48 protein-coding genes (1 of these 48 running past the window's edge) are annotated in these 57,671 nt (G+C 60.4%); 30 read left to right on the top strand and 18 right to left on the bottom strand.

Annotated features, from left to right (window positions below; all coding sequences use genetic code 11):
* The 7 genes in view from CK501_RS06315 to CK501_RS06285 are tightly spaced (at most 44 nt apart) and all read left to right on the top strand, a layout consistent with a single transcriptional unit that may run on beyond the window.
* Nucleotides 1–310, top strand: partial view of a MerR family transcriptional regulator gene (locus CK501_RS06315; protein ID WP_095616897.1) — the 3' portion only. It extends 74 nt beyond the left edge of the window; only the last 310 of its 384 coding nucleotides appear in the window; its start codon lies beyond the left edge, outside the window; it ends in the stop codon at nt 308–310.
* Between the two features lie 24 nt (nt 311–334).
* A complete protein-coding gene (locus tag CK501_RS06310) occupies nt 335–1,498 on the top strand; it encodes an isovaleryl-CoA dehydrogenase (RefSeq protein ID WP_095616896.1) in 1,164 nt (387 codons plus the stop codon).
* Nucleotides 1,499–1,501: 3 nt separating this feature from the next.
* Nucleotides 1,502–3,109 (top strand): carboxyl transferase domain-containing protein, encoded by a 1,608-nt coding sequence (locus tag CK501_RS06305; protein WP_095616895.1) that lies wholly within the window; start codon nt 1,502–1,504, stop codon nt 3,107–3,109.
* A gap of 10 nt (nt 3,110–3,119) precedes the next feature.
* A complete protein-coding gene (locus CK501_RS06300) occupies nt 3,120–3,929 on the top strand; it encodes an enoyl-CoA hydratase-related protein (protein ID WP_198949415.1) in 810 nt (269 codons plus the stop codon).
* Nucleotides 3,922–5,931 carry an acetyl/propionyl/methylcrotonyl-CoA carboxylase subunit alpha gene (locus CK501_RS06295; protein ID WP_095616894.1) on the top strand — a complete coding sequence of 670 codons (2,010 nt, stop codon included), beginning with the start codon at nt 3,922–3,924 and terminating at the stop codon, nt 5,929–5,931. The genes CK501_RS06300 and CK501_RS06295 overlap by 8 nt, the downstream gene beginning before the upstream one ends.
* Nucleotides 5,928–6,818, top strand: a complete 891-nt coding sequence (locus CK501_RS06290) for a hydroxymethylglutaryl-CoA lyase (protein WP_095616893.1) — start codon at nt 5,928–5,930, stop codon at nt 6,816–6,818. Before CK501_RS06295 ends, CK501_RS06290 begins: the two co-directional genes overlap by 4 nt.
* Nucleotides 6,819–6,862: 44 nt before the next feature.
* Entirely contained in the window at nt 6,863–8,836 is a 1,974-nt protein-coding gene (locus tag CK501_RS06285) for an acetoacetate--CoA ligase (RefSeq protein ID WP_095616892.1), read from the top strand.
* Here the strand turns inward: CK501_RS06285 and CK501_RS06280 are convergent.
* Entirely contained in the window at nt 8,833–10,404 is a 1,572-nt protein-coding gene (locus CK501_RS06280; protein WP_095616891.1) for a cation:proton antiporter family protein, read from the bottom strand. The two genes, CK501_RS06285 and CK501_RS06280, sit on opposite strands and share 4 nt — an antisense overlap.
* Nucleotides 10,405–10,505: 101 nt before the next feature.
* Here CK501_RS06280 and CK501_RS06275 point away from each other — a divergent pair, with 101 nt between their 5' ends.
* Nucleotides 10,506–12,119: a cation:proton antiporter gene (locus tag CK501_RS06275; protein WP_095616890.1), complete on the top strand. Its 1,614-nt coding sequence runs from the start codon at nt 10,506–10,508 to the stop codon at nt 12,117–12,119.
* A 13-nt stretch (nt 12,120–12,132) separates the two neighbouring features.
* Here CK501_RS06275 and CK501_RS06270 read toward each other — a convergent pair whose 3' ends face one another.
* The 3 genes from CK501_RS06270 to CK501_RS06260 all read right to left on the bottom strand — a co-directional run bounded on the left by CK501_RS06270 (nt 12,133) and on the right by CK501_RS06260 (nt 14,343).
* On the bottom strand, nt 12,133–12,567 hold the full coding sequence (locus tag CK501_RS06270) for a potassium channel family protein (RefSeq protein ID WP_095616889.1): 435 nt from the start codon (nt 12,565–12,567) through the stop codon (nt 12,133–12,135).
* Nucleotides 12,568–12,651: 84 nt separating this feature from the next.
* Nucleotides 12,652–13,593 carry an electron transfer flavoprotein subunit alpha/FixB family protein gene (locus tag CK501_RS06265; protein WP_095616888.1) on the bottom strand — a complete coding sequence of 314 codons (942 nt, stop codon included), beginning with the start codon at nt 13,591–13,593 and terminating at the stop codon, nt 12,652–12,654.
* Nucleotides 13,594–14,343, bottom strand: coding sequence for an electron transfer flavoprotein subunit beta/FixA family protein (locus CK501_RS06260; RefSeq protein WP_095616887.1), 750 nt, complete (start codon nt 14,341–14,343; stop codon nt 13,594–13,596).
* A 239-nt stretch (nt 14,344–14,582) separates the two neighbouring features.
* Between CK501_RS06260 and CK501_RS06255 the strand changes: the two genes are divergently transcribed.
* Complete coding sequence (locus tag CK501_RS06255; protein ID WP_269844185.1) at nt 14,583–16,223, top strand: electron transfer flavoprotein-ubiquinone oxidoreductase; 1,641 nt, start codon at nt 14,583–14,585, stop codon at nt 16,221–16,223.
* Nucleotides 16,224–16,314: 91 nt separating this feature from the next.
* On the opposite strand, the gene CK501_RS06250 is transcribed toward CK501_RS06255, so the two are convergent.
* Together CK501_RS06250 and CK501_RS06245 are read right to left on the bottom strand one after the other, a co-directional pair.
* A complete protein-coding gene (locus tag CK501_RS06250) occupies nt 16,315–16,770 on the bottom strand; it encodes an FKBP-type peptidyl-prolyl cis-trans isomerase (RefSeq protein WP_095616885.1) in 456 nt (151 codons plus the stop codon).
* A gap of 178 nt (nt 16,771–16,948) precedes the next feature.
* Complete coding sequence (locus CK501_RS06245; protein WP_095616884.1) at nt 16,949–17,530, bottom strand: DUF1285 domain-containing protein; 582 nt, start codon at nt 17,528–17,530, stop codon at nt 16,949–16,951.
* Between the two features lie 93 nt (nt 17,531–17,623).
* On the opposite strand from CK501_RS06245, the gene CK501_RS06240 reads away from it, so the two are divergent.
* Nucleotides 17,624–18,784: an aminotransferase class V-fold PLP-dependent enzyme gene (locus CK501_RS06240; RefSeq protein ID WP_095616883.1), complete on the top strand. Its 1,161-nt coding sequence runs from the start codon at nt 17,624–17,626 to the stop codon at nt 18,782–18,784.
* Here the strand turns inward: CK501_RS06240 and CK501_RS06235 are convergent, their stop codons facing one another.
* Genes CK501_RS06235 through CK501_RS06225 form a run of 3 tightly spaced genes read right to left on the bottom strand, consistent with a single transcriptional unit; the run spans nt 18,785 to nt 21,526 of the window.
* Entirely contained in the window at nt 18,785–19,825 is a 1,041-nt protein-coding gene (locus tag CK501_RS06235; RefSeq protein ID WP_095616882.1) for an NAD(P)H-dependent glycerol-3-phosphate dehydrogenase, read from the bottom strand.
* Between the two features lie 32 nt (nt 19,826–19,857).
* The gene (locus tag CK501_RS06230) at nt 19,858–20,346 is read right to left on the bottom strand and encodes an STAS domain-containing protein (protein ID WP_095616881.1); all 489 of its coding nucleotides are present in this window, start codon (nt 20,344–20,346) and stop codon (nt 19,858–19,860) included.
* Nucleotides 20,339–21,526: a SpoIIE family protein phosphatase gene (locus tag CK501_RS06225; protein WP_095616880.1), complete on the bottom strand. Its 1,188-nt coding sequence runs from the start codon at nt 21,524–21,526 to the stop codon at nt 20,339–20,341. The genes CK501_RS06230 and CK501_RS06225 overlap by 8 nt, the downstream gene beginning before the upstream one ends.
* Nucleotides 21,527–21,637: 111 nt before the next feature.
* On the opposite strand from CK501_RS06225, the gene CK501_RS06220 reads away from it, so the two are divergent.
* The 11 genes from CK501_RS06220 to CK501_RS06170 all read left to right on the top strand — a co-directional run bounded on the left by CK501_RS06220 (nt 21,638) and on the right by CK501_RS06170 (nt 31,652).
* The gene (locus CK501_RS06220; RefSeq protein WP_095616879.1) at nt 21,638–23,107 is read left to right on the top strand and encodes an HD domain-containing protein; all 1,470 of its coding nucleotides are present in this window, start codon (nt 21,638–21,640) and stop codon (nt 23,105–23,107) included.
* Between the two features lie 140 nt (nt 23,108–23,247).
* Nucleotides 23,248–24,213, top strand: a complete 966-nt coding sequence (locus CK501_RS06215; RefSeq protein ID WP_095616878.1) for an acyl-CoA desaturase — start codon at nt 23,248–23,250, stop codon at nt 24,211–24,213.
* Entirely contained in the window at nt 24,197–24,628 is a 432-nt protein-coding gene (locus CK501_RS06210) for a nuclear transport factor 2 family protein (protein WP_158223061.1), read from the top strand. The genes CK501_RS06215 and CK501_RS06210 overlap by 17 nt, the downstream gene beginning before the upstream one ends.
* A complete protein-coding gene (locus CK501_RS06205) occupies nt 24,625–25,419 on the top strand; it encodes an SDR family NAD(P)-dependent oxidoreductase (RefSeq protein WP_095616876.1) in 795 nt (264 codons plus the stop codon). Before CK501_RS06210 ends, CK501_RS06205 begins: the two co-directional genes overlap by 4 nt.
* A gap of 8 nt (nt 25,420–25,427) precedes the next feature.
* On the top strand, nt 25,428–26,693 hold the full coding sequence (locus tag CK501_RS06200) for an NAD(P)/FAD-dependent oxidoreductase (protein ID WP_095616875.1): 1,266 nt from the start codon (nt 25,428–25,430) through the stop codon (nt 26,691–26,693).
* Nucleotides 26,690–27,571, top strand: a complete 882-nt coding sequence (locus CK501_RS06195) for a DUF1365 domain-containing protein (RefSeq protein ID WP_095616874.1) — start codon at nt 26,690–26,692, stop codon at nt 27,569–27,571. Before CK501_RS06200 ends, CK501_RS06195 begins: the two co-directional genes overlap by 4 nt.
* Nucleotides 27,559–28,839 (top strand): SAM-dependent methyltransferase, encoded by a 1,281-nt coding sequence (locus tag CK501_RS06190; RefSeq protein ID WP_095616873.1) that lies wholly within the window; start codon nt 27,559–27,561, stop codon nt 28,837–28,839. The genes CK501_RS06195 and CK501_RS06190 overlap by 13 nt, the downstream gene beginning before the upstream one ends.
* A gap of 2 nt (nt 28,840–28,841) precedes the next feature.
* Entirely contained in the window at nt 28,842–29,378 is a 537-nt protein-coding gene (locus CK501_RS06185; RefSeq protein ID WP_095616872.1) for a DUF2878 domain-containing protein, read from the top strand.
* The gene (locus CK501_RS06180) at nt 29,362–30,105 is read left to right on the top strand and encodes a hypothetical protein (protein ID WP_095616871.1); all 744 of its coding nucleotides are present in this window, start codon (nt 29,362–29,364) and stop codon (nt 30,103–30,105) included. The genes CK501_RS06185 and CK501_RS06180 overlap by 17 nt, the downstream gene beginning before the upstream one ends.
* An 84-nt stretch (nt 30,106–30,189) precedes the next feature.
* The gene (gene xthA, locus CK501_RS06175; RefSeq protein ID WP_095617156.1) at nt 30,190–31,002 is read left to right on the top strand and encodes an exodeoxyribonuclease III; all 813 of its coding nucleotides are present in this window, start codon (nt 30,190–30,192) and stop codon (nt 31,000–31,002) included.
* 26 nt (nt 31,003–31,028) lie between these two features.
* A complete protein-coding gene (locus CK501_RS06170) occupies nt 31,029–31,652 on the top strand; it encodes a TetR/AcrR family transcriptional regulator (protein WP_095616870.1) in 624 nt (207 codons plus the stop codon).
* 6 nt (nt 31,653–31,658) lie between these two features.
* Here the strand turns inward: CK501_RS06170 and CK501_RS06165 are convergent, their stop codons facing one another.
* Nucleotides 31,659–32,090 (bottom strand): phasin family protein, encoded by a 432-nt coding sequence (locus CK501_RS06165; protein WP_095616869.1) that lies wholly within the window; start codon nt 32,088–32,090, stop codon nt 31,659–31,661.
* Between the two features lie 63 nt (nt 32,091–32,153).
* Here CK501_RS06165 and CK501_RS06160 point away from each other — a divergent pair, with 63 nt between their 5' ends.
* The 5 genes from CK501_RS06160 to CK501_RS06140 all read left to right on the top strand — a co-directional run bounded on the left by CK501_RS06160 (nt 32,154) and on the right by CK501_RS06140 (nt 40,200).
* On the top strand, nt 32,154–32,972 hold the full coding sequence (locus CK501_RS06160; RefSeq protein ID WP_095616868.1) for a lysophospholipid acyltransferase family protein: 819 nt from the start codon (nt 32,154–32,156) through the stop codon (nt 32,970–32,972).
* Nucleotides 32,969–33,922 (top strand): SDR family oxidoreductase, encoded by a 954-nt coding sequence (locus CK501_RS06155; RefSeq protein ID WP_095616867.1) that lies wholly within the window; start codon nt 32,969–32,971, stop codon nt 33,920–33,922. Before CK501_RS06160 ends, CK501_RS06155 begins: the two co-directional genes overlap by 4 nt.
* A gap of 36 nt (nt 33,923–33,958) precedes the next feature.
* Entirely contained in the window at nt 33,959–36,052 is a 2,094-nt protein-coding gene (gene prsK / locus CK501_RS06150) for an XrtA/PEP-CTERM system histidine kinase PrsK (RefSeq protein WP_095616866.1), read from the top strand.
* A gap of 87 nt (nt 36,053–36,139) precedes the next feature.
* Entirely contained in the window at nt 36,140–37,528 is a 1,389-nt protein-coding gene (gene prsR / locus CK501_RS06145; RefSeq protein ID WP_095616865.1) for a PEP-CTERM-box response regulator transcription factor, read from the top strand.
* A complete protein-coding gene (locus tag CK501_RS06140; RefSeq protein WP_095616864.1) occupies nt 37,525–40,200 on the top strand; it encodes a tetratricopeptide repeat protein in 2,676 nt (891 codons plus the stop codon). Before prsR ends, CK501_RS06140 begins: the two co-directional genes overlap by 4 nt.
* Here CK501_RS06140 and CK501_RS06135 read toward each other — a convergent pair.
* Nucleotides 40,190–42,295 (bottom strand): putative bifunctional diguanylate cyclase/phosphodiesterase, encoded by a 2,106-nt coding sequence (locus CK501_RS06135; RefSeq protein ID WP_158223060.1) that lies wholly within the window; start codon nt 42,293–42,295, stop codon nt 40,190–40,192. The genes CK501_RS06140 and CK501_RS06135 overlap by 11 nt on opposite strands.
* A 714-nt stretch (nt 42,296–43,009) precedes the next feature.
* Between CK501_RS06135 and CK501_RS06130 the strand changes: the two genes are divergently transcribed.
* On the top strand, nt 43,010–43,351 hold the full coding sequence (locus CK501_RS06130; protein WP_095616862.1) for a hypothetical protein: 342 nt from the start codon (nt 43,010–43,012) through the stop codon (nt 43,349–43,351).
* A 597-nt stretch (nt 43,352–43,948) separates the two neighbouring features.
* Here the strand turns inward: CK501_RS06130 and CK501_RS06125 are convergent.
* The 6 genes from CK501_RS06125 to CK501_RS06100 all read right to left on the bottom strand — a co-directional run bounded on the left by CK501_RS06125 (nt 43,949) and on the right by CK501_RS06100 (nt 52,172).
* Nucleotides 43,949–44,527, bottom strand: coding sequence for a hypothetical protein (locus CK501_RS06125; RefSeq protein WP_143421392.1), 579 nt, complete (start codon nt 44,525–44,527; stop codon nt 43,949–43,951).
* Nucleotides 44,528–44,746: 219 nt separating this feature from the next.
* Nucleotides 44,747–45,208: a hypothetical protein gene (locus CK501_RS06120; RefSeq protein WP_095616860.1), complete on the bottom strand. Its 462-nt coding sequence runs from the start codon at nt 45,206–45,208 to the stop codon at nt 44,747–44,749.
* A 226-nt stretch (nt 45,209–45,434) separates the two neighbouring features.
* The gene (locus CK501_RS06115) at nt 45,435–46,151 is read right to left on the bottom strand and encodes a M48 family metallopeptidase (protein ID WP_095616859.1); all 717 of its coding nucleotides are present in this window, start codon (nt 46,149–46,151) and stop codon (nt 45,435–45,437) included.
* Nucleotides 46,148–49,231 (bottom strand): type I restriction endonuclease subunit R, encoded by a 3,084-nt coding sequence (locus CK501_RS06110; RefSeq protein WP_095616858.1) that lies wholly within the window; start codon nt 49,229–49,231, stop codon nt 46,148–46,150. Before CK501_RS06110 ends, CK501_RS06115 begins: the two co-directional genes overlap by 4 nt.
* A 21-nt stretch (nt 49,232–49,252) precedes the next feature.
* On the bottom strand, nt 49,253–50,455 hold the full coding sequence (locus tag CK501_RS06105; RefSeq protein ID WP_095616857.1) for a restriction endonuclease subunit S: 1,203 nt from the start codon (nt 50,453–50,455) through the stop codon (nt 49,253–49,255).
* Nucleotides 50,448–52,172, bottom strand: coding sequence for a type I restriction-modification system subunit M (locus tag CK501_RS06100; protein ID WP_095616856.1), 1,725 nt, complete (start codon nt 52,170–52,172; stop codon nt 50,448–50,450). The genes CK501_RS06105 and CK501_RS06100 overlap by 8 nt, the downstream gene beginning before the upstream one ends.
* Before the next feature lie 368 nt (nt 52,173–52,540).
* On the opposite strand from CK501_RS06100, the gene CK501_RS06095 reads away from it, so the two are divergent.
* Together CK501_RS06095 and CK501_RS06090 are read left to right on the top strand one after the other, a co-directional pair.
* Nucleotides 52,541–53,017 carry a hypothetical protein gene (locus tag CK501_RS06095; protein WP_095616855.1) on the top strand — a complete coding sequence of 159 codons (477 nt, stop codon included), beginning with the start codon at nt 52,541–52,543 and terminating at the stop codon, nt 53,015–53,017.
* A gap of 368 nt (nt 53,018–53,385) precedes the next feature.
* Nucleotides 53,386–54,723 carry a DUF4041 domain-containing protein gene (locus CK501_RS06090; protein WP_095616854.1) on the top strand — a complete coding sequence of 446 codons (1,338 nt, stop codon included), beginning with the start codon at nt 53,386–53,388 and terminating at the stop codon, nt 54,721–54,723.
* Nucleotides 54,724–55,130: 407 nt separating this feature from the next.
* On the opposite strand, the gene CK501_RS06085 is transcribed toward CK501_RS06090, so the two are convergent.
* Entirely contained in the window at nt 55,131–55,865 is a 735-nt protein-coding gene (locus CK501_RS06085; RefSeq protein ID WP_095616853.1) for a putative periplasmic lipoprotein, read from the bottom strand.
* A 245-nt stretch (nt 55,866–56,110) separates the two neighbouring features.
* On the opposite strand from CK501_RS06085, the gene CK501_RS06080 reads away from it, so the two are divergent.
* Nucleotides 56,111–57,264, top strand: a protein-coding gene (locus CK501_RS06080) for an IS3 family transposase (protein WP_095616852.1) whose coding sequence is annotated in 2 segments (ribosomal slippage) — nt 56,111–56,351 and nt 56,351–57,264 — 1,155 coding nt in all. Because the reading frame shifts where the segments join, the coding sequence is not laid out codon by codon here.
* Nucleotides 57,265–57,671: the final 407 nt, after the last annotated feature.

Raw genomic sequence — 57,671 nt, 5'->3', positions numbered from 1 at the left:
CCGTTTCTATGAGGAAGCCGGCCTTCTGGAGCCAAGGCGCGAGGGTCAGCAACGGATCTACACGGACGCGGACAGGGTCAAGCTGAAACTGATCCTGCGGGGTAAGCGCCTTGGCTTCAGCCTGGCGGAATCCCGGGACATCATCGAGATGTACGATCCCTCCTCCGGCAATGAACGGCAACTCAATGCGTTACTGAGCAAAATTCGGGAACGACGTGAACAGTTGAATGACCAGATGCGTGAGCTACAGCTCATGCAGGTGGAGCTTGATGAAGCGGAACAGCGCTGTCTCGATGCCATGAATCACTGAACAACAACAAAGCGGAGCCTCCCCATGACCTACCCCGGCCTCAACTTCAACCTGGATGACACAACGGCGATGCTCCAGGACCAGGTTCGCCAGTTCGCCCAGGGCGAGATCGCACCGCGCGCGGCGGCCATCGACAGCGACAATGCCTTCCCCCGCGATCTCTGGCCCCAGATGGGCGATATGGGCCTGCTGGGTATGACCGTTCCGGAAGACGACGGCGGCACCGGCATGGGCTACCTGGCCCACGTCATCGCCATGGAGGAAATCAGCCGTGCCTCCGGCTCCGTGGGCCTGAGTTACGGGGCCCATTCCAATCTCTGCGTGAATCAGATCGCTCGCAACGGCAATCCGGAACAGAGGTCGAAATACCTTCCGAAACTGATGACCGGCGAGCACGTGGGCGCCCTGGCCATGAGCGAGCCCAACGCCGGTTCGGACGTGGTCAGCATGAAGCTGCGGGCCACCCGTGACGGTAACGGATTCCGCCTCAACGGCAGCAAGATGTGGATCACCAACGGCCCGGACGCGGACGTCTATGTGATCTACGCCAAGACCGATCCCGAAAAGGAAGCCCGTGGCATCACCGCCTTCCTGGTGGAACACGACACCCCCGGCTTCAGCCAGGGCCCCAAGCTGGACAAGCTGGGCATGCGGGGTTCCAACACCTCGGAGCTGATCTTCGAGGACGCCTGGGTGCCGGAAGAGAACATCCTGGGCGCCGAGAACAACGGCGCCCGCGTGCTCATGTCCGGGCTCGATTACGAGCGCGTGGTTCTGGCCGGCGGCCCCTTAGGGATCATGCAGGCGTGCCTGGACCTGGTGCTGCCGTACGTGCATGAACGCAAACAGTTCGGCCAGGCCATCGGCGAGTTCCAGTTGATCCAGGCCAAGGTGGCGGACATGTACACCGAACTCAACGTCTGCCGCTCCTACCTGTACACCGTGGCCGCCGCCTGCGACCGGGGCGAAACCAGCCGCAAGGACGCTGCCGGTGCGATCCTCTACTGCTCCGAAAAAGCCACGAAAATGGCGCTTGAAGCCATCCAGATCCTGGGTGGCAACGGCTACATCAATGAATACCCCGCGGGACGGCTGCTCCGTGACGCCAAGCTCTACGAGATTGGCGCCGGCACCCAGGAGATCCGGCGCATGCTGATCGGGCGGGAACTGTTCAAGGAAACGGAGTAAGCCATGGCGATCCTCGAATCCTCCGTGGACACCGACGGTGCCCTCTTCCGGGAGCGCCGGGAGCATATGCAGGCGCTGGTGGACGACCTTACTGAAAAACTGGCCACCATCAGCGAAGGCGGTGGTGAAAAGGCTCGGGAGCGCCACCGCTCCAAGGGCAAGCTGCCCGTGCGCGAGCGCATCAACCGGCTTCTGGACCCGGGGTCTCCCTTCCTGGAGCTGGCCCCCATGGCTGCCTATGAGGTCTACGACAGCGAGGTGCCCGCTGCCGGCGCGGTGGGCGGCATCGGCCGGGTCAATGGGGTTGAGTGCGTCATCCTGGGCAACGATGCCACGGTCAAGGGCGGCACTTACTTCCCGCTGACCGTGAAGAAACACCTGCGCGCCCAGACCATCGCCGCGGAAAACCACCTGCCGTGCATCTACCTGGTGGATTCGGGCGGCGCCAACCTGCCCCAGCAGGACGAGGTTTTCCCGGACCACGATCACTTCGGTCACATCTTCTTCCGCCAGGCCAACCTTTCCGCCAACGGCATTCCCCAGATCGCCGTGGTCATGGGCCCCTGCACCGCCGGCGGCGCTTATGTGCCTGCCATGGCGGATGAGGCGATCATGGTCGATGGCCAGAGCACCGTCTACCTGGCTGGGCCGCCTCTGGTGAAGGCCGCTACCGGCGAGACCGTCTCCGCCGAGGAGCTGGGCGGCGCTGAGATGCACACCAGCACTTCCGGACTGGCGGATCACCTGGCGCACAGTGAGGAAGACGCCCTGGAGCGTGCACGCGCCTGCATCGCCAACCTGAACTGGCACAAAGGGGACTGGTTGCGCCGCCGCGAGCCACGGGAACCGCTCTACCCGGCCGACGAGCTGTACGGCGTGGTGCCCACGGACCTCAAGACGCCCTATGACGTCCGCGAGGTCATTGCCCGGCTGGTGGACGGCTCTGAGTTCGACGAGTTCAAGGCCCGCTTCGGCACTACCCTGGTCTGTGGTTTCGCGCACTGGGCCGGCATGCCGGTGGGCATCATCGCCAACAACGGCATCCTGTTCTCGGAGTCTTCCCAGAAAGGCGCGCACTTCGTGGAACTGTGTTGCCAGCGCGGCATCCCGCTGGTGTTCCTGCAGAACGTCACCGGCTTCATGGTCGGACGCGAGGCGGAACAGGGCGGCATCGCCCGCCACGGCGCCAAGCTGGTCAACGCCGTTGCCTGCGCCAGCGTGCCCAAGTTCACGGTCATCATTGGCGGCAGTTTCGGCGCCGGCAACTACGGCATGTGCGGGCGCGCCTATGAGCCACGCTTCCTGTTCATGTGGCCGAATGCGCGAATTGCCGTGATGGGCGGTGAGCAGGCCGCCGGGGTGCTGGCGGATGTGAAACGCGGCGCCATCGAACGCCAGGGGGAGACCTGGTCCGATGAGGACGAAGCCGCCTTCAAGCAGCCGGTGGTCGAACAATTCGAGCGCCAGTCCCATCCCTACTACGCCAGCGCCCGGCTCTGGGACGACGGCATCATCGACCCGGCGAAGACCCGGGAGGTGATCGCCCTGGCCCTCTCAGCCGCACTCAATGCCCCCGAGGCCGACACCCGCTACGGCGTCTTCCGGATGTAAGGAGCCCCAGATGAATAATATCGATAACGCCGTGCTCATCGACACACCCCGGCAAGGACTGCGCCGCATCCGACTCAACCGCCCGGACAAACGCAACGCCTTCAATGCCGGTATCATCGCGGAACTGAGCAGCGCCATCGAAGCGGCTGCGCGTGACGATGACGTGCGCGCGGTTCTGCTGGCGGCCGAGGGCAAGCACTTCTCCGCCGGCGCCGACCTGGAATGGATGCGCTCCACCGCCGCCATGGGCGCGGAAGAGAACCGGGAGGACGCCCTGGCGCTGGCCCGCCTTATGCGCCTCCTGGACGAATGCCCCAAGCCCACACTGACCCGGGTCCAGGGCGCCGCTTTCGGGGGCGCCCTGGGGCTGATCTGCTGTACCGACATCGCCATCGCCGCCACCGATGCCCGTTTCTGCCTGAGCGAGGTGCGCCTTGGACTGGTACCGGCGACCATTGGCCCCTACGTGGTGCGGACCCTGGGTCAGCGCCAGGCACGGCGCTACATGCTCAGCGCGGAGCTGATCGAGGCGGAACAGGCCCGGTCGCTTGGGCTGGTCCATGAACTGGCGGATCCGGCGCAGCTTGATGACCGGGTCGAGGCGCTTACCGGGCAATTGATGCAGGCCGGGCCTGAGGCCCAGTCGGAGTGCAAGCACCTGCTGCGCCGGCTGGATGATCCGGCTGCCGGCGATGGCGTGGATGAGTTCACCGCCGCCATGATCGCCCGGGTCCGCACCGGGGCCGAGGGTCAGGAGGGCCTGAGGGCCTTCCTGGAAAAGGATACCCCCGCCTGGCGGGAGGCCAGCCCCGATGAATGACCTCACTTTGCTGATCGCCAACCGGGGCGAGATCGCTGCCCGCATCATCCGCACCGCCCGACGCATGGGCCTGCGCACCGTGGCCGTGTATTCCCAGGCGGACCGTGATGCCCCATTCGTGGCCGCTGCGGACCAGGCTGTCGCCATCGGCCCGGCGCCGGCCCGGGAATCCTACCTGGACCCGGAGCGCATCCTGCGGGCTGCGCGGGAGACCGGCGCCGACCTGATTCACCCGGGCTATGGCTTCCTCTCCGAGAGCACGGAGCTGGTCAGGCGCTGCGAGGACGCCGGCATCCGGTTCGTGGGTCCGGGCACCGACGCCATTGCCGCCATGGGCGACAAAACCGCCGCCAAGCGACTGATGGAAGAGGCTGGCGTACCACTGGTGCCCGGCTACCACGGCGACGATCAGTCCCTGGACCATCTGGAATCCGAAGCCCGCCGGATTGGCCTTCCGGTCCTGATCAAGGCCAGCGCCGGCGGGGGCGGCAAGGGCATGCGCGTGGTGCGTGAATTAAGTGAGCTTCGCAACGCCCTGGATGGCGTCAAGCGCGAGGCCAGCGCCGCCTTCGGCAACGACCAGGTCCTGCTGGAACGCTTTGTGGACCAGCCCCGGCACGTGGAAGTCCAGGTCCTGTTTGACCACCACGGCAACGGGCGACACCTGTTCGACCGTGACTGCTCCATCCAGCGCCGCCACCAGAAGATCCTGGAGGAAGCACCGGCCCCGGGCCTCACCCAGGCCACGCGTGACGCCATGGCGGACGCCGCGCTGCGCTGCGCCCACGCCATCGGCTATCGCAACGCCGGCACCGTGGAGTTTCTGCTCGGGCCCGACGGCCACTTCTACTTCATGGAGATGAACACCCGCCTTCAGGTGGAACACCCCGTCACCGAGGCCATCACCGGCCTGGACCTGGTGGAGTGGCAGATCCGCATCGCCCTGGGCGACCCCCTCCCCTGGCCCCAGGAGGCGCTCGCGATCAACGGCCACGCCATGGAAGCGCGCGTCTACGCCGAAGACCCGGACCAGGGCTTCCTCCCGACCAGCGGCCGCATCCAGTATCTGGATGAGCCCGAAAACATGGCCGGCATACGCATTGACTCCGGCATTGACCAGGGGCTGACGGTCTCAAACCATTACGACCCCATGCTCGCCAAGGTCATCACCCATGGCACGGACCGCCAAGACGCCATTACCCGCCTGCGCGGGACCCTGATGCGCTACCATCTGGGCGGATTCCCCACCAATATCGGTTACCTGTGCCGGATCCTGGGCCATGACGCTTTCATTAACAGCGAATTACAGACGCATTTTGTGGAACAACACGAAGTGGATCTGGTAACGCCTGCAATCACCGGGGACACCGCCCTGGCACTGGGCCTGCTGGGCTGGCTCTGGCTCCAGCAGCCGGAAACCGCCTCAGCGGAGCCCTGGGACGCCCTCACCGGATGGCGCCTCGTCGGCGAGCCGTGGCAGCGGGCGGAAGTCCACCACGGCGAACGCCATACCCTGGAATACGCCCTCCAGCCCAGGACCGGCGATTGGCATCAGGTCCGGGTCCGGGGCCTCTCCGATCAGCCCCTGACCCTGCGCTGGCACCGCCGGGGGCATCAGGGGACGGTATTGATGGAGTCCCCCGGACAGCGCCGCAGGGAGCTGTCCCTCACCGCCATCAGCCGCCCACCGGCAGGGGTGACGCTCTTTGCGGAGGGCGAAGCCTGGACGGTGCGCGTTAACCACCCGGAAATGGACCTGGCCGAAGCGGACACCGGCAACCTGACCGCCCCCATGCACGGGCGCGTGGTCGCCCTGCACTGCGCCGCTGGCGAGCGGGCCAACAAGGGTCAGCCGTTGGTGGTCATGGAAGCCATGAAAATGGAACACACCATCACCGCCCCGGCCAACGGTACGGTCACGGAACTCTACTGCAGCGAAGGCGACAGCCTCAGCTCCGGCCAGACCCTGCTCGCCTTCGAACCGGACGGAGACACCCCATGAGCGACCACGCCGAAATCGTCGAAGTCGGCCTGCGCGACGGCCTCCAGAACGAACGCACGCCCGTCGACGCCACAACCCGCGCCCGCTGGTTCAACGCCCTCGCGGACGCCGGCCTGAACCGTATCGAGGCCGGCAGCTTCGTCTCGCCGAAATGGGTTCCCCAGATGGCCAGCACTGACCAGGTCATCGCCGGCATTCAGCGGCGCCCCGGCCTTTCCGTCGAAACCCTGATCCCCAACCAGAAAGGCCTCGATGCTGCCCTGGCTTCCCGGGTTGACCGCATCGCCGTCTTCACCGCCGCCTCCGATGCGTTCACGCAGAAAAACATCAACTGCAGCATCACCGAAAGCCTCGAGCGCTTCGCCCCCTTGATTGAAGCGGCCAATAACGCCGGCCTCCGCGTACGCGGCTACATCTCCACCATCGCCGCCTGCCCCTACGCCGGCAGAATCCAACCCGGGGCCGTCGCCGATGTCACCGAACGCCTGCTGGGACTCGGCTGCGATGACATCTCCCTGGGCGACACCACCGGCGTCGCTCGGCCCAGGGAAATCGACGCCATCCTGGATGCCGTACTTCCTCTCGTGCCCACAGAGCGACTCGCCCTGCACTGCCACGACACCTACGGCCAGGCCCTCGCCAACGTCCTCCAGGGCCTCGAGCGCGGCATCCGCACCTTCGACAGCGCCGTCGCCGGCCTCGGCGGCTGCCCCTACGCCAGGGGCGCTTCCGGCAACCTCGCCACCGAGGACCTGTTGTACCTCCTTGAAGGCCAGGGCCTGCACACCGGCGTCGACCTCGAGGCGGTATGCCGCATCGGCAATGACATCTGCCACAGACTTGATCGACGTACCCCCTCGAAAGTCGCGCAGGCGATGCAATGTTAAGCTGAGCGACAGACAAGCGCGAAAACAACCCAGGACCCCAACCCATGACTGAAGCCCCAATCTGGCAACCGTCACAGGAACGAATCCAGAACGCCCGCATCACCCACTACCACAACTGGCTCCAGACCCAGGGCCACCAACCGGGCGACACCTGGCAGAGCCTCCATCAATGGAGCATCGACAACCCCGCGGCATTCTGGGAGACCATCTGGCAATACTTCGACGTCCGCGGCCAGTACCAGGCCCGCCGCATCCTCGAGAACGGCGACCAGATGCCCGGCGCCACTTGGTTCGGCGGCGCACGCCTCAACTTTGCGGAAAACCTCCTGCGCGGGGAACCCGATCGTGTTGCCCTTATCGAGCAACGCGAAGACGGCCGCGGCCGTCAGATGACCTACGGCGAACTGCGTGAACACAGCGCCCGCCTTGCCGGCACCCTCCAGGAACACGGGGTCAGCAAGGGCGACCGCGTCGCCGCCTTCATCACCAACGGCATCGAAGCCATCATCGGCATGCTCGCCACCGCCCGCCTGGGCGCCGTCTGGTCCTCCTGCTCCCCGGACTTCGGCTACCAGGGCGTGCTGGAACGCTTTGGCCAGATCGAGCCCAGGGCCCTGATCGCCGTCAATGGCTACCAGTACAACGGCAAGGCGATTGATACCCGCGAGCGCGTCGAACAGCTCGCGGGCGCACTCCCCAGCCTTGCCGTTCAGATCCGGATCGACAACCAGCCCGACTGCCCCTGGGACGACGCCGCCAACACCGTCGGATGGAAGGACGCCCTGATGGCCGAACCCGCCGCCGGGTTTACCCCCATGGCCTTCGACGACCCGCTCTACATCCTTTACTCCTCCGGCACCACTGGCGCGCCCAAGTGCATCGTCCACGGCGTCGGCGGTACCCTTCTCCAGCATCTCAAGGAGCTTGGCCTGCACACGGACGTAACTCAGGAGGACGTGGTCTTCTACTACACCACCACCGGCTGGATGATGTGGAACTGGCTCGCCAGCACCCTGGCCCTGGGCGCCACCGCGGTCCTCTACGACGGCTCGCCCATGGCCCCCACACCGGAGGTCCTCTGGAACCTGGCCGAGGAACACGGCATTACCGTCTTCGGCGCCAGCGCCAGATACTACGCCGCCTGCGAGAAACAGGGCCTGAAACCCGCCGAGACCCACGGCCTGGACCCGCTGAAGGCGATCCTTTCCACCGGCAGCCCTCTGGCCCATGAAAGCTTTGACTACATCTACCGGGACGTGAAACCGGACGTCTGCCTGTCCTCCATCTCCGGCGGCACGGACATCGTCTCCTGCTTCGCCCTCGGCAACCCGACCCTGCCGGTCTACCGGGGCGAGCTCCAGTGCCTCGGCCTTGGCATGGACGTGGCCATCTATAATGACGAGGGGCAGCCGGTGACCGGGCAGAAAGGCGAGCTGGTGTGCCGCGCGCCTTTTCCCTGCATGCCGGTCGGCTTCTGGAACGACCCCGAGGGCGAGCGTTTCCACAGGGCCTACTTCAACCGCTTCCCCAACACCTGGGCCCACGGGGACTTTGGTGAAATCCGCGAACACCCGGCGACAATGGACACCCCCGCCCGGTGCGGCATGATCATCCACGGCCGGGCGGACGCGGTACTGAACCCGGGTGGGGTGCGCATCGGAACCGCCGAGATCTACCGTCAGGTTGAGAAACTGGATGAGGTCCTGGAATCCATCGCCGTGGGCCAGCAATGGGGTGACGACCAGCGCGTGGTGCTCTTCGTGCGACTCCGCGAGGACATGGCGCTCAACGATGAGCTCTGCGAGCGCCTACGCCACGTCATCCGGGAGAACACCACACCGCGCCATGTGCCCGCGAAAATCATCCAGGTACCGGACATTCCCCGCACGCTCAGCGGCAAGATCGTGGAACTGGCCGTGCGCAACGTGATCCACGGCGAATCCGTGAAGAACCGGGAGGCCCTGGCCAACCCGGACGCGCTGGATCATTTCCGGAACCTGGCGCAGCTGCGGGGCTAGGCGCCCGCAGGCGGCGCATGAGTTGCGCTGAGCGCCTCGCGGGTCTTGTCCGCGATGCCGATACCGGCGCCGGCCATGGCCTGGTAGGTTTCGGAAACGCCGGCCCGCTGCAGCGGTGCCGCCTCGTCGTCATGGAAGGTATTGGCGACAATCGGACCGGTGAACCCCATCTTCCGGAGGTTGCGGGCGGCGATCAGTTTCCCCTCCAGGTGTGGCATGGCCAGGATGACCGCCTGCAGGCCCTTCAGATCCAGCCCCTGCCAGAGTTCGATATCCTCGGCATCCGCGTAGACCACGTTATGGCCCCGGGTGCACTGGTTTGCCACCTTGTCCGGATCCGCGTCCATGCCTACGACGGTGAGCCCACCGGCGCCAACGGCGGTGTAGGCCGCCTGGCCGGTGCGTCCCATCCCGACAATCAGGATGTCCGCCTGGCCCAGTGACAGTGGTTGCTGGTCCGGGTGATCACTGGACCGCTCGAACCGCCTCAGCCAGGGCTCCATCCGGTCAAACAGCGGATGCGCGATGCGGTTGAGCGGTGCCGCCACCAGGAAGGAGACCGCGACCGTAATCGCGAGGGGCACCAGCCAGGCCTCAAGAACACCGGCGGCCACAATCAGCCCGAACTCGCTGTAGCTCATCAGGCTGAGCGCCCCCAGAAAGGCATTGCGGCTGCGCAGGCGGAAAAGGATGAGGAGGAAGAAGAACAGGATGCCCTTGAGGGGCAGCAACAGCGCCATGCCGAGGGCGAACAGCAGCGCCTGCTGGTCCGGAAGACCCGACATACCGATCTGCAGGAAAAACCCGACCAGAAGGATTTCCTTCAGCCCCCACAGGGAATGGGACAGTTCCTGGGCCCTGGGATGATTCGCCAGCAGGACGCCCATGGCCAGGGCGCCCACTTCCGGACTGAGTCCCACCACTTCAAAACCATAGCCCCCGACAGCAACCGCCAGGACCACGCCCATCAGGACCAGCAGCTCCTCGTGCCCGGCCACGTCCATAAGCCAGTGCATGACAGGGCGCAGAAGCGGCAGTGCCAGCACTACCAGGGCCCAGGGCGAGGGTGTCTGCCCGCCGGCCACGCTCAGCACCACAAGAGCAATGAGGTCCTGCAGGATGAGAATGCCGATAGCCACGCGCCCGTGGAAGGAGCGGAGCTCCCCCTTGGCCTCCAGCACCTTGGCCGCCAGCACGGTACTGGAGAACGCCAGCGCGGTCGCCAGCAGCAGCGCATTCGCGGTGCTGATCTCCAGAAGACAGAGAATCCCTGTCCCCAGGATGCCGACACTGATCATGAAATGCAGGATGGCGCCACCCACCACGGCCGGCTCCATCAGATGCCGGAGCTTGAGCTTCAGCCCGACCGAGAACAGCAGCATGAGGACGCCGAGATGCGCCACATGATCCAGGAACGGCCCGGCCTGGGGCGGCAGGCCAAAAAACGGTCCCCAGGCGTTGAGGGCGAAGCCGGCCGCGAGAAACCCAACCAGAGGCGGCAGGCCGACCTGACGCACAACGAGCCCGAAAACAAACGCAAATGAAAGAGAGACAACTTCGATTAACATTGGCTAGGCTGTGTCCTGATTATCACGGACGCGGGCTTCGGGTACCGCACTCAAAGGCGCGATTGTAGCATTGATGGCTGGATCCTAGCGGAGACTGTTGCATGGAAATCTACCAGGAGTTCACGTTACTGCTGTTGATCGCCGTGGTTGTGGGCTATTTTTCCATGCTCCTGCGCCAGCCGCTGCTTATTGCGTATCTGGCGGTCGGTATCATTGTCGGCCCGAGCGTACTGGGCATTGTCTCCGCCCACACCCAGATTGATCTCCTCGCCCACTGGGGCATCACCATTCTGCTGTTCGTCGTCGGCCTCAAGCTGGATCTCAGGATTGTGCGTTCCCTGGGGCCTGTGGCCCTGGCCACGGGACTGGGTCAGCTTGCATTCACCATCCTGATCGGTTTCGGTCTGACGCTTCTGCTCGGCTTTTCCCCGATCGATGCGCTCTATATCGCCATCGCCCTGACCTTTTCCAGCACCATCATCATCGTCAAGCTCCTTTCCGACAAAGGCGAGCTGGAATCCCTGCATGGCCGCATCGCCATGGGCTTCCTGATCGTCCAGGACATCGCGGTTGTTCTCGCCATGCTGGGCCTTAACCTCACCATCCCCACCGCGGATGACCAGCTTATCCCGCCGCTTCAGGGCCTTGGCATCAGCGTGGTGTTCATGGTGGTCGTACTGCCACTGCTGATGCGGTATGTGATTCCGGGGCTGATGCGCAGCCTGGCCCGCTCGGTCGAGATGCTGATGCTGTTCGCCATCGCGTGGGGGACCATGCTTGCGGCGGGAGCGGACATCCTCGGGCTTTCAAAGGAAGTCGGGGCGTTCATTGCCGGCTTCTCCCTGGCCAACACGGCCGTCAAGGACGTGATCACAAGCCGGCTGACGAGCCTGCGGGACTTCCTGCTCCTGTTCTTTTTCATCTACATGGGTGAACAGCTCAACCTGAGCCTTATTGGAGACAACCTCTTTCCTGCCCTGGTTCTCTCCCTGTTCGTTCTGATCGGCAATCCCCTGATCGTCATGGCCATTATGGGAGGCATGGGGTATCGGCGTCGTACTGGGTTCAAGGCGGGGCTGACCGTGGCTCAGATCAGCGAGTTCTCGATCATCTTCATAACCATGGGGCTGGGCCTCGGTCATATCGGCGATAACGTGCTCGGTGTGGTCACGCTGGTCGGTATCGTGACCATCACGACCTCAACCTACATGATTCTTTACTCCGAGCAGCTTTTTGAGCGGGTTCGAGGGTGGCTCTCGCCGTTCGAGCGTACTCTGACCTACCGTGAACTCGACGACTATACACAGGGGCAGGCGGCTCCGATCATCATCATTGGACTGGGACGTCTGGGGCGACGCATTGCCGGCCAGCTCATCGAACGCGGGGAAGACGTCATTGGTGTTGATATTGATCCGGGACGGGTCGAACGGGCCCAGACCGAGGGGATACATGCCGTCTTTGGTGACGCGGAGGATATTGAGTTCCTCTCCCATCTGCCGGTCCACACCGCGAAGTGGGTCGTCAGCACACTACCCCGGCGCGAAGTGAACGAAATCCTGATGCAGGGGCTTGCTTTGTTTGCAAGATCCGGGCGCATCGCCATTGCCAGCTTCCGGGAAGATGACGAAATCCACTGGAAACACAGAAACGTGGACCTGATTCTTCACCCGTATCGTGAAGCTGCGGAGCAGGCAGTCACACAGATTACGCCCTGACCGCTACAGCCAGTCAGCGCCAGAAACGCTGCATCTGAAGAAAGGTAACGGAGGCGGACCAGGTGATCAGCATGAAGCCGATCAGCGCCTCCACGCCAAAGATGAAACGGATGGGGCCAACTGGATAAACCTCTCCATACCCCAGCGTGGTATAGGTCACGGCGGAAAAGTAGATGTAGTCCATCACGCCGGACACATGGCCTCCGGTGACAGAACCCGCACCCTCAATCTGCGCCAGCGTCCAGGACACCAATCCGAACAGCCAGATCTCGATGACGTGGGCTACAAAAAGCCCCAGCACCATCAGGACCATACATGAGGACTGGTGGAGACTGGTGCCATCAAAGCGCCGCATGAGCGCCGTAGCGGCCATACAGTGGAGAACGACCGAGGCAATCAGCGCAACGAGTGTTGCAGCGACAGCGATTGCGTGCGTCTGCGTCAGCATGAGTCCATTTTTCGGATCGTCATAAACAGAAAAGCCGCACCCCGTAGGGTACGGCTTTCATCATAGCCTGATACGGGCGTTCCGTCAGACCACTTTCTTGAGTTCTTCCTCAAGCTGCGGTACCGCATCGAACAGGTCCGCTACAAGGCCGTAGTCCGCCACCTGGAAAATGGGCGCGTCCTCGTCCTTGTTGATGGCCACGATGAACTTGGAATCGCCCATGCCGGCCAGGTGCTGGATGGCACCGGAAATGCCGACGGCGATGTAGAGGTTCGGAGCCACGATCTTGCCGGTCTGGCCGACCTGCATATCGTTCGGTACGAAACCTGCGTCCACCGCGGCACGGGATGCGCCGATGGCGGCGCCCAGAACGTCCGCGACAGACTCCAGCATCTTGAAGTTGTCGCCATTCTGCATGCCGCGACCACCGGAGATGACCACGTCGGCAGCTGCCAGATCCGGACGATCGGACTCGGCCAGCTCTTCGCTGACGAACTCGGAAAGGCCGGCGTCGTGCGCTGAATCCACGGATTCAACCGAAGCGGAACCGCCCTCGGCTGCAACCGGGTCAAAGCTGGTGGTCCGAACGGTGATCACCTTGACGCTGTCGCTGGACTGCACAGTCGCAATCGCGTTACCGGCGTAGATCGGGCGAACGAAGGTGTCCTCGGACTGCACGCCCATGATGTCGGAAACCTGGGCAACGTCGAGCATTGCGGCAACGCGCGGCATGGTGTCCTTGCCAACGGAGCCGGCGGATGCCATGAGGTGACTGTAGCCCTTGCCAATTTCGGCGATCAGCAGGCTCAGGTTCTCCGCCAGGTCGTGCCCGTAAGCGTCATTATCCGCCGCGAGAACCTTGTTCACGCCGTCAGCCTTGGCGGCCTGCTCGGCAACACCACCAATATCCTTGCCGGCAACGAGAACGTCGATGTCGCCACCGATGGCCTTAGCTGCTGCGATGACGCTCAGAGTGGAACCGGCCAGCTCACCCTTGTTGTGATCTGCAATAACCAGTGTACTCATTTAAATCACCTTCGCTTCGTTCTTCAGTTTGTCGACCAGCTCCTCAACGCTCTCGACCTTGATGCCGGGCTGACGCGGCTGCGGCTCCTCGACTTTGAGGGTCTTGAGGCGCGGCGCCACGTCAACGCCCAGATCGGCGGGGCTGACGGTTTCGAGCGGCTTCTTCTTGGCCTTCATGATGTTGGGGAGCGAAGCGTAGCGCGGTTCGTTCAGGCGCAGATCCGTGGTAACCACGGCCGGCAGGTTCAGGGAAACGGTCATCAGGCCGCCGTCGATTTCACGGGTCACCTTGACCTTCTCACCTTCCACCTCGACCTCAGAGGCAAAGGTGCCCTGGGGCATCCCGGCCAGCTGGGCCAGCATCTGGCCGGTCTGGTTGTTGTCGGTGTCGATGGACTGCTTGCCCATGATCACCAGGTTCGGCTCTTCCTTGTCCACGACGGCCTTGAGCATCTTGGCCGCATCCAGGGACTGGACGTCTTCGTCCGTCTCAACCTGGATGGCGCGGTCAGCACCCAGTGCCAGCGCGGTGCGCAGCTGCTCCTGGCTGACCTTGGGGCCGATGGTCACGGCGACAATCTCGGTGGCAACGCCCTTCTCCTTGAGACGGACCGCTTCCTCAACGGCGATCTCACAGAAGGGGTTCATTGCCATCTTGACGTTGGACAGGTCCACGCCGGTGTTATCCGGCTTGACGCGAACCTTGACGTTGTAGTCAATCACTCGTTTTACAGCGACCAGAACCTTCATAGATTCCTCGTTTCCTGCCATGGGTTTAGAATGTTCATGCGGCGGGCGTCCCCGGCAAAAGCGCCCTAATACTGACGACAAAACCACAGGGGGTCAATAGCTCCAGGGACGGGATGCCATTGTTCAATGTCATTCAAACAAACGTTTGTTTGATTTCCATGATGATATATCCTGTGGCAACGTAAAGCCACAGATTGCCCATTGGAAATCCTGAGGAGACTATCGTGGAACGCGAATCGATGGAGTTTGACGTCCTGATCGTGGGGGCGGGCCCTGCTGGACTCTCGGCTGCCTGCCGTATCCAGCAGCTGGCCAACGAGGCGGAGCAGGAACTGACCGTCTGTGTTGTCGAGAAGGGATCCGAGGTCGGTGCCCACATCATCGCCGGCACCGTTTTCGAGCCGACCAGCCTCAATGAGCTCTTCCCCGACTGGAAGGAGCGCGGTGCGCCGCTGAACACGCCGGTCACCCGGGATGACATCTACTTCCTGCGCGGCGCCGACAGCGCCCGCAAGGCGCCCAACGCCTTTGTGCCGAAGAACATGCACAACCACGGCAACTACATCATCAGCCTGGCCAACCTGTGCCGCTGGCTGGGTGAGCAGGCCGAGCAGCTGGGCGTCGAGATCTACCCGGGGTTCCCGGCCGCCGAGGTCCTGTACGAGGATGGCGTGGTCAAGGGCATCCTCACCGGTGAATTCGGCGTCGACGCCGAGGGCAACCACAAGGACGGCTACATGCCGCCCATGGAGCTGCGGGCGAAATACACCCTGTTCAGCGAGGGCTGCCGGGGGCACCTGGGCAAGGACCTGCTGCAGCAGTTCAACCTGGACGAGGGCAAGGACCCGCAGCACTACGGCCTTGGCATCAAGGAGCTGTGGGACATCGACCCGGCCAACCACGAACCCGGGCTGGTGGTGCACACCGCCGGCTGGCCGCTGTCCGAGAGCGGCTCCACAGGGGGTGGGTTCCTGTACCACCTGGAAAACGGCCAGGTCTATGTCGGCCTGATCACGGATCTGTCCTACTCCAACCCCTATGTCTCGCCGTTTGAGGAATTCCAGCGGATGAAGACCCATCCGACCATCAAGCAGCACCTGGAAGGCGGCAAGCGCGTGGCCTACGGGGCGCGAGCCATCACCAAGGGCGGCTACAACAGCCTGCCCCGGATGCACTTCCCCGGTGGCCTGCTTCTCGGGTGTGACGCGGGCACGCTGAACTCGTCCAAGATCAAGGGCTCGCATACCGCCATGAAGTCCGGGATGCTCGGCGCCGAGGCGGTGTTCGAGGCAATCCAGAAGGGCTCCGAAGGCGGCGAGGACCTGGCCGGCTTTGCGGAGAAGTTCGAGAACAGCTGGCTCTACCGGGAACTGTTCGCCGAGCGTAACTTCAGCCCCGCCATGCACAAGTTCGGCACCGTCATCGGCGGCGGCATCGCCTTCCTGGAGCAGAACATCCTGCGCCGGCCGCTGCCGATCACCTTCCACGACACCACGCCGGATCACGCGGCGCTTAAGCCGGCCTCTGAGTGTTCGAAGATCGACTACCCGAAGCCGGACAACAAGCTGACCTTCGACCGGCTGTCCTCGGCGTTCATGTCGAACACCAATCATGAAGAGGACCAGCCCTGCCACCTGAAGCTCAAGGATCCGGAGGTGCCCATCCGGGACAACCTGCCGACCTACGACGAGCCGGCGCAGCGCTACTGCCCGGTGGGCGTGTACGAGGTGGTGGATGCCGAGGACGGCAGCGGCAAGAAGTTCCAGATCAACGCGCAGAACTGCATCCACTGCAAGACCTGCGACATCAAGGACCCGGCCCAGAACATCCAGTGGGTGGTTCCGGAAGGGGGCGGCGGCCCCAACTATCCGAATATGTAAGGGGTAGGTACAAAAAAAGGCGACCCGCGGGTCGCCTTTTTTTATGTCCGTTGCACTGAAAACGCTGCTGATTCAGTGCATGGAGAAAGACTCAGTGCACGTGGCCGTGCTCTTTCTCTTCGTCGGACGGCTCACGCGTATCAACCACCTCAACATCGAAGTGCAGACGCTGGCCGGCGAGCGGATGGTTGGCATCGATGGTCACGGTCTCATCCTCAACGGATACCACGCGTACGATCTGCGGGCCGCCGGGCGTTTCCGCCTGGAACTGCATGCCGGGCTCGACCTTCTCAACGCCCTCAAAAGCGGAACTCGGGACGGGCTGGACCAGCTCTTCGCGGACTTCGCCGTAAGCGTTCTCCGGATCCAGGGATACCTGGGCTTCGTCACCCTGGGCCTTGTCGGTCAGTGCTTCTTCCAGGCCACTGATGATGTTCTGGGCCCCTTCCAGATAGCTGAGCGGCTCACGCTCGCGGGAAGAATCCAGAACCTCACCCTCGTCGTTCTTGAGGGTGTAGTGGATGCTGACGACACGGGATTCGGTCATGTTGACTCCTTGCGTATAGGACAGAAACGTCGTAATAACAATAGTGCGGTGGATCGAAAGTGTTGCTGAACAGCGGCCTGTACAGAGGGACTTACGACGATCCGGGACGCAAGGGTGCTGCTCAATACAGGCACCCATACTCCATGATAGAAAATAATGGCGGCTTTGAAAACCGTGATCAGCCGATCCGGCCCAGGGAAAAGAAGCTGCCCTGACTGACCACCCCAACGTGGGTTGCGCCGTTGATGGCCCGCTCCTCCGCCAGTTCCGTGAGGTGGTAGAAGGCACTGCGCTCGATCCGTGCCTGGAGCCCGCGCCGTACCATCACATAGGGCTGTGGTTCGCCGCTTTTCTCATCCGTTCGGACGATCAGCGGGTGCGAGTCACCGATCGGGAAGCAGTCCTCCACATCCGTATGCAGCCAGAGAACGCGACCGTCACCCTCGCCTTCCTGCTCAACGCTGTGCGCGAGGAAGGGAACGTCCTCAACCTGGATGCGATACTTCTCGTGCGGCGTGAGAAGATAGTAATAACCATCTGATTCACGGCGCATGATGGAGGCGAAAAGTCGGCGCAGCGCCAGCCGTTCGATTTCACGGCCCTGATAGAACCAGCGGCCATTGCGGTTGATGAACAGTTCCAGGTCGTCCGTGAACGGCGGATCCCACTGATCCACCGGCGGGCCCTTTCCGGTTGTATCGTACTGGGCGACGTGTTCGAATTGTCGGGCCAGTTCCGCCTGGGAATCGGGTTCCCCCATCTGCAGCCCTCCGGCGCAATCAGTGCATGGAACAGGTTCGATACTAGCGGTGCGAGCCCTCCCCTTCAATGACGGACATGACGGAGACGGAGCATGACGGAGCGTTTTTCAGCCACGCAGCTGCTGAGTGAATTCCCGCTTGAGTCGGGGCTTGCCTATCTCAACCACGCGGCCGTGGCGCCCTGGCCGCGGCGTGCCAGTGATGCCGTTGCCCGCTTCGCCCATGAGAACAGCCACCTGGGGGCCACTCACTATCCCCAGTGGCTCACTGTTGAGGACCAGCTCAGGCACAACCTGGCCCGGCTGATCAATGCACCGTCCGCGCAGGACATCGCCCTGTGCAAGAACACCTCCGAAGCGCTTTCCATGGTTGCGGCTGGCCTGGACTGGCATGAAGGGGATGAAATCATCATCACGAGCCAGGAATTCCCCTCCAACCGGATTGTGTGGGAATCCCTTGTAAGCCGTGGCGTCAGCATACGGGTGGCGGATATCGACCGCCAGGACGTCACGCCGGAAGGCGCGATTGAGGATCTGATCACTGACAGAACCCGCCTGATGTCGGTCAGCTCAGTCCAGTACGGCACCGGCCTGCGCCTTGACGCCGCCCATCTGGGCGCGCTCTGTGACAGCCATGGCATCCTGTTCTGCCTGGACGCCATCCAGAGCGCCGGAGCCGAGCCGCTGGATGTCCAGGCCACGGGCGCCCATTTCGCCATGGCGGATGGCCACAAGTGGATGCTGGGACCCGAGGGACTGGCGTTTTTCTATGTGGCACCGGAATGGCGGGATTCACTGAAACTCTATGAATACGGCTGGCACATGGTCGCGGAGCCCGGCAACTTCGACCGCAAGGGCTGGGCTCCGGCTCCGGACGCCCGCCGCTTTGAGTGCGGCAGCCCCAACCTGCTCGCAGCCCATGCCCTTGAGGCCAGCACCGGTCTGCTGCTTGAAGTGGGGCTGGATCAGGTCAGGAGTCTGATTGACCAGCGTGTGAGCCGCCTGGCGAGCGGCCTGGAGAGCATCAAGGGCGTCACCCCTGTAACGCCCCGGGAGCCACAGCGCCGGCTTGGCATCTACACCGTACAGGTCGATGGGCTGGACAACCGCCATCTCTGTGACCGGCTGGCCCAGCAACGGGTTATCAGCGCCAGCCGCGGCGGCGGGGTACGGTTCTCACCGCACTTCTATACCCCCTACGCCGCACTGGAGCAGGCACTGGACACCCTGGAACGCCTCGTGCGCCAGGGCTGATCAGATGGCGGAACCCTCGCCCTGGCGGGGCAGGATGAATTCCACGTCGCTGTTCTGGGTGGCATTCATGAGCGCGCCCACCACATCGGTGATGGAAGCTCCCCGGTAAAGGATCTGGTAGAGCCCCCGTACCAGGGGCATGTAGACGTCCAGCTCGATGGCCTTTTCGTGGACCAGTTCCAGGGTCCGCACCCCCTCTGCCACCTGCCCCAGTTCCGTCACGGCCTCATCCAGGGTACTGCCCCGCCCGACGGCATAGCCGACCCGGTAATTGCGGCTCAGACTGGAGCTGCACGTTACGATCAGGTCGCCGACGCCGGCCAGTCCCAGGAACGTCATGGGGTTGGCGCCCATGCTCACGGCAAAGCGGCTCATCTCCGCCAGACTGCGGGTAATCAGCATGGACTTGGTGTTCTCCCCCATGCCCCTGGCGTCGGCCAGGCCGGAGACCACCGCGTAGATGTTCTTGAGTGCCCCGCCAAGCTCAACACCGTACACATCCAGGTTGGCATAGATCCGGAAATAGGCGTTCCCCAGGGCCTGCTGGACACGCTCCCGCAGCTCCCGGTCCTCGGAAGCGATCACGGAGGCGGTAATCTCATGCTGGACGAGTTCGCCAGCCAAGTTGGGCCCGCTCAGGACCCCCACCCGGGTGCCGGGCAGTTCCTCCTTCAGTACCTGGCTCATGAGCCGGAAACCGTCGCGCTCAATCCCCTTGGTGAGGCTGACCACCATCTGCTGGTCGCGGAAATGGCCGGCAGCGCTTCGGATCACATCACGGAAGACCTTGCTTGGCAGCGCCACGAACACCAGCTCCGCCTGCTCGATGGCGCCCCCCATGTCCGTGGTGGGCTCAACCAGGGCGTTGAGCTCGAGTTCCGGGAAATACTGGTGGTTGATGCGGGTCCGGCGGATGGCCTCTGCCTGCTCGGCACTGCGCATCCAGAGTCGGACGGGATGCCCGTTCTCGGCCAGTACCTGGGCCATGGCGGTGCCGAAACTGCCACCACCCAACACAGTGGTCTGAATCGCGTTCTCCATGAAGCGGGCTTATTCGGTTTGTTCAGATGGGTTCAGGGGGCTTCGCATTCCAGGGCACGCACCAGATTCTGGAACTGTTCCTGATTATGACGGTTCATGCTCATCAGGGTTCGGTGCGCATCCAGGACCTTGTCCCGCACTTCCTGCTCACTGGCGCGCATGAGCGGAATCTCCTCGAGTTCCTGGGGATCCCGTGCCGGTTCGCGCACGATCAGGAAGATGCGGTCGAAACCCATGGAATGGATGATGCGGGTGACGTCAGGGTTGGTGGTGATCAGCGTGGGCAGGAAGTGACTGCGTTCCTCGGAGGCCATGGCGATTTTGGCCAGCAGCCCGAGTGTCGTGCTGTCGATCACTTCCGTCTCGGTGAGATCCACCACCACAGTCCGGAACTCGGGGTTTCCGAACATGTCATCAATGATCTGGTCCAGCGTTGAGCAAAGATTGAGACGTACTTCTCCGATGAACTTGAGTACGTAAATACCCCGCTCCTGAGCCTGCAGAATCTTGCAATCACTCATCAGCAGCACGTCCGTCGGTCACCGTCACTATGGCAATGTCATCGGGAAGTTCGTCCATTGCCGCGATCTGTAACGACTCACTGAGTCTTTCGACAGTGTGACGTCCAGATTGCACGAGTTCAAGTAACCGTTTTTCCTTCTCGTCCAGGCTGGGGGCATCGATCACTTCAAGAATGCCGTCCGAGAACAGGATCAGCCGGAATCCCGGGTTCAGCCGCTCACTGTAATGGACCCAGTCAGGCTCATTGAACAGCCCCACGGGGAGGCCACTGCCCTCAAGGAAACGTGCCCCATTCCCATCCAGGAGGATCGGCATGGGGAAGTGCCCGCCTACGGAATAGCGCAGTTCACGGGCCTGGGTGTCCACCAGGCCCACAAAGAGGGTCACGTGTTTACCGAGGCCGGTTTCCAGAAGTTCATGATTGACCCGCTGCAGGAACCGCTCCGGATCCAGGATATCCTCACTGGAGCCGCGCCGCAGATTGCGCTGGAGCCGGTTGGTGAGGTTTTTGAGCAGCACCGTCACGAAGGCACTGCTGGCCCCGTGCCCGGACACATCGGCGATGTAGACCAGACTCAGGTGTTCATCAAGCTTCATGTAATCCAGGAAGTCACCGCTGAGATACAGCGATGGTTGGATGCAGTGCGTCATGTGCACCCCGGCCATTGACTGGTCCGGGTCGGGGAGCATCTTCATCTGCACCTTGCGCCCCGCACTCTGGTCCGCGCGCAGTTCGGAGATCCCCTCGCGCAGGTTCAGATTCTTGCGCTCCAGTTCCTCGCGGTAGACCTCGTTGAGCCGGGCCACCCGTACCCGCTCAAAAAGCTTGGCCAGCGCGTCGTCCACGGCACTCTTGTCCTTCAGGGGCTTGAGCACCACTTCCGAGGCCCCTGCCCGCAGGACAGCAACCACCTCATCCGCTGTGCTGGCGCCACTCAGTGCGATCACGGGCGCCTCCACCCCGCCGCTTGTGGCCTCGCGCGCAAGATCGCTGATGTGGGCGGGTGACAAATCGGCAAAGACCAGATCCGGTGGGGTCGCACTCAGACTGGCAACCCCCTCCATCAGGCTTTCACAGGCGGTCACGTAATACCCACGGACCTGAAGGTGGCGGCACAGCTCATTGCGGCTGCCGGCCTCCGGGTCAATGATGAGAATGTGTTCCGTGCGGGTGGCCATGGGCACCGCTCCCAAAGACAGCGAATATCCCGCCCGGCGCGGCGGTACGCGGGCGCGGCTGATGTGCTAGAGTCTGGCCCTGTTGCGCAACTTAGGCAAGCGGAAAGCCCGATGACGCGAAGTGCCCTGGATGACCTGCTCGGTGCCTACGACAAGCTGATCATGGACCCTGTCCATGGTGGCATACGGCTCCACCGCCATGAGGTGGACGTCATTGACCACCGTCTTTTCCAGCGCCTGCGCAACATCTGCCAGAATGACATTCTGAGTCTGGTTTTCCCCGGCGCCACCCACTCACGCTTCCTGCACAGTATTGGTGTGATGCACGTGGGCGACCGGATGTTCCGCGCCATGATGGACGCCTACCTGCGGGAACGCCAGCTCAGCCGGCATCCCGAACTGACGTTCGAGCAGCTGGATGCGATCGACTACATGGCCAAGGTCATCCGTCTGGCCTGCCTGCTCCACGACAGTGGTCATTCCAGTTTCTCGCACCAGTTCAACCAGGCCGACCGCATCCAGCAGCTGATGCAGGCTCCGGGGCGCTTTGACCAGCTCTGGGCGGGCATCGATGCGAGCACCTTCTATCCTGAACTGCCGGACGTACTGGAGCACGAGCACTACTCGGTGCGCATTGCCTGGGAAGTGCTCTCGGATATGGACCTGCCGGGACGTTCCGGCATTGAGATCCAGGATGTGCTCGGCGTCATGGAGACCACCGAGCCCGCACCCAGCGAACGTTTCCAGCAGCATGCCCACACCTTCTGGGCCTTTATAGCCGGCCCGGACGCCCACGCAGGCGCCCTTGAGACCAGCGCGGTTCCCCGCCTGGTGATGGATCTGCTCTCCTCGGTGGTGTCCGGCGAGATCGATGCCGACCGCGCCGACTACATGCTGCGGGACGGCTTCCATTCCTCGGTGACCATCGGTGGTTTCAACCTGGATCACCTCCTGAACAACCTGCGCTTCGGCTGGAGCCTGGACTCCCCCTGGCTGGGGCTGGCTGTCACGCAGAAAGGGCTGGGGGCACTGGAGGACTTCGTCTATTCCCGCTACCAGATGTATCGCAAGGTCTATGCCCACAAGACGGCGCTGGGCTTTGACTGGCTGCTGCGCGAAGCCATCAACGAAGTGCTCGAGGACAGCGACGTACTCGATTGGGTGGACGACTGTCTCGGCGACATCCGCAACTTCGCGGACATCACGGACACCTTTTTCTGGGAAGCCTTCCGGCGCAAGGCCCGCGCCAACCCAGCCAGCTGCTCACGCTGTGTGGTGGACCGGATCCGTCTCAAGCACGTGGATACCCGGGAGGGGCTGGATCCCGAGGCCATTGAGGCCCACCGTCATTATCTATCCAGTGCCCTTGAAGCCCCGGTCCAGGAGATTGTGACCTGCACCATGCATGCCCGTTTCTCCCACATCCGTGACCATTTCGACGGCATCCAGGTCCTTGCGCGTGATGCGGTGACCGGCAGGCGCCACCTGGAGCGCATCACGGACATGTCCACCTTCTTCCAGAAGTTCGCTGACAGCACCATCGTGCATTTCTACAGACTGCCCGAGCCTCTCCGGGCATGATTGATTCTCCCAATCCCCCCCTATTGCCCCACCCTCCTGCCGCGTATCTGATCCGCCCCTACTACACCGGCGTATAGGTCGTTGTATGATAGTTGCATCAGCGCAATAGTGGTTACAGGATCCCAACAGGTCGGAATATCATGGCACAGGCACGCAATCTCCTTTACAGCTTCCTCAGGTGGTTCGATTCCGAAGCGGGCGCTGAACACATTGACGCCAGCAGCACCCGGCTCAACTGGATCCGGATCATCCCCTTCATTGGCCTGCACCTGGCATGTCTGGGGGTGATCTGGGTCGGCGTGAGTCCCTTTGCCGTCTGGTTCGCCATCGGCTTCTTCGTGCTGCGCATGTTCGCGATAACCGGCTTCTATCACCGGTACTTCGCTCATAAGACCTTCAGTACCAACCGCTTCTGGCAGTTCATCTTCGCGGTGATCGGCAGTAGCGCCGTGCAGCGTGGGCCGCTCTGGTGGGCCGCCCATCACCGCCATCACCACCAGCACTCGGATACCGACAAGGATCTCCACTCCCCCGAGCAACAGGGGTTCTGGTGGTCCCACGTGGGCTGGTTCACCTGTGACGCGGCTTTCCTGACCGACTACCGCCGGGTTGGAGATTGGGCCCGCTACCCGGAGCTCCGGTTCCTGAACCGCTTTGACGCCATTGTTCCGCTGGTCTGCCTGGTTGGCATCTACGCGCTGGGTGAGGCTCTGGCCGCCTGGGCTCCGGCCCTTGGCACCAACGGTCCCCAGCTGACGATCTGGGGCTTCTTCATCTCAACCGTGGCGGTCTTCCACGGCACCGTCTCCATCAACTCCCTGGCCCACGTGTGGGGTCGGAGGCGCTTCGAGACCTCCGACGACAGCCGCAACAACTTCTGGCTGGCCCTGCTCACCCTCGGCGAGGGCTGGCACAACAATCACCACCGCTGCCCGACATCCGCGCGCCAGGGCTTTCGCTGGTGGGAGATCGACATCACCTTCTACCTGCTCTGGCTGATGGAAAAAGCCGGCATCATCCATAACCTGAAACCCATTCCCAAAGCGGTTTATCAGGAGACACTGGAAAGGGATCGACAGAGGCATGGCCATGACGCTGAGCAGTAAACAGGTTGCGCGCTTCCAGTCGCTGTTCAATCACACCCCCCCGGACATCGATGTCCTTATGGACGAGTGTTACCACGAGCGCGTCCTGTTCCGGGACCCACTGGTGGAGCGCCGGGGTACGGAATCATTGGCTAAGTATCTGCGCGCAGCCTATGTCAACGTCACCAGCTGTGAGTTCGATTTCGGTGAGCCGGCAAGCAATGCCCACAGCGTCATGCTGCCCTGGAGTATGACGCTGGAGCATCCAAAGCTGGCCCGTGGCCGGTCTTTCTTCGTCGAAGGGGTGAGCCTGCTGCAGGGACAGGATGATCTGATCGTCTTTCACCGCGATTACTATGACGCCGGCGAGCTTCTATACGAGAACATTCCGGTACTCGGCCGGATCATTCAGTGGATCAGGAGCAGAGCGGTATGAGCAACGAGCACAACACCACCAACCTGACGGTGTGGCTCACCGGCGCTACTTCGGGCATCGGGCTGGCGGTTCTCGCCGAGCTTGTCCGCCAGGGGCACCGGGTCATTGCAACCGGGCGCAACCGCGACAGGCTCAACGAGATCGTGGCGGAATACGGTAACGCGGTCACCCCCCTGGCAGGCGACGTGACCAACCCACAGGACTGCCGCTACTTCCGCGAACAGCTGCACGCCATGGCGCCCATTGACTGGGCCATTCTCAACGCGGGCACCTGTGAATACATGGATGTGTCGGATTTCGACGCGGAGCTGGTCTCCCGGGTGGTCAACACCAACATTGTCGGCACAGCCCGGGCCATTGAGGCTGTTCTGCCGGTACTCCGGAGCAGCCAGAGCCGTGAATGCCGTCCGCTGCTGGCAGTGGTCGGCTCCTCCGCCTGGTGGTTCCCGTTTACCCGTGCGGAAGCCTATGGCGCCTCCAAGGCGGGCCTGGCCTACCTTGCGGAATCCCTGCGCGCTGACCTGGCGGGGGAAGGGATCGACGTGTCACTGATCTCACCCGGATTTGTGCGCACACCGCTTACCGACCAGAATGATTTCTCGATGCCCTTCCTGATGGAGGCGGAGGATGCCGCGCGCATCATGGTTCGGGACCTGACACGCCACAGGCCGGATATCCACTTCCCCAGGCGGTTCACGCTGATGCTCAAGCTGCTGGCCTGTCTGCCACGGTCACTGCGGGACCGTATGGCGGCGGCCATGTCCCGTAACGCCAAGGAATCAAACGGCTGATCACTTCCATGACTGAACCACAGCGAATTGCCGTCATCGGCAGTGGCATCTCGGGACTTGTCTGCGCCTGGCTGTTGAGCCGCCGGCACGAGGTTCATCTCTACGAGGCCGAGCATCAACTGGGTGGCCACACCAACACCGAGCATGTTGAGGCCGGCGGCCGGAGCTGGCCGGTGAATACCGGCTTCATCGTCTACAACGACTGGACCTACCCGGGGTTCATCCGGATCATGGATCAGCTGGGCATCGCCTCGGAAACCTCCACCATGAGCTTCAGCGTGCACGGAGGCGCCACTGGTCTCGAGTACAACGGCACCAGCCTGAACGCGCTGTTTGCCCAGCGCCGCAATCTGGTCAATCCATGGTTCCTCGGAATGGTCAGCGAAATCCTGCGCTTCAACCGTCTTACCCGGGACGACCTGGCCAGCGACCGGATCGCAGAGACGGAAACACTGGGTCATTACCTGCAGCGCCATGGGTTTTCGCGGTATTTCCGCCAGCACTACATCATTCCCATGGGAGCCGCGATCTGGTCCGCTTCGGAGAGCGATATGGACCGTTTTCCGGTGCGTTTCTTCCTGCGGTTCTTCAACAATCACGGCATGCTGTCCGTCTCCGACCGGCCTGAATGGCGGGTCATCCAGGGCGGCTCCGAGGCCTATATCCCGGCGATGACCGCGCCCCTGGGGCAACGCGTTTACACCAATACGCCGGTAAATACCGTCACCCGGGACGCGGAAGGGGTCACACTGACCTCGAGGCGCGGCAATGAACGCTTTGACCAGGTCATCATCGCCAGCCATGCCGACCAGGCGCTGGCCATGCTGTCGGACGCCACGGAAGCGGAAAACACCATCCTGGGCGCACTGCCCTACCAGCCCAATGACGTGGTCCTGCATACGGATCCCTCGGTACTGCCCCGCAACCGCCGTGCCTGGGCCTCCTGGAACTACCATCTGCCAGAGTCAGCGGATGAGCCGGTTTCCGTCACCTACAACATGAACATCCTGCAGAATTTCCACGACGCCCCGGAGACATTCTGCGTGACGCTGAACCGCACGCATGCCATTGACCCCTCGCGCATCATCAAGCGGTTCAGCTACGCGCACCCGCGCTTCACTCTGGAGGGCATCAATGCCCAAAGCTGCTATGAACGGATCGGGGGTCACCATCGTACTCATTACTGTGGAGCCTACTGGTTCAACGGGTTCCACGAGGATGGCGTGCGCAGCGCCCTGCGCGTGTGTGAAGCACTGGGAGAAACACTGGAATGAGTGCTGAGCCTCTCAAGAGTGGCTTTCTGGAAGGCAATATCCGCCACCGGCGCATGGGGCCGGTTCGGCATGACTTTGACTATCCCATGGGGATGTACGCCGTACGCCTGGACGAATGGGACAGGCTGGACGGTCTGCACCCCGGCATCTCAACCACGCGCCCGAACCGGGTGTGGTTCCGGCGCCGCGACTATTTCCAGCCCGGTAACGGATCATTGGACGGGGCCTTACGCCGCCATGTTGAGATTGCCACCGGCAACCGCCCCATGGGGCCGATCGAACTCATCACCCATCCGCGTTACTGGGGCTGGATCTTCAATCCGGTGAGTTTCTACTTCTGCTACGCCCGGGACGCGGACGCTCAGAGCAACCCGGTGCCCGAGGCCATACTGGCCCAGATCACCAACACCCCCTGGCATGAACGCCACAGCTACGTGCTCTCGGGAGGGGCGATCACGGAGACAGGGAACGGGTGGCGGAGCCGTCGCTACCGTTTCGCCAAGCAGTTCCATGTCTCACCCTTCAACCCCATGGAACAGGATTACGAATGGCTGTTCGGGTTCCATCCCGAAGCGCTGCGTGTGCACATGACGGTACGTGGCCATGAGGGCCGGGTCTTCGATGCCACACTGGCCACCGACCGCCAGCCCCTCACCCCGGAAGTGGTGGGACGTGCGCTGCAGCGCTTCCCGGCGGAGACCCTGAAAGCCAGCCTTGGCATCCACCTCAACGCCTTCCGGCTCTGGCGTAAGGGGGCGGTCTTCCACGATCACCCCCAATGGGAGGGCGCCTCCGCCAGCAACCTTGAACCGGCGCTGGGTGTGCCAGCCAATGCATCATCGGATCAGTTTGGAACGGTAACATCATGGAAAACCTGAAAATCACAACACCGCGCTCATCACTGGCGCCCGTCGATCACTGGGCTCGCGTCCTGGTTACGGCAACGCTGCGCAACCTCGAACAGGGTCAGCTGCGCGTGGTTGAAGGCGACCGTGAGAGCTGGTTCGGCAGCGACGACGGTCTACACCATCCGGTGCAGTTGACCGTACACGACGCCTCCGCCTGGCGGGACATGGTCTCCGGTGGCAGCATCGGCGCCGCCGAGGCCTATGTGGCCGGAGACTGGGATTCCCCCGACCTGACCGGTCTCCTGCGTTTCTTTGCCCGTAACAACGACCGGATGAACGGGTTCGAGGACCGGGTCTCCTGGGTAACCCGGCCGGCCCGGCGCTCCCTCCACTGGCTCAACCGCAACACACGCACCGGCGCGCGCAAGAACATCGAGGCACACTACGACCTCGGCAATGACCTCTTCGAGCACTTCCTCGACCCGACCATGATGTACTCCGCCGCCATTTTCCCCTCTGCGGAAAGCACTCTGGAGGAAGCCTCCCGCTACAAGCTGGACCGGATCTGCCAGAAGCTGGACCTGCGCCCGGGAGACCAGGTGGTGGAAATCGGCACCGGCTGGGGTGGTTTCGCCCTGCACGCGGCACAGCACTATGGCTGCCATGTGACCACCACAACGATCTCCGCCCAGCAGTACGAATGGGCCCGGGAACAGATCGCGGCCCAGGGTCTGGAAGACCGCATCACGCTGCTCTACGAGGATTACCGCAACCTTGAGGGCACCTACGACAAGCTCGTCTCCATCGAAATGATCGAGGCGGTGGGGCCGCAGTTTCTCGGCGAATACATGGAGCAGCTCAGCTCGCTGCTCAAACCGGACGGCCTCGCCCTGATCCAGGCAATCACGCTCCCCGAGCAACGCTACGAGCGTGCCCTGAAGAATGTGGACTTCATCCAGCGCTACATCTTCCCGGGCAGTTTCATTCCGTCGCTGGGCGCGATCCTGGCCGCAGTGCGGGATCACTCGGACCTGATCTTCAGCCACGCCGAGGACATCGGGCTGCACTACGCCAGCACCCTCGCCTGCTGGCGGGAACGGTTTGAGGCCAACCGTGACGCGATCCGCAGCCTTGGGTACTCTGACGCCTTCATCCGTCTCTGGCGGTATTACTTCGCCTACTGCGAAGCCGGCTTCGCCGAGCGGCGCATCGGTAATATCCAGCTTCTGATGGGCAAACCCGACAACCGCCGCTCCTGCATCGTGGCAGCTGGCGACCTGACCGATAAGGGAGCCTGATCATGCGCAGTCTCGCGAACTTCATCCTCTTCCAGCTCGGATGGTTCGTGGCCGTGCTCTATCCCGGCCAGCTGGCCGCGCTTGCCGGGGTGGCCATCGTGGCTGGACATCTGATGTTCATCAGTGCCTTCCCGCAGCGCGAATTCCGCTTCATTCTCATGGCCACCGTGCTTGGGAGCGTGCTGGATGTGGTGCACCAGAACCTGGGCACGCTCAGCTTCCCCGGCCACGAAGGCGCCTATGCCAGCGGCATGATCCCGGCCTGGCTGGTCATGCTGTGGGCGGTTTTTGCCACCGCTGTGAATCACTGTCTGTACTGGATGCGCCACAACCGGTTGGTGCTTTTTGGCATGCCGCCTTTTGCGGGTGCGCTCGCCTACGCCGCGGCTGAACGTGTCGGCACCATCGAGATCGGTTACGGCCTCTGGGGCATCGTGGCCATCGGTGTTGGCTGGGGGCTGATATACCCTGTGCTGGTGCGCATCAGCCAGTGGCTGGAATCCATTGAGGAGGCGCCGCTCCATGAACAACGCTGGTAACCGCTTGCTGGTCGGGGTGCTCCTGGCCGGAATCACGATCACCGCATCGGCGGAGCAGGAAATCCGCTTCAGCGGTAGTGCCGAGTCCCTGGACTCCGGCAAGACCGTCTACACCGAGCATCACCGCCAGACCGGCGAATGCCGTAATGGGTTCTGGGCGCCCCGTGAACACGAAGTGACCTACCGCAACCCTCAGGGTGACATCATCGCCGAGAAAACCCTGGATTATGGGGATACCCCCTCACGCCCGAGCTTCACGCTGGAGGACCAGCGCTTCGGTGAGCGCATGCAGGTCGACAACCCGGCGGGCGGGCGCGTTCGGATCCGTTACCGTGCGAGCGACGGGGACGAGTCCAGCTACCGGATCAAGGCACCGGACAACGGCGTGATCGACGCGGGCTTCGAGGTCATGGTGCGTCAGAACTGGGAAACCCTGGTGGAGGATGGCGGGACTGTCCGCATCGAATTCCTGGTGCCCACCCGGGGTAAATTCTACGCGTTCAAAGCCGAACCGGCGGAAATGGAAGCACTGGACGGTGAGCATGTGTTCCGCATCAGTGTGGCGGGCTGGGTCTCCAGCTGGTTCGTGGATCCCCTTCACCTGGCGTTTAACGATGAGCGCCAGCTCACTGATTTCCATGGGCTCACCAACATCCTCCGTAATCCCGAGGACAACCACAGGGCGCACATCCGCTATGACCATGAAAACGCGCCCGGCTGCCGCTGAGCCCCTGCACCCGTGGTCGAGCTGTGGTAGGGTATGACGCCGTTGAACACCGACTTCGCCCACATGCAGAAAGACCCGGACCTCATGCGCTTCGTCACCTTTAACGTGAATGGCATCCGCGCACGGATGCACCAGCTCGAGCAGCTCGTGAACGATTACCAGCCCGATGTGATCGGGCTCCAGGAAACCAAGGTTGCGGATGACCAGTTTCCCGCCGCGGAGGTGGAACAGCTGGGGTATCACGTGAACTGGTTCGGCCAGAAAGGCCACTACGGTGTGGCGCTGATGAGCCGGAACGAGCCGGTACGTGTCCAGCGTGGCTACCCCTGGGATGAAGAGGATGCCCAGCGCCGGCTGATCACGGCGGACATTCCGGTGGGGGATGAGACAGTGACCGTCATCAACGGCTATTTCCCCCAGGGGGAAAGCCGCGATCACCCCACCAAGTTCCCCGCCAAGGAGCGTTTCTACCAGGATCTCCATCGCCTGCTCCGGGAACAGTACTCCCCCGACCATCCGCTGATGGTGATGGGGGATCTCAACATCTCCTCCACTGATCTGGATGTGGGCATCGGTGAGGATAACCGCAAGCGCTGGCTGCGTGAGGGTAAATGCTCGTTCCTGCCGGAGGAGCGCGAATGGCTGCAGCAGGTCAAGAGCTGGGGGCTGAACGACGTCTACCGCGACCTCTATCCGGAAACCGATGATGACTTCAGCTGGTTCGATTACCGCAGCCGTGGGTTTGAACGCGACCCCAAGCGCGGCCTGCGGATTGACCTCATCCTGGCGACGGATGCCCTGGCCCAGCGCGTGACAGACGGCGGTATTTCCTACAGTATCCGGAGTATGACAAAGCCCTCCGACCACTGTCCGGTATGGGCTGACTTTCGCCGGTAAACCCAGTACTGGGATGGTGCGGCCGCATGAAGCGCAAGACCCGTGATCGGATCCTCGACGCCAGCCTTGAGCTGTTCAACGCGGACGGGGAGTCCAACGTGACCACGCTGCAGATCGCTGACGAGATCGACATCAGCCCGGGCAACCTGTATTACCACTTCAGGAGCAAGAGTGAGATCGTCACCGAGCTCTACGACCGCTACGAGCATGAGATCGAGGAGCTGCTTGCGGTACCGGAGGTCGAGATCTCGGTGGACGACCAGTGGCTGTTCCTGCACCTGCTGTTCGAAACCATCGCCCGCTACCGGTTCCTCTATCAGGACCTGGTCAATGTCCTCTCCCGCTACCCGGTTCTGCAACCGCGCTTCCAGCGCGTTGTGAAACAGAAATACCAGGCGACACGCCGTATCTGCGCCAGTTTCCGGGAGCAGGGCATCCTCTCGGCAAGCGACCGGGAAGTGGAGGCGCTGTGCCACCAGATTGTGCTCACACTGACCTACTGGTTGAGCTTCGAGATGCTCTCCCATCTGAACCAGAAGGACTCGGTGGATCTGGGGCGGGGGGTCTACCAGGTCATGGTTCTGGTCGCCCCCTACCTGCGCGCCGAGGAGCGCGAGGCACTGGAGGCGATGAGCGAGGACTATCTCTAGGCGGGCTCAGTCACGGCGCTGCTTTTCCAGCTCACTGCGCAGCTTTTCGACCTCCTCCTGCAGATTCTGGACCTGCTGTTCCAGGTCCCGGACCCGCCCCGGCATGGGAATACCAAGGCGATCCAGTGCCTTTGAAACCCGCTCGTCAAACACGGATTCCAGCCGGTTCCAGGTACCGGACGCACGCTCACGTACTCCGTCCACACTGTCCTCGACGGCCTTCACCTGCCGGTTGACGACCCCCCGGGTGCGTTCCTCGATGTCCTCGCCCTCCCTGACCAGACGCTCGAAGAACCGGCCTGCATCCTCCTCCGCCTTGGTATAGGCTCCCAGCCCCGCGAGCCAGATCTGGCGGGCGGAATCCTTGATCCGCTCGGCCATCTGCTGCTGTTCATGGCTGGTTTCAGTGCTGGGGTCTTCGTCTTTATTTTCCGCCATGGGCTTGGACTCCGGCGCATGCTTTCTGTGAGAATCCCATTATACCTGAACCCGGGGCCCGGCATGAAACTGAGACAATATCTGAAGAAACGGATTGTGCCCGAGGCGATCGACCGTCAGGTGGATCGCATGCGCAAGGTCACCGGCAGCCTTGGCCACGATCCCTGGGGCTTTCAGGAGGACGCCGCCAAGATCGGTATGACACTGGTCCGGCCCATCCACGACTACTGGTTCCGGGTGGACAGCCGGGGCGAAGAGCGCGTGCCGGACGAAGGGCCGGTACTGCTGGTGGCCAACCACAGCGGCCAGCTGCCCCTGGATGGCCTCATGATCGGGTACACCCTCGCCAACCGGGCGCAGAACCCCCGCCTGCCCCGCGCCATGATCGAACGCTTCTTCCCCACCGTGCCCTGGCTTGGCAACCTGCTGAACCAGGTAGGGGCCGTTCTGGGTGACCCGGCCAACTGCGCCCGCATGCTGGAAAACGGCGAAGCGGTGATCATCTTCCCGGAGGGCATCCGGGGCTCCGGTAAGCCCTATCGCGAGCGCTACCAGCTCAAGCGCTTTGGCAGCGGCTTCATGCGTCTGGCCATGGAACACAACGCCACCGTTGTTCCGGTCGGGGTTGTTGGCTGTGAGGAAACCATGCCGGCGTTCGGCAACGTCCGTCCGCTGGCACGCTGGCTCGGCGTCCCCTATGTGCCCGTCGCCGCGCCCGTGGTTCTGCCGAGCCGAGTGCTGCTGCGCTTCGGCGAGCCCATGCACTTCCAGCCGGACCCGGAAATGACCGAAGAAACCATGGCGCGGCATGTGGACAGGGTCCGCAACGCCATCAGTGATCTGATCGACCAGGGCCTGAGCGAACGGGAGCGGGTGTTTTGAGCGATTCTGTGGAGAACAGGCCCACCCTGCTGGTTACCGGTGCCGGCGGAGCCCTGGCCCAGCAGGTGATACAGCGCCTGCGGGCGGATTACCGGGTCGTTGCCGTCGACTTCCGCGAGGAGGTCTGGCTCGGCCCTGACGTCGACAGTTACCGGGTGGACTTCCAGAAACGTGGTTTCGAGGACCTCTTCCGGCGCTACCGCTTTGACGGCGTTGTCCACCTAGGCCGTATCATGTCCAGCCAGGGGACCCGGATGAGCCGTTACAACGCCAATGTGCTGGGCACCGACCGGCTGCTGTCGCTCAGTGACCGCTATGGCGTACGCCGGGTCATCGTCCTGTCCACCTATCATGTCTACGGCGCCAATGCGTTCAATCCCGCACTGATCGACGAATCCTACCCGCTCAAGAGCGCCGGGCTGAGCATGGATCTGGTGGATTCCGTGGAGCTGGAGAACCTGGCCACCATCTATCTCTGGCGGAACCCGGAGCTCAACATCACCATCCTCCGGCCCTGCAACATTGTGGGGCCCGGGGTGCGCAACACCATCAGCAACCTCCTGGCCTCGCGCAATGCGCCAGTCATGGCCGGTTTCTCACCCATGATGCAGTTCATCCACAGCGAGGACATGGCGCGGGCGATCGAAACGGCCTACCGCCAGCCGCACACAGGCATCTTCAATGTGGCGCCCCAGGACTGGGTGGACTACCGCGATGCCCTGGAAGCCTGCGGTTGCCGCCCCATTCCCGTTCCCTCCATCCCTCCGGCGCTGCCCCGGACCCTGTTGCGTGCGCTCAATATGAGACGTTTTCCGCCCTATCTGATGGATTTTTTCAAGTATCCTGTCATTATTGATGGGCGCCAGTTCGCCCAGCGTTTCCAGTTCGAGCCGGAACGCCGCCTGGAGACGATTTTCCGTTACTATCGCGAGCTTCGGTACCAGTCCTGAACGCCCGCGACTCCGAATGAGCAAAGGGAGTAACAGTTGCTGGAGTTCGGTGTTGTCAGCCACCTTGCGGCGGCGGTGGTCTACAGTGTCCTGGCAGGCTTTACCGCCTGTCGCTACCTGCGTCGGGGCACCGACAGGGCCCTGTTTCTGGCCGCCGGCCTGACCGCGCTCTGGGCCTTGGCTATCGTGGCGCAGACCCTCTGGGGCTGGCCCGAATTCGCCCTGCGCTATGTTACCGAACTCGCCCGTAACAGCGCCTGGATCCTGGTACTCTTTGCGCTGATCCGCGATGCCCGGGATCACAGCCTGTTCTCCCGCCGGCTGCTGCTGTTCGCCAGCGGCGCCCTGCTCACGATTCTGGCCGTTCTGATGGTTTCCGCCCTGACCGGATGGGCACTGGATGTGAGCCTGCTGTCAGCCCGGGCGATGCTGTTCGCCCAGCTTGCCATTGCGCTGCTGGGAATCAGCGTGCTGGAACAGATCTGGCGTAATGCCTCGGCCTATGGGCGTTCCAGTATCCGCTATCTGTGCTTCGGCATCACCGGCATTTTCCTCTATGAATTCCTTCTCTATGCGGACGCACTGCTCTTCAACCGTATGGCCAACGGACTCTGGGACGCCCGTGGCGCGGTCAACGCCCTGCTGACGCCCCTGTTCGCCGTCAACCTGATCAACGCCCGGCGCCAGCCGGTCCAGCTTCAGCTCTCACGCACCTTTGTCTATCACGCCGGCACCCTGGTTTTTGCCGGCATCTATCTGCTGGTCGTCGCGATCGGGGGCTACTATGTCCGGCTTGCCGGGGGGGAATGGGGGGAAGGCCTGCAGGTGGTGTTCATCGCCGCCTTCGTGCTCCTGTTTGTGCTGCTGATGGCTTCCAGCTGGTTCCGGGCACGGGTCATGATGTTCGTCAGCCAGAACTTCTTTGACTACAAGTACGATTACCGCGACGAATGGCTGAAGATGACCGAGACCTTCAGCAACCTCAATGAGGATCCCCCCCTGCCGGAACGCGCCATCCGCACCCTCGCCGGCCTTGTCGAGAGCCGCACCGGAGCCCTGTGGCTGCGCGACGATGAGGGCCATTTCTCTTTCCAGGCAACCGTGGGGCTGGTGCCGCCCAAACATACGCAGATCGATGGGGACGCGGAACTGACGGCATTCTTCCGCGAGCGTGAATGGATCCTGGACATGGACGAATACTCCGTGGATCCCGTGCGCTACAACCTGCTCGAGATTCCCGATGCCATTCTCGGTTTCAACGACCAGTGGCTCATCATCCCTCTCTATCTCGGGCGCGAACTCTATGGCATCGCCCTCGTTGGCTCGCCCTACACCCGGGTTGAGCTCAACTGGGAGAATTTCGACCTGATCCGAGTGGTCGGCCGACAGCTGAGCAACTTCCTGGCCCAGGCGGACGCCCAGAGCCGCCTTGCCAGGGCGCTGCAGTTCGAAGCCGTCAACAAGGCCTCGGCGTTCATGGTGCATGACCTCAAGACACTGATCGCCCAGCTGTCACTGCTGGTCAGCAACGCCCCCAAACACCGCGACAACCCCCAGTTCATCGATGACATGATCGCCACCACCGATCACGCCGTAAATAAGATGTCCCGCCTTGTCGAACACATCCGTCAACCGGAGACCGAGGAACGGGAAACCGAACTCGATGTTGCCGCCCTGGCCCAGCAGGTCGTGACCCAGCGCAGCAACCAGGAACCCGCGCCGGTGTATGAGGGGCCATTGTCCGATGTGATTGTCCGGGCTGATCCGCAGCAGCTGCAGAACGTACTCTCCCATCTGGTGCAGAACGCCCAGGATGCGACGCGCCGGGACGGCGAAGTGAGCCTCACGCTCAAGGCGGGCAGCGGGGCGGCAGTGCTGTTTGTGCAGGATACCGGCGACGGCATGAGTGAAACCTTCATCAGGGACTCGCTCTTCCGCCCTTTCCAGAGCACCAAGGGCCTGACCGGCATGGGAATCGGGGCCTACCAGGCCCAGGAATACGTCAAACAGATCGGGGGCGCGATGGACGTCACCAGCGAACCCGGAGTGGGCTCCTGTTTCACCATCCGGCTGCCCCTGGCCTCACCTGATGCCCGCCCAGGGCCTGAAATGCTGCAGGAATCACGTTAATGATCATCCACTATTGGCATCGGCAGGCAGAAAGCTTACGCTCAGCCTGAGGGGCGCCGATCGCGCTGACCGCAGTAAGGAAAGTCCATGCAGGGAAATGCCGAAGCACGCAGTCTGCTCATCATAGAAGATGACCCTGGCCTGCAGAGCCAGATGCGGTGGTGTTTTGACGGAAGTACCCAGGTCACCGTCGCAGAGGATCGCGAGGAGGCCATGGCCGCCCTTCGCCGGTGTGAACCGCAGGTTGTGACACTGGACTTGGGACTGCCGCCGGATCCCGGTGGCGCCAGCGAAGGCTTCCGTCTCCTCGAGGACATACTTGGCCTGGCACCAGCCACCAAGGTGATTGTCGTAACCGGGCGCGAAGACCGTGAGAACGCGGTCAGGGCCGTGGGTATGGGGGCCGCGGACTTCTACCAGAAGCCGCTGGACAGCGATATCCTCAACTTCGTCGTCAACCGCGCTTTCCGCCTCCATGAACTTGAGCGGGAAAACGAACGGCTGGCTGTTGGGCATAATGGCGCCCGCCTCAAGGGCATCATCGCATCAAGCCCCCAGATGATCGCCACCTGCCGCACGATCGAGAAGATCGCTCCCGCGGACGTGACCACGCTCATCACCGGTGAAACCGGCACCGGCAAGGAGGTGCTGGCACGCGCACTGCACGATCTCAGTCCCAGGCTCAACAAGCCCTTTGCGGCCATCAACTGCGCTGCCATCCCGGAGAATCTGCTCGAGAGCGAGCTTTTCGGCCACGAGAAAGGTGCCTTCACGGGAGCCAGCCAGACCAAGCAGGGAAAGGTGGAAATGGCACACGGTGGCACGCTTTTCCTGGATGAGATCGGCGACATGCCGCTGTCGCTGCAGGTCAAGATGCTGCGCTTCCTGCAGGAGCGGGTCATCGAGCGTGTTGGTGGCGTGCGTTCCATTCCGGTGGATGTGCGGGTGGTGGCCGCCACTCATCAGGATCTTGAGACCCTGATCCGCAATCAGCAGTTCCGTGAGGATCTCTATTACCGCCTGAGCGAGATCACCGTACCGGTGCCCCCCCTGAGAGCACGTGAAGGCGATGCCGTTCTGATCGCCCAGTCCCTGCTCAGGGAGTTTGCCGGCCAGATGAACCGGACCACCCTGACCTTCTCCGAAGATGCCCTGCATGCAATACGGGCCTATCACTGGCCGGGCAACGTCCGGGAGATGATCAACAAGGTCAAACGCGCCACCATCATGGCCGAAGGTAAGCGAATCACGGCCGCTGATCTGGAGCTCGACGCCGCGGACGACAGCGTCGGTTCCGCTCTGAACCTGCGCCAGGTCCGGGAGGACGCGGAACGGCGTGCCATCACCCAGGCACTGCTGTGCGCCGACTACAACATGGCGCAGGCAGCACGGCTTCTGGGCGTCACGCGACCGACACTCTATAACCTCACCGACAAGTACAGCATCGCGACCTCGGTCGCTCAGGGGGTCCAATGAAACCTATCCAGTCATGGCTTCCACTGGCCCTGCTTCTGGCGCTTCTGGCCGGCTGCAGTAACGAGGACCAGATGAGTCAGGAGGAAGTCGAGTTCCTGAGTCATATGGACCAGGCGCAGTTCTTCCGCGAACAGGGCGAGCTCCAGGCCAGCACCCAGGAGGCCCGCAATGCCATGGAGCTGAAGCCGGACCAGTTCGAGCCCTGGTTCCTGATCATCAGAAACCTGATCACTGCAGGCGATGGGGACACCGCGGAACGCCAGCTTGATGAGCTCGCGGAAAGGATTGATCAGGAGGATCCCCGGAATCGGGAAAACCTCAACCGCATGGCGCTCGCCCGTGCCCAGGCACGACTGATCCGCGAGGACTGGGACGGTGCTGTCGAGGCCCTCAACTCCCTGCGGGAACCTGAACGCAACCAACAGATCACCGCCCACCGGCTCGCCGGCGACGCCCATCGTCAGGCGGGTGATGTCGACGCCGCCCGCGAAGCATACAAGCAGGCCCTGGATACCAACCCTGGCGCCACCATGGCCCATCTGGGGCTTTCCCGGCTTGCCTGGCAACGGGGTGATAAAGAGGCCGCCCGTGAGCATCTGGAAGCGGCCAGTGAGCAGGATGCCGATGACTCCGAGGTGTGGCTCTGGCGCGCCCGGATCGCCCACCAGGAAGGCCGGTTCGAGGACGCTGCGGAAGCCTACACCCAGGCCCTCGAGGGCATCGGGCGTTACGATGTGATGACCCGTCGCAAATACGAAACCATTTCCCTGCTGATCGAAGTCCTGCGTGAGAACGGCAATGCCTCCCAGGCATTCGTCTACGAGGAGATGCTGGCGAATTCCGCCCCTGGAACCATCCGTTCCGGGATGCGCGCTGCCCGTGAGGCCTATGACGAGGGTAACCTTTCCATCGCGGCCGGCCATCTTGAGGAGGTGCTGGCACAGGCCCCGGGGCATGACGATGCCGGCATCCTGTTGGGCATCATCCGGTTCCAGCAGGGGCGCATGGATGATGCCGAGTCACTCCTGTCGGAACACGAGGATAAGGTCGACTCCGGTGAGCTTACCAAGATGCTGGCCGCGGCCCGGATCCAGCTCCAGCGCCCGGAAGAAGCACGCCGGATGCTGGAAGAGCTGGACCCCGAAGGCAACGATCCCGGGGTGGTTGCACTGATCGGGGTCGCCGCGCTCAGCAGCGGGGAGGACCAGCTCGGTCGCGCCATGATTGAGCAATCCCTGGCGATGGCGCCGGACAACACCGATCTGCGGGTGCGGTTTGCCCGATACCTCGCCAGCGAGGGCAATTCAGAGGAAGCGCAGGAACAGCTTGAAACCGCCATTGAGCGGGCCCCGGATGCGGAACAGCCCCGGGCGTTTCTTGCCCGCTTCCTGGCAGAGAACGGCGACCACGAAAGCGCCCGGAAGGTCGTGGACCAGTGGCGCAGTGACCAGCCTGACAGTGCCCTTGCCCGCAACCTGGCCGGCGACGTGGCGCAGCTCCGTGGGGACACGGATGCGGCGCGGCAGCATTACCGGGACGCCATCGGAATGGATGAGTCCCCCGCCAGCCACCATGCCCTGGGGGCACTCCATGCCCGGGATGGCAACGCCAAGCCCGCCCTGGAACACCTGCGCCGGGCCGTTGAGCTCGCCCCGGACAACCCACGCTACCTCCGGGATCTTGTATCCGTTGCCGCGAATCATGATGCTGAAGACGCCACGCGGGATTTCCTTGCCCGCGTGGCCGAGGAAAGCGATTCAGCAACGGCCCCGCACCGCTATCTGCTGCAAGTGGCACTGGAAAGTGGTGACGATGAACGGGCCTCCGAGCTGGTTGCCGCCATCGAGACCCGGCTCGATGACAGCGGCCAGAGGGCCTCTGTGATCGCAGGCGCCTATCTCGCTGCTGCCCGCACCACCGCCGACCGTGGCAATGACGGCCGAACCCGGGAACTCGTGCGCCAGGGGCGCCAGCGCTATAAGGAGCATGAAGGACTTGCGCTGTTTGAGGCGCGGCTTCAGTTTGAGGCGGATCGTGCCTCGGATGCCCGGGACATTCTACGCTCGATAAAGACCCAGCACCCTGGCTCGCCCCGGCCCTTCCTTCTGGAAGCGGACTATATGGCCAGCGAGGGCAACTACTCCCAGGCCGCGGACCTGTATCAGCTCGCCCGGGACAAATCCGACTCCCCCCAGACTGTTACGCGCCAGGTGCGCGTTCTGCGTGAGGCGGAGCGCAGTCGCCGTGCCATTGAGGTACTCGAGGCAGCCACCGGGAAGTTTCCCCAGTCCTCACGGCTGTACCTGGAACTGGCAATGCTGCAGCAGAATAACGGCAACCGGGAAGCGGCGCGTAGCGCCTACGAACAGACGCTGGAGCTGGCGCCCGACAACGCCGTTGCCCTGAACAACCTTGCCTGGCTCCTTCATGAGGACGAACCGGAACGGGCACTGGAACTGGCGGAAAAAGCCTACAACGCCAACCCGGAAGCCGCCTCCATTGTGGATACCTACGGCTGGATACTCTTCCGCAACGGGGATCTGGAACGGAGCATCGAGGTTCTGGAATCCGCCCATGAGCTGGCGCCTGAGGCCGCGGAGATCCGCGAGCATCTTGCCGCCGTGCACCGTGAAGCCGGAAATAATGCCCGGGCCGACGAGCTTACCCGCTGAGCCACTGGCGTGAGAAGGCGGCGGCATCACAGGGCCTGCCGTAATAGAACCCCTGGGAAGCGCCGCAGCCCATGGCTCTTAGCGCCTGTTCATGGTCACGGGTCTCAACCCCTTCGGCGACGGTCCTGAGCCCCAGGGTCCGGGCCATGGCAACGATGGTTTCCACGATCGTGCGGTCGCGTTCATCCCTGAGCATGCTGCGGACAAAGGACATATCGACTTTGAGCGTGTCCACATGCAGGTCACGCAGATAGGCCAGGGACGAATAGCCGGTTCCAAAATCGTCAATCGCCACACGGAAGCCCGCTTCCCTCAGACGCTGCGACAGCTTGATCGCCATAGCCGGGTCATCCATGAAGGCGCTTTCAGTGAGTTCCAGGGTCAGCTCCTGGGGTTGGACCGGCAGGCACAGGTCACGCAGCCGCTCAACCAGGTCCTCTGTGTCGAACTGTTGCGCTGAAATGTTGATCGATAGGGATCCGGGCAGAGTTTTCCCCTCTGCCTTCCAGGCCTGAAGCTGACGACAGCCCTCTGCCAGGACCCAGTCACTGAGTTCGTGGATCAGGCCGCGTTCCTCCGCCAGTGGAATGAACTCTGCCGGGCTCACCCACCCCAGTTCCTCATCATGCCAGCGACACAACACCTCCGCCCCCACGAGCTCACCGCTGGTAAGATCGAACTGTGGCTGGAAATGGAGCATCAGCGCCTGCCGGCTCAGTGCCCTGCGCAGGTGGGAGGCGAGTTGCTCCTTGCGGTGGAGGTTGCGGGCCATGGCTGCATCATACAGCCCTATCCCCGAGTGGCAGACCTTGGCATGATGCAGTGCGATGCTGGCATGCTGATAGAGTTCATTCATGCTCTCCGCATCCCCCGGGAAACTGGCACCTCCGACGCTGGTACCGATACTGCATTGCTCCCCGTGGATCTCAAGGGGGGCATCAAGCTGCGCCTGAATCCGATGCATGAATGCCTGCAGTGCCTCCCGGTCCATACCGGGCAACAGCACGGCGTATTCATTGCCCCCGAGACGGGCGAGATAGGCGTCCGGCTCCAGCACCTCCGTAAAACGCTCTCCAACCGCTGAAAGCACCCTGTCTCCAAAGCAGGTACCCCGGGTGTCATTGAGCTCCTTGAACCGGCGCAGGTCGAGAAAGACCAGTGACAGGCGCTGGCCCTGGTGGAGATACTGATCACCTGCCCGTTCCAGTTCTTCCATGAAGGCAACCCGGTTGGGCAGTCCGGTCACGGAATCCTGGTAGGCCAGTGTCCGGATGGATTGCTCATAGTTCTGGCGCTCAATCTCTGCCGAGGCCCCTGAGCCAAAAATCCGCATCACGGACATCGACAGCTCCGGGTTCTCAATCGGCTGATTGAACAGCACAGCCATCATGCCAAGCGCACTGCCCTGCTTTGAATCAAGCCTTACCCCCACGCAGGCCCCCGCTAACCCGGCGGGCGTACTGTCAGTGAACAGAGGGAACGCTTCACCTGCGCCGGCCGTGAAAACACTGTATCCTGTCTCCATCACCTCATCGGTGAAGGCAGTTCGCTCGGCAGCGCACATTGAACCACGACTGCGACCGAACAGCACCAGGGCCTGGATCGCCAGCTGCTGTGCCCCGGCTTCTTCATCAAAAGTGGCGAGATAGGCCGCATCCGCACCCAGTGCTCGGGCCAGATGCTCTGCCAGACCATGGTAAAACGCCTGGCCCGACCTTTCGGTGACGGCAGAAGCGATCCGATAGACGGCCTCCTGCAGATGACGTGAGTGCTGCTGCTCGGTGATATCGTGGATGAACCCTTCAAGCCAGAGGAGTTCGCCTTCCTCCGAGAAAACGCCCTGTCCCTGTTCCCAGACCCATCGTACCTGGCCGTCACGGTGGCGTATCCGGTATGTCAAGTTGAACGAATCCCGCGCCTCGATGGCCGCATCAACCTGTGTCGATACCCAACTCCGATCAGACTCGTGGATGACCCGGGCCAGTGTGATACGGGATGACAGGAAATCGTCCGGGCTGTAGCCGGTCAGATCCCGGGCGCGCTCGTTCACGAACAGCATCGACCAGTCCGTGTCATTCAGACACTGATAGGCCATGCCTGGGAGATGCGCCATGAGCGTATTGAGCTGGCGGCGGCTGTCATCGACGCTTTCCTCCGCCCTGCGCCGGGCCAGTCCTTCCCCCCTTCCTGCGCTGAGATGACGGATTTGTTCCTCATAAGCTGCCCCGGGGATACATGGAAACTCTGGCTCCAGGATGTCAGTTGTGCGGAGTGTAGCCGATATCCCGGAAAGACAATGGCACGGAATGTAAAATGACCAATTGTTAGTCTAGACAGGTTATCCCGAATGGACGCTTCTGACAAAAGCGGAAGCGGAGAGACTGGATGCCGTTTCAGCCCGCTTGGCAGTGGCTCAGGGTTCAGGCAGGAAATGGTGCGGCTGGCCGGACTTGAAGTGATCTATTAAATCATCAGCTTATCCCGCCTAAACTCCTATTGTGTACAGGCAGGTGTACATGCTTTTTCGCCTTAATTCACAGCCATAACCAGCACAATGCAACCGTCAACCTACCAACGTGAGGAAACATCAGTCCTGACGAGCCCTGCCCGCCCCGAGTATTTGGTCACTGAGTCTGACTCTACCCCGACACCTCCCATAGTTGAGAGATCCAGCGCATTTATACCGCATCCGACTACTATGAGGCCGGCATCGAGGGTAGTATAAGCCCGCTGACCGAAAACCCTACGCCGTTTGACGCCCAGGTTTGAACCCAGCCTTCCTAGCTAATCGCTTACAAAGGAACTAATTATGCGTGCTGTAGCAGGATTCATTGCCCCACTGCTGGTTGCCATTGCCCCTATTTCTCACAGTTTGGAACCCCAGGAGAAAGCTTACTGTAAAGAGCACCTACAGTTCGCCTCTTTTGCTATGAAAGCTCGTCAAGACGGTGAACCAATGCAAGATCTCTTAGAATTTACCAAGCAAACCAAAGGAGAAGCCTATCAGTGGATGAGATTTATAATCTTAGATGCGTTTAAAATCCCACAACACACCGACTTAGCCATGCGCTTTAAAACGACGTTCATGTTTTCTGACGACCAGTACACTCGTTGCTTATCAATCCTGCGTACCAGACCCAGAATCGGCTAGTGATGTATTCTCGTCCTGTAAGCTCCATTTTAGAGTTCGTAGCAACATGGATTCCCCATTTGCAGTGGTTCTGAATTATTTTTTTCAATCGCCACATGCCATTACGTGACCAAAGGAATTAAAGATAATGAAAAAACGTTCTACCGGAATAGCTGTCTTAATTATCAGTTTTGGAGCCAGCTCGAGCTTTGCTGGCTGCATTGGCACAGTCGTTATGGGGAAATGTACGGGCACCGAGATTGATAACATAGGCACGTCTGACACTCGTGGTTATGAGAGCAATTCCGGAACACGGTATAAGTAGGACATGTCTGATCCAGGCGACCAGATAGATTATCAGTATGATTATGACGCACAACGACGCGATCAGATGAACCGCAATAATCCAAACCGGCAATTAGACCGTGATTCTGGCCAGTATGGAGGCGGGATATACGATTAATAACGGTTGAAGGTTAAGGGGGCTTGCCACTGATCGTAGTTGTAGGGCTTGAATCGGGGCATGCGAACGACTCCCTGTTGCTTGGTGCCAGCTTCTACAGTCTCAACGGCTGGCGTGAGCCGCGCGCGTCTTCGCGAGTCGGCTCCACGCCATGGTTAGGTTCGTGAATCACTCTGCTGGTCGACGCCTGCACGAGCAGATTCAATATTCGCTCGCCTCTGCGACTCTTCAGCTTCCCGATCATCAGCGGTCCAAACATCCACCCGCAGCCTGCCGTGGCTGGATATCGACGCCAGTTTTTTTCCGAGCTCGTCAATACTCTTGGTAATCGCTTGCATCGGCGGCGTACCGATCCTACTCATGCCCTTGAGTTCAGAAAGATCAAGAACGAACCGCTCTTCGTATCTCTTGCCTAGGACGTTCGCATAACCGACCGTTATCGCAACCTGCGAAGCCACCTTCGCATCAAACCGCTCGAACATACTCGTGAAAAACGTGCTCACCTCCTGCCCGGGTGACAGGTAGCGAAGTCCCCGCCGGACGAATCCAAGCTCTCCAAGCTCCTCCGTCAGGCCGGCAGCCGCCTCATCGCCTTCAATCTGCTCGATGTGAAAAGCGATGTTATAAGCCGGCCCCTGGCCAATGTTGCAAACCGTGATATCCAAAAAACCGTAGGCTCCAGCGCTCATACGGTACCCGACATCAACCCTCGGCTCAGTCTGCACCTCACGCATACGTCGAGTCTCACGAACAAGAAAGCCTGTGAGAACTGCATAAAATACTGTCGCAAGAGTCACAAACCCCGTGAACACTACCGTAAGTGCGCCAGAGTTGGCATTTAAGAAGTGAATGAAAGAGTCCACTCGCTACTCCTTTGACCTAACGCATAAGCACGCGCGCCCTTGAAATGGAGCTGAAGGCGCAATGGAAAGGGCTCTCCGTGCGTGCACTTGTTAGCTTGAGACACCATCTCGCTTCTCAAGTCGCTTCATTTCCAGCTTCTTCCACTCGTTTATTGGGTCAATCGCTTCCTGCTCGTAGTGCTTCAAAAGCCACTTAAGGAATCTGGCTTTTCTATCGATCTCCAGCTTCAAATCTCTCATGTTCTGGCCGACCTGTCCCGATTCCTCAAAATGTTGATGCCAGTCTTCTTGGGATACCTCTTGACCGTTGATTGAGTATCTTGTCTTGTCATCATCAAACTCAATCTTACTCTGGCCCGCATACTCATTGTTCCACTTATGAGCGAGCTGGACATACTGAGTCACCTTTCGCTTCAGGTCGTCATTCAGGATATAGACTGATATAACCCGCCATAGAACATAGTCCCTAGCAATCAACACAGCAGGCAGAAGAATGTAAGTTACAAGGCCAGCAAGCAGAACCTTTCCTATGGCGCCCCAAGTCACATCCATAAATCTAATACCTTCAGGCTAACAGATAATATGCAGAAATCGCTGTTACCGATATTCCTGACCGCTCAATATCACTCAGTAACGCAAACCTTAATGCGCGACTTCAATAACCTATGCAGACCGCTTGAGCAATATACCGAATTCTTAATAACGCTCACGTCTCTAGATAACCGGTAGCATGTGTCGAGCAAAGTGACTCAGCATACGCGCTAACGCCTAACACCCTTTAAACCTCCAACTCATGCGATACATCCTTCAACCAATCCCGCCACTGCGCGTAATCCGGCATCACTCTGGCCACTTCCCGCCAGTAGGCCGGCGAATGATCATGCTGGATTAGGTGGCACAGCTCATGGATCACCACGTAATCCACCACCCGGTTGGGCGCCATCATAATCCGCCAGTTGAAGGCCACCTGGCCCTTGGGCGAACAGCTGCCCCAGCGAGAACGGAACGCCCTCACCTCGACCCTGTCGGGCGTAACACCAACACTTGGTGCCAGTCGCTGAACCTTGGCCGGGAGCTTCTCTTCCGCGCGACGGCGGTACCAGCGAATAACGGCGTTCCGCACCATCTCGGGCTGGTTTGAACCACCAGGGACCGACACAACCAGCCGCCCCTTGTCGAGCTTCGGGGCCTTGAAGGGTCCATCAATTACCTTGAGCCGGTAGTTGCGCCCGAGGTAGGGAATGGCCTCCCCCGATACAAACCGACGTGTACTGGCCGGCCGGGCCTCCTGATGGAGCAGCATCTTCTCTCGGATCCATTGGCGCTTTTTGGCCAACAGTTCATCGATGCGCTCGGTCGACAGCGTTGTCGGCACAATGACCGAAACAACGCCCTGCTCCACCCGTATATCGGCGGTTTTGCGTCGGCTGGAGCGGATCACTTCCGCTATGAAGCCACCCGCATCCCGATATTCATGGTCGTTCGCTGTATTCATTGGCCGAACTTGGTCTCTGCAAGCTCCATGAACCGGTCCTGAACCGCGTTGACGATGGCTTTATCGCCAAACGAGCATTCCAGAACCGTCCGCTTGATCTGTTTCTTCATGCGTTTGACCTCTTCGGGTTTACCGAAGAAGTCGATGATCTGGGTCGCCTCGGAAAACATGGCTACCAGGTCCCGCGTCACCTGATGGATTTCGTCATGCACCGCATCACTGAGCACCGCCTCACCGGAGCGCTCAGTGACCTCTGCCATCAGGATGTTGTAGAAGGCGAACTCGGTGTCACTCAGACCCAGCGATTGCGCTTTCTCAGAGCGCTCGGACTCGATGGAACCCACCAACTGTTGCAGCAGATCCAGTTGCTGCTCCCACTTACCGTGGGATTGCTCGATGATCTCCTCCAGGCGCCGGCTGAGTGACTTGTAATACTCCGGGTCCTCTTCCAAGTTCACTGTAATGTGGTGGCGAATGGCGCTTTCAATCTTGGATGCGCGGGACTCGGCAGACTGCAGCTGCTCGACCGACTCCTTGAACTCGGCGTCCATCAGATCCACCGGCGGAATTCGCGGATCCACCCCTGTGCTGATGATGTGCTCCTCTACCAACTCCCGTACCTTTTCACCGGCATCGCTGATGTTAAGCGTCTGATCGTGGTACAGGTTCCGCGCTGCGTTCTGGACTTTGCCCCAGAACTTGAGTGACGGCACGTACGGCTTGGCTGCTGGGTCCGGCAATACCACGTTCAGCTGTTTGGCGAAGCGCTTGTACTGCAGCTCGAACTGCTGGCGCACATCCTCGTCCTTGAGCGCGTGGACATAGTCATCCACAGCATCACCGGACACATCCGAGAACAGTTGAGCCACCCGGGTATGCGCGGCCTCCAGCTTCGGAATCTCATCCTTCAGCGTGTAATAGGCCCCTTCCACATCCTCGCTGCTGAACTGATCCAGCGCCTCTGTCAGATGATCCGAGAGGCCGTAATAGTCCACCACGAAACCAGCGGACTTGCCCTTATAGGTCCGGTTCACCCGAGCGATGGCCTGCATCAGGGTGTGGTCTTTCAGCATCCGATCCAGGTACATCACCTGCAGGATGGGCGCATCAAAGCCCGTCAGCAGCATGTCCTTCACGATCAGGAAAGTCGTAGGGTCTTCATCGAGTGGTTTCTTGAAGTTCTCAATGGCCTGCCTCTGATGGGCCTTGTCCGTGTACTGCGCCAGGTACGGCAGATCATTATGGGTGCCGGAGATGATGACCTCGGACGGTGGTGCATCAAGCTCGTCCAGTGTCTGCTTGAACACGGTGGCGGCATGGCGACTGCCGACGACAATCATTGCCTTAAAGCCATTGGGTTGGATGTGTTCACGGTAGTGCTTGAGCAGATCCAGACAGACCCAGCGGATGCGTGCCGGGGCCTCACGGATGGCGCGTTCCACCCCGTACTTCTTGCGGATCTCAACCTTCTCTTCCTCAGAGCGATCCCCGAAATACTCCTCGAACAGCGCATCCAGTGAACGGCCGACCACGTCCGTGCGAACTTCCCGGCCCTCGTAGATGATGCGAACCGTGGCACCGTCCTCCACCGCCTCATCGATCTTGTAACGGTCGATGTAACCGCCGAAGGCATCGTCCATCTTCTGGGATTTCATCAGCGGCGTGCCCGTAAACCCGATCTTGGGGGCATTGGGCAGGGCCGCATTGATGGTCATGGCCAGATTGCCAAACTGAGTGCGGTGGGCTTCATCGGCGAGCACCACCACCTTCTCGCTTGGGTTCAGGTTGGTGAAGCCTTCCTCGGCTTCGGCGTCCTGGAATTTCTGCACCGTTGCCGTGACGATGTCCGACGACTCGCGGCCCAGCAATTCCTTAAGGCGTTCAATGGAGTCGGCGTTATAGACCGTCTCATCCTGGGCTTCCCGGAAGGTGGTGGAGAGCTGGCTGTCGAGCTGGGCCCTGTCGGTGACAAACACCAGCTTGTACTGCTGAAGCTCCGGATCACGGCGCATCTTCATCGCCAACATGACCATGGTCAGCGACTTGCCGGAGCCCTGGGTGTGCCAGACCACGCCGGATTTGTCCTTGCGGGTGGTGCCGGTTCTCAGCTGCTCAATCACCCGGTTCACCGCCCGGTACTGCTGATAGCGGGCCACCTTCTTGACCAGCCGCCCTTCAATCGGCTCGTAGACAATGAAGTTGCGCATCAGATCCAGGAAGTTGGCCGGGTTGAACATACCGGCCAGCAGGCGCTGCTGAGGCGTAACCTCACTGGCTTCCTCAACACCCCCGGCCACTCGCCGGGCATTAGCCAGATAATCCGAAGACGGAACATCCTTTACGTCTTTGCGCTCCCATGGCTCAGCGGTACTGCATAACGCTTGGACATCCGCATCCGTGTACGGATAGGCGTCTTTCCACTCAGCGTAGTGGGAGGCATTGGCACTGATGGTTCCGACCCGTGCATGATCCCGGCTCAGCGCCACCATCAGCTGGTTGTACCAGAACAGCCTGGGGGCGCCTTCCTCGGACTCTGGATAGCGCAGATTGGCGTAGCGGCGCAGCTGATCCACGCCCTCGGCCATAGGGTCCGTAATGTAGGGGGACTTACACTCAAGCACCGCCAGCGGCAGCCCGTTTACGAAGCATACAATGTCCGGAATGATGTTCTGGACTGACCCCGTGACCTTGAACTGGTTGGTGCAGACGAAGTCGTTGTTCTCAGGGTTATCGAAGTCGATGACGCGGACGGTCTGACCCTTGCGGCCCTTACCCAGATCCTGATCCACAGAAAGGTAGTTCACCAGCAGGCTGTAGAGCGCGTGGTTGTACTCCAGCAGGCTCGCGTGATTGGGATGGGTGAACTCACGCATGACCTTGCGCAGGTTTTCATCACTGAGCCAGGGATTAAGCCGGCGAAGCGCCTTCTCCAGCCGGCCCACCAGCACCACATCCCGGTAATAGCTGCGCTCACCGTCTTCCGCGGGCACCAACTCCGCACCCGGTACGAATTTCCAGCCCAGTGCCTGGAGCTGTTGGAGAGCTGGCTGCTCTACCTTGTCGATTTCATCCTGAAACATCACGCTTTGGATTGCCTGGGATCAGGCAACCTCAGACTCCTTTTGATCGACGTTGACCCGGACTTGTCCCGCTAGAAGGTCTTGCATTAGTGCTTTCTTAAGCTTCTCCGTACTCCGCAATTTCCCACTTAAAACAGTAATCCTCTGATCGACTGATTTAATTGCCCTGCTAATAGCAGACTGCTCATCTTTCGGAGGCAATACGACAGGCAATTCACTCAAAATTGAGGTGTTGAGATTAAGCATGGTTTGTCCAACAGCATTGGTATTTAACCAATCGACAACAATGGACAAGGTCAAATAACAAGCCACATATTCAGGGTCTGCGGAAGTTGAAAGGCGTGCCCGTAAGCAGCCTGTGCCGTTTAACCATCCAGCATTTTTCGCATCAACCAGCGCAAACCGACCAATATCGCCTCTCCTCGCGAAGATCAAGTCTCCCGCTTTTAGCCGATGTCGATTCAGTTCGTTTGCTTTTTCTGTGCTCACTTCCGCGATGGAGGTAGTTACTATCCGCCCTGCTTTCATGTCCTTGGGCATGACCACCGGGATGCCTCTATCCACGTAATCATAGGAATGCAACTGACTTCCAAAGGGCCCTGTTTGCAGCTCTCCCGCTTCTACTATTGCTCCTAGTCGAGTTATTTCCCAAGACGCCGGAACCCGCCCCACCGGCGAATCCTTGAACTCCGTATGCCCGATACCCTGGGTCAAAAGCTCCTGCATCATCCCGGTTTTAAGGTCTTTCAGCTTGTCGATCTGGGCGTGGGTCTTGTCGATCACGTCGTCGACGGAAGAGAGGATGGTGGCGATTTTTTGTTGTTCGGGGAGAGGGGGTGTCAGCATCGTTATCGCGTAGAGCGTATCACGCCCGAGGCTTGGCACTCCGCTGGCCTCGTTGTGCTTGCGCAGATCAACTGCACTCAGATTATAGTAAAACCACTTTGGCTCTGCCCCTTTGTAATCAGAGCCATAGTAAGTAGTGTCAATTGCCCAGAATTTACCCTCGACATAAGAGGGCTTGTCTATAGTGCCCTTACGTCCGACAACTGTCGTGTTGCCCTCATGTAGAAAACTATCCGTATAGCCGGCTACGCCGCCGGTTCCAATGATGGGGTAACGTCCATCCGCCGAGATTATGTCTTTAGGAGATTTGCCATATTGGAGAGTAACCAACTCGCCTATCCTTTTACGTCTCCATCCCTCAGGAACCGCATCACTCATAACCGAGCTCCTCAAGATATCCCTTCATAACGCTCTCAACTTCCGCGGCCTTCTCATTTAACTCATTCAAGGATACACGGTATTTGTCCCACCACCGCTCAAGCTGACTGATCACCCGGCTGTCCGCATCGCCTGCCGCTTCCCGGATGGCTTCCTTGGTGTCGATCTCTGGCCGGAACTCGTAGTAGTCCGCATCACGCGCCACGAACACCCGCGACACATCGAAATCTCCCAGGATCTCCTCGCGAATGTACTCGCTCTCAACTTCGCGTTTGGGAATGCCGCCATGCAGGATGGCGCGCACATCGAAGATTTCAGGGGGTGGCGAGGTGTCGGCGTAGCGGCGGATGTTGAGGTTGTAGTCGTTCTCGGCGATCTCCTCCAGCGTGGCGATCTTCGAGTAGCGCTTGATCTCAGTGTAATCATCGAAGGTGGTAACGATCTTCTCGATGTCCTGCTGGCGCAGTTTGTTCTGGTTCTTGCCTTCCTCGTAATCCAGCTCACCGTTGATGAACAGCACCTTGCCCTTACGGTCAGCGGGTTTGTTCTTGTTGATGATCAGCAGACACCCCGGGATGCCGGTGCCGTAGAACAGCGAATCCGGGAGGCCGATGACCGCTTCCAGCAGATCATCGTTAAGGATACCGGTCCGGATGGCCTTCTCACTGGAGCCACGGAACAACACGCCATGAGGCATAACCACACCCATCATGCCCTCGGCGTTGAGGCTGGCAATCATGTGCTGGACGAACGCCAGGTCCCCGGCATCCTTGGGCGGTGTGCCGTAGGGGAAGCGTCCATAAGCGTCGTTGTCCGCCTCTTCCTTGCCCCACTTCTTGAGACTGAACGGCGGATTAGCGATCACCCGGTCAAAATGCATGAGCTCGCCACCGCGGGTGTGCTGAGGCTCACGCAAGGTGTCGCCCTTGCGGATATCCGCGCTGTAGACCCCGTGCAGGAACATGTTCATCTTGCAGATGGCCCAGGTGTTGAGGTTCATCTCCTGGCCGTACAGCGAGAGGTTAGCGGGGTTTTCACCCTGCTCCGCGAGGTAGTTTCGGGACTGGATCAGCATGCCCCCAGAACCCGCCGTAGGGTCGTAGATGCGCATACCAGCATGGGGCTTCAACACGGATACCAGCAGCTGCACGACCTCGGAGGGGGTGTAAAACTCCCCGCCCTTCTTGCCGGCGCTGTCGGCGAACATCTTGATCAGGTATTCGTAGGCGGTGCCGAGCAGATCCGTGCGCTCAAAGTCACTGTTACGCAGGCGGTGCTTGCTGAAGTGCGTGATGAGATCGCGGAGCTTGCTGTCCGAGAGCTTGTTCTTCACGTTGAAGTCGATGGTGACCAGAACGCCTTCCAGCACCCGGTTGTGCTCTTCAATCGCTTCGGTGGCGGTATTCAGGGCCGCGCCAACGTCGTGCTTAAGGTCTTTGAGCGCTTCCCAGCGGGCCTCTGGCGGCACGTAGAAGGTCTCGTCGTACTCATCCTCCTCATCGGCCAACTCCCTCGCCTGGGCCTCAGAGCGGCCCTTGTCGAGGTAGTAGCGAACCACCCCCTCCTGGGCTTCCTCAAAGGCATCTGACAGGCGCTTGAGGAACAGCATGCCGAAGATGTAGTCCTTGTACTCCGAGGCATCCATGTTGCCCCGGAGAATGTCGGCGGCTTCCCAGAGGAAGGATTCGAGTTGTTGCAGGGTGAGGGTCTGGCTCATTCAAAGGCTTCCGTATGCGGGTCGTATGCTGGTTGAGTTTGGGGGTTATGGGCTGCTTCCAGCAATCCAGTATTGTGGCCTTTATGCGTTATGCACGCCACTGCGTCAAACCAGCGCTCTGATCACCCATGAAAGGAGCAATGCCCCCCAATGCTGCGCTACGTTTGCGAGTGGCTGGATATAGAGCCCAAAGCGAGTTCCACCCAGTTTGTCCGAGACTTGGAAGCGAAGGGCTAGCGCATTTTTAGTTCTATGGGATGCCTTTTACTATACGCGGACCACCAATACTGGTATTTGGCGTAGCTATACTCTACTAGAGAAACTTGATACGCTTCACGAAGATTTATGCCTCTCAAGGAGGACTGGGGATGCTTAAGAATCTGATTGTTTTTTCTCTGTTAATCATTTTTTCTTTGGATAGTTCCGCGCAAATCAGCGCAAAACGGGTTTGCCAGGCAATCCAAGAGAATAGCAATGAGACACTTGATCAACTACCGATGCGAATTGATCCTGTCACTACATGGTATAGCATTGTTGCAATATATGCTTCAGGAACCTGCCACCTAACTTACAGCTACTCTATTAATACAAAAGCTGCTTTTGACTTCTACAAAGAGGAACTAGGCTCCCCCGAACTATCGGATCAGGAACTGAAAGCAGCCATTGAGTCAGGTGAAGGAAAAGCGATAATGAAACAAACGATCACCAAAAGTTTTGAGCGAATGTCACCTTTGCTATTTAAAATAAAAGACCTGCGGATCGTGGCAGACTACGAAGCAGACCAGCCGTTAGAACCGTTCCAAATAGTGATCAAGGAAAAAGGACAGGTTAAGAACCTTCGCTAATCTGCGTTCCTTACACATCTAAGCACATAAATGCTCCAATTCCCTCAAAAAGCGTTTAGGAAGTTTGATTTAAAAGTGATCCTGACGTGGATGAAGAGCATGCAGAGTACTTGGTGCCGATCGGGTAGATCTAAACCGCCCCGCGCTCCCAAGCCTTCAGAGAGGTGGGCCTGTTTGGTAACCAGAACACGGTTTGCAAACCAACCGCCTCCAAATGGCGCCATACCGTCGAGCGGTTAGAAGAGGCCTGGTCACTGCCTGATACACAATCTCACTGACCCGACCCTCGAGCCTACCGCTTCGTGACGCATGTCTGCGGCTCGCGTTACGCTCCAAGGCTATCTCCGCGCCATCAACAGGGAACAGCTATGAGTACTTTCCATCTCGCACTCGCTGCAGCTTGCCTGAGTGCCTTGCTGGCACTCGCCACCACAGCTGCGGTTATCCTCTTCCGCCGATACCGCGCGCTCAGTTTTCGATTCAGCGACATCCTGGACGCTGACAAAGAATTGGAACGGGTACGCGAAACCAAGGCACAGGAAGAGGCCACGATTGCTCAGTTGCGCGAAAGCTATGAGGAAAAACGGGCCATTTACTCGGACCTAGTGGCGACGGTGGCGATATACGACGAGGAGGTCGAACTCGCTGAGTGGGGATTCTATAAGCCACACTTCGATTACGGCACCTCGGAGCAATTCAAGGAGGCCATCAAGCAGGTCAAGGAAACCCAGAAGAAAATGATCAGTGACAAGTCTGCGGTCGAGTGCAACACGGAGTGGCGTGTCGGCGACAGCAAGGCCGAGGGCAGGAAGATGACCAATCGCTCGATCAAGCTGACCGCACGGGCCTTCAACAACGAGTGTGACGCCGCCATCAGCAATACCCGCTGGAACAACGCGGTCGCCATGGAAAAACGCATCCGGAAGGCGTATGAGACGATCAACAAACTTAATCAACCCCAGGACATCCACATCAACCCGGGCTATCTGAATCTCAAGCTCAAAGAGCTCCGTTTGACGCACGAGCATCGGGAAAAGAAGCAACAGGAAAAGGAAGAACTCCGCGAACTCCGTCGTCAGGAACGCGAAGAAAAGAAGCTGCGTGAAGAGATGGATAGGGCTATCAAGGACGAAGAGAAGTACAACAAACTGCTGGAGAAAGCCCGCAAGCAAGCCGATCAAGCCAGTGGTGAGCAACTGACCAAGCTCCAGGGCAAGATTGAGGAGCTCAGTAATGAGCTCGCAGAGGCGCATGAGAAATCAGAGCGAGCCAGGAGTATGGCCGAGCAGACCAAGCGCGGGCACGTCTACGTGATTTCGAACATCGGCTCGTTCGGCGAGCAGGTCTACAAAATTGGTATGACCCGCCGACTCGATCCAGACGACCGTGTGAAAGAGCTTGGCGATGCCAGTGTGCCGTTCACCTTCGATGTCCATGCAATGATCTTCACTGACAATGCCCCGGAGCTGGAGGGACAGCTCCACGCCGCCTTCAGTGACCGGAGGATGAATCTGGTCAACATGCGTAAGGAGTTCTTCAACGTCGAGCTCCGTGAGATTCGCGAGAAGGTCGAAGAGCTCGTCCCGGACGCGGAGTTTGTTGAATCGATCGAGGCACGGCAGTACAACGAGTCACTGGCCATTCTGGCACAACGCAATGAACATCAGCCTCAGGATGCCCTCTCAGTCTATCCCGAGGCGATCTGACTGACCCTGGCGTTACCCTTGGCGAGCCAATGGGAGGCGCCAGAGGTAACCTATGAGATCCAGGTGCCAACCGATAGGCTATCTGGATTTCACTCAGAACCGATACCCGACCGATATACCAGCAAACGATAAACGCTGACCAAAGCCATCACAGCAGCGCTTTGTGGGGCGAAACCGGCCTCACCGACTGTCCCTCAACCGATATACAAAGGCGCTCCGACTGCCCTATCTCGACTATATACAGCCGATACCCTATCGGCATGGATTCCCGCCTAATCAGGCTATGACGCTGTGGCGACTGAAGGATATTGTCGGTATCAAGGCCCCCGCAAAGCGATTCGATGTCTCGCCTGCACCCGTCAAGCGGGCTTGTCGTTTAGCGGAGGTGAGCAAATCAATTTCAGAGATTACAGCTTTACCCAGCGGTAAGTGATGCCGAGATTGTTGGCTTCCAATACCTCCAGGTTCTTGCCTTGGAATCCAACCGGAGTGGGCTCATTGTCGAAGTCAAAAACAAACTCACGTGTCTCACGCTCGTCACCTTGTTTCTCGAGAGTGAAGTGAAGCTGACCGTCATAATATCCATCGAAGGTAATACGGGTGAGTTGCTGTACAGAAAATGGCGTAGAGCGCTTCTTGGGCTGGTACTTGCGTGCTTCTTCGGAATCCATATCACGTGAATATATCGTTTCGAAGCCGTTGTAATTCGAGTTATCTACTACCCACTGTGGCGAATCACCACCAACCGGAATCCTGATACCGATGCAATCCCCGGAGCTAACCACACTTCCCAATCCGGGGAACGAGGCAGCCGAATCTGACAAATCACCGCAATAATATTTCCACCCATCTTTGATGGATTCTAGCTCCAGTCGTCCTTGAGCCACATGAACAGGAAAAGGAATCATCATGGCCCCAGGGATCATCACGTCTACAGGCTGAGGCACATCAATATACTCGTCCGGAATATAGCGGCCCTCCATGAGGATGGAATCCCCGGTGCTAGCTTCCAGCTTCTCGTTTAGCGGGGCGTTGAACTCCTTGACCGTAAGTTTTGGAGCCTCCGGAGTCCCACCAGTAGGCTGCGCCGTGCAACCAGCAAACATGAGCAGAACAACCAGCGCAGCAATGAACTTTGTCATTTTTGCTCCTTCTAACATGTACGGAATGTGGGGATGAATCATAGGCCAGAGGTGCCCACTGAAGTGGGGGAAGCCCACATCACTGAGCGGCCTGTCCAAAATTGGGATCCGCTTCTACCCTAATCAAGCCTGAACAAGCAACACAAATATGGAAATCGAAACCAGAACACGTTGATCAACCTGGGGTTCTACCCCGTTACTGCGGACACTTCTAAAAAGAGGCACACTGTGCCAAAGGAGTGTTCATGTCCAGACGCAGAAAATATAGTCCAGAGTTCAAACGTGAAGCCATCGCTTTGACTCGCCAACCAGGGGTTAGTTGTCGCCAGGTAGCCTTGGAAATCGGCATCAATCCCAATCTGTTATCTCGGTGGCGCAGAGAAGCGGATGAGGAGCCTGACAAGGCCTTTAAGGGCTCTGGCTCGCCACGGGATGAAGAAGTCGCCGGTCTCAAGCGAGAACTGGCCCGGGTGAAGAAGGAGCGTGATTTTTTGCGCGAAGCGGCAGTGTTCTTCGCAAAGGAGTCGTCCTGAGGTATCAGGCGATTCAACGTTGTCGCAATCATTTCCCAATACGTCTTATGTGCCGATGCCTGAAAGTGTCGGCCAGCGGTTATTACGCTTGGGTATCTCGCCCCGAGTCCGCCAGGGCAAAGGCGAATCAGCACCTGCTGTCACGAATCAGAGAGATTCATGATGACAGCGGAGGCATGATTGGCTCACCTCGTATGCACGAAGACCTGGTTGCCGAGGGCGCTTCAACAAGTCTGAACCGTGTTGCGCGATTGATGGCCCTACATGGCATTCAGGGATGGCCACGCAAGAAGCGTGGACGCTTGGGGTCGCGGTCTTATCGGCCGCCGGGTACCCGGAATCATCTGGAGCGGGATTTCTCTGCTCTGGAGCCTGACACCAAGTGGGTGACGGATATTACGCAGGTACCCACGCAAGAGGGCAAGCTTTTTCTGTGCGTGGTTCTCGACCTGTTCAGCAAGCTGATCGTGGGTTGGTCCATGCATCATAGGCAGGATCGGCAGATGGTGATCCGAGCTGTTGAGATGGCGGTTTGGCAACGTCAAGGGAACGTCCCGGTGATTTTGCACTCAGATCGAGGCAGTCAATTCACCAGCGGAGACTACCAGCGATATCTCGGCAGCAACCAACTGGTGAGCAGCATGAGTGCGGTCGGCCACTGTGGCGATAACGCTGCCTGTGAGGGCTTTTTCGGAATGCTCAAACGGGAGCGAATTCACCACCGGCGTTACCGGACTCAGAACGAAGCACGCGCTGACATCTTTGATTACATCGAGCGGTTCCATAATCCCAGGATGCGACGTAGAGTTGCCGTCCAAGATCAAAAGTTGTCAGCCGTTTTAAAACCGTCCGTGGAGACGGGGTAGAACCCCTGTCTCCGAGGTACGTGTAAAGAAACTCCTGTCGATGGATACAGGAGTCGGGAAACTTGGCAAGGCTTGAGAACACTCGCTCCGACCGAACCAGGGGCACCTGTCGCTGAGTGTCGGAGGGGCGGCGCGTCAGCGCAAGCCCCGACAGACACGTAAGCGACCAACTGGTTCCTTCCAATGAAAGATCCTTAGTTTCCTAATAGAAGCATCCAATTTTTTCCTTTCCTTAAACTCCCGGCCTTTCCCCGCCTCCGTGCTCCCGGCGCCACTGCGCTTCGCTGCGTGGCTTGGGGCACTCGGCGGCTCAGGCCGGTCGTGGTTCCCGCGAGAGAGAGTCCCAGTCCTGTACTGGGAGTCGATAGAGACGGTCAGGCGTTCTCCGAACGCTTGGCGAACCCGAT

Source organism: Halovibrio salipaludis (assembly GCF_002286965.1).
GTDB classification, from domain to species: Bacteria; Pseudomonadota; Gammaproteobacteria; order Pseudomonadales; family Oleiphilaceae; genus Halospina; species Halospina salipaludis.
Note: the sequence above shows the minus strand (reverse complement) of the source record. Positions and strands in the feature narration are given on the sequence as shown.

Bases quoted from the DNA above. Each gene is read 5' to 3' on its own strand.
- CK501_RS06250 (WP_095616885.1), bottom strand. From the start codon at position 16,770: ATGACCGAATCCCGTGTCGTCAGCATCCACTACACCCTCAAGAACGAC.
- CK501_RS06185 (WP_095616872.1), top strand. From the start codon at position 28,842: ATGCGCAGTCTCGCGAACTTCATCCTCTTCCAGCTCGGATGGTTCGTG.
- CK501_RS06180 (WP_095616871.1), top strand. From the start codon at position 29,362: ATGAACAACGCTGGTAACCGCTTGCTGGTCGGGGTGCTCCTGGCCGGA.
- CK501_RS06095 (WP_095616855.1), top strand. From the start codon at position 52,541: ATGCTTAAGAATCTGATTGTTTTTTCTCTGTTAATCATTTTTTCTTTG.
- CK501_RS06100 (WP_095616856.1), bottom strand. From the start codon at position 52,172: ATGAGCCAGACCCTCACCCTGCAACAACTCGAATCCTTCCTCTGGGAA.
- prsR (WP_095616865.1), top strand. From the start codon at position 36,140: ATGCAGGGAAATGCCGAAGCACGCAGTCTGCTCATCATAGAAGATGAC.
- CK501_RS06200 (WP_095616875.1), top strand. From the start codon at position 25,428: ATGACTGAACCACAGCGAATTGCCGTCATCGGCAGTGGCATCTCGGGA.
- CK501_RS06115 (WP_095616859.1), bottom strand. From the start codon at position 46,151: ATGAATACAGCGAACGACCATGAATATCGGGATGCGGGTGGCTTCATA.
- CK501_RS06275 (WP_095616890.1), top strand. From the start codon at position 10,506: ATGGAAATCTACCAGGAGTTCACGTTACTGCTGTTGATCGCCGTGGTT.
- CK501_RS06210 (WP_158223061.1), top strand. From the start codon at position 24,197: ATGACGCTGAGCAGTAAACAGGTTGCGCGCTTCCAGTCGCTGTTCAAT.
- CK501_RS06110 (WP_095616858.1), bottom strand. From the start codon at position 49,231: ATGTTTCAGGATGAAATCGACAAGGTAGAGCAGCCAGCTCTCCAACAG.
- CK501_RS06255 (WP_269844185.1), top strand. From the start codon at position 14,583: ATGGAGTTTGACGTCCTGATCGTGGGGGCGGGCCCTGCTGGACTCTCG.
- CK501_RS06230 (WP_095616881.1), bottom strand. From the start codon at position 20,346: ATGAGTGATTGCAAGATTCTGCAGGCTCAGGAGCGGGGTATTTACGTA.
- CK501_RS06170 (WP_095616870.1), top strand. From the start codon at position 31,029: ATGAAGCGCAAGACCCGTGATCGGATCCTCGACGCCAGCCTTGAGCTG.
- xthA (WP_095617156.1), top strand. From the start codon at position 30,190: ATGCGCTTCGTCACCTTTAACGTGAATGGCATCCGCGCACGGATGCAC.
- CK501_RS06280 (WP_095616891.1), bottom strand. From the start codon at position 10,404: ATGTTAATCGAAGTTGTCTCTCTTTCATTTGCGTTTGTTTTCGGGCTC.
- CK501_RS06135 (WP_158223060.1), bottom strand. From the start codon at position 42,295: ATGGCCTATCAGTGTCTGAATGACACGGACTGGTCGATGCTGTTCGTG.
- CK501_RS06235 (WP_095616882.1), bottom strand. From the start codon at position 19,825: ATGGAGAACGCGATTCAGACCACTGTGTTGGGTGGTGGCAGTTTCGGC.
- CK501_RS06265 (WP_095616888.1), bottom strand. From the start codon at position 13,593: ATGAGTACACTGGTTATTGCAGATCACAACAAGGGTGAGCTGGCCGGT.
- CK501_RS06160 (WP_095616868.1), top strand. From the start codon at position 32,154: ATGAAACTGAGACAATATCTGAAGAAACGGATTGTGCCCGAGGCGATC.
- CK501_RS06140 (WP_095616864.1), top strand. From the start codon at position 37,525: ATGAAACCTATCCAGTCATGGCTTCCACTGGCCCTGCTTCTGGCGCTT.
- CK501_RS06215 (WP_095616878.1), top strand. From the start codon at position 23,248: ATGGCACAGGCACGCAATCTCCTTTACAGCTTCCTCAGGTGGTTCGAT.
- CK501_RS06205 (WP_095616876.1), top strand. From the start codon at position 24,625: ATGAGCAACGAGCACAACACCACCAACCTGACGGTGTGGCTCACCGGC.
- CK501_RS06130 (WP_095616862.1), top strand. From the start codon at position 43,010: ATGCGTGCTGTAGCAGGATTCATTGCCCCACTGCTGGTTGCCATTGCC.
- CK501_RS06125 (WP_143421392.1), bottom strand. From the start codon at position 44,527: ATGCGTGAGGTGCAGACTGAGCCGAGGGTTGATGTCGGGTACCGTATG.
- CK501_RS06245 (WP_095616884.1), bottom strand. From the start codon at position 17,530: ATGGGGGAACCCGATTCCCAGGCGGAACTGGCCCGACAATTCGAACAC.
- CK501_RS06240 (WP_095616883.1), top strand. From the start codon at position 17,624: ATGACGGAGCGTTTTTCAGCCACGCAGCTGCTGAGTGAATTCCCGCTT.
- CK501_RS06085 (WP_095616853.1), bottom strand. From the start codon at position 55,865: ATGACAAAGTTCATTGCTGCGCTGGTTGTTCTGCTCATGTTTGCTGGT.
- CK501_RS06300 (WP_198949415.1), top strand. From the start codon at position 3,120: ATGAATAATATCGATAACGCCGTGCTCATCGACACACCCCGGCAAGGA.
- CK501_RS06225 (WP_095616880.1), bottom strand. From the start codon at position 21,526: ATGGCCACCCGCACGGAACACATTCTCATCATTGACCCGGAGGCCGGC.
- CK501_RS06120 (WP_095616860.1), bottom strand. From the start codon at position 45,208: ATGGATGTGACTTGGGGCGCCATAGGAAAGGTTCTGCTTGCTGGCCTT.
- CK501_RS06260 (WP_095616887.1), bottom strand. From the start codon at position 14,343: ATGAAGGTTCTGGTCGCTGTAAAACGAGTGATTGACTACAACGTCAAG.
- CK501_RS06310 (WP_095616896.1), top strand. From the start codon at position 335: ATGACCTACCCCGGCCTCAACTTCAACCTGGATGACACAACGGCGATG.
- CK501_RS06190 (WP_095616873.1), top strand. From the start codon at position 27,559: ATGGAAAACCTGAAAATCACAACACCGCGCTCATCACTGGCGCCCGTC.
- CK501_RS06295 (WP_095616894.1), top strand. From the start codon at position 3,922: ATGAATGACCTCACTTTGCTGATCGCCAACCGGGGCGAGATCGCTGCC.
- CK501_RS06195 (WP_095616874.1), top strand. From the start codon at position 26,690: ATGAGTGCTGAGCCTCTCAAGAGTGGCTTTCTGGAAGGCAATATCCGC.
- CK501_RS06270 (WP_095616889.1), bottom strand. From the start codon at position 12,567: ATGCTGACGCAGACGCACGCAATCGCTGTCGCTGCAACACTCGTTGCG.
- CK501_RS06220 (WP_095616879.1), top strand. From the start codon at position 21,638: ATGACGCGAAGTGCCCTGGATGACCTGCTCGGTGCCTACGACAAGCTG.
- CK501_RS06165 (WP_095616869.1), bottom strand. From the start codon at position 32,090: ATGGCGGAAAATAAAGACGAAGACCCCAGCACTGAAACCAGCCATGAA.
- CK501_RS06285 (WP_095616892.1), top strand. From the start codon at position 6,863: ATGACTGAAGCCCCAATCTGGCAACCGTCACAGGAACGAATCCAGAAC.
- CK501_RS06105 (WP_095616857.1), bottom strand. From the start codon at position 50,455: ATGAGTGATGCGGTTCCTGAGGGATGGAGACGTAAAAGGATAGGCGAG.
- CK501_RS06290 (WP_095616893.1), top strand. From the start codon at position 5,928: ATGAGCGACCACGCCGAAATCGTCGAAGTCGGCCTGCGCGACGGCCTC.
- CK501_RS06090 (WP_095616854.1), top strand. From the start codon at position 53,386: ATGAGTACTTTCCATCTCGCACTCGCTGCAGCTTGCCTGAGTGCCTTG.
- CK501_RS06305 (WP_095616895.1), top strand. From the start codon at position 1,502: ATGGCGATCCTCGAATCCTCCGTGGACACCGACGGTGCCCTCTTCCGG.